48 protein-coding genes, 1 riboswitch and 1 other annotated feature (2 of these 50 only partly in view) are annotated in these 57,671 nt (G+C 41.1%); of the genes, 34 read left to right on the plus strand and 14 right to left on the minus strand.

Going from position 1 to position 57,671, the window contains the following annotated elements; translation table 11 throughout:
• The 8 genes from ilvD to leuD form a co-directional block, all read left to right on the plus strand.
• Nucleotides 1-333 carry the 3' end of a dihydroxy-acid dehydratase gene (ilvD, locus tag H9631_RS05300; RefSeq protein WP_191810651.1) on the plus strand. It extends 1,332 nt beyond the left edge of the window, so the window shows 333 of its 1,665 coding nt (coding positions 1,333-1,665); the start codon falls outside the window, past its left edge; its stop codon occupies nt 331-333.
• Nucleotides 334-335: 2 nt separating this feature from the next.
• Nucleotides 336-583: a binding site (T-box leader), on the plus strand.
• A gap of 128 nt (nt 584-711) precedes the next feature.
• Nucleotides 712-2,433 carry an acetolactate synthase large subunit gene (gene ilvB, locus H9631_RS05305; protein WP_191810748.1) on the plus strand — a complete coding sequence of 574 codons (1,722 nt, stop codon included), beginning with the start codon at nt 712-714 and terminating at the stop codon, nt 2,431-2,433.
• Nucleotides 2,430-2,945 carry an acetolactate synthase small subunit gene (ilvN, locus tag H9631_RS05310; RefSeq protein ID WP_120114799.1) on the plus strand — a complete coding sequence of 172 codons (516 nt, stop codon included), beginning with the start codon at nt 2,430-2,432 and terminating at the stop codon, nt 2,943-2,945. The genes ilvB and ilvN overlap by 4 nt, the downstream gene beginning before the upstream one ends.
• Nucleotides 2,946-2,962: 17 nt before the next feature.
• A complete protein-coding gene (ilvC, locus tag H9631_RS05315; RefSeq protein ID WP_160706530.1) occupies nt 2,963-3,997 on the plus strand; it encodes a ketol-acid reductoisomerase in 1,035 nt (344 codons plus the stop codon).
• Nucleotides 3,984-5,528 carry a 2-isopropylmalate synthase gene (locus H9631_RS05320; protein WP_191810653.1) on the plus strand — a complete coding sequence of 515 codons (1,545 nt, stop codon included), beginning with the start codon at nt 3,984-3,986 and terminating at the stop codon, nt 5,526-5,528. Before ilvC ends, H9631_RS05320 begins: the two co-directional genes overlap by 14 nt.
• A gap of 26 nt (nt 5,529-5,554) precedes the next feature.
• The gene (gene leuB, locus H9631_RS05325) at nt 5,555-6,655 is read left to right on the plus strand and encodes a 3-isopropylmalate dehydrogenase (protein WP_191810655.1); all 1,101 of its coding nucleotides are present in this window, start codon (nt 5,555-5,557) and stop codon (nt 6,653-6,655) included.
• Between the two features lie 10 nt (nt 6,656-6,665).
• A complete protein-coding gene (gene leuC, locus H9631_RS05330; RefSeq protein ID WP_191810657.1) occupies nt 6,666-8,081 on the plus strand; it encodes a 3-isopropylmalate dehydratase large subunit in 1,416 nt (471 codons plus the stop codon).
• Nucleotides 8,078-8,665, plus strand: coding sequence for a 3-isopropylmalate dehydratase small subunit (gene leuD / locus H9631_RS05335; protein WP_191810659.1), 588 nt, complete (start codon nt 8,078-8,080; stop codon nt 8,663-8,665). The genes leuC and leuD overlap by 4 nt, the downstream gene beginning before the upstream one ends.
• Nucleotides 8,666-8,864: 199 nt before the next feature.
• Here leuD and H9631_RS05340 read toward each other — a convergent pair whose 3' ends face one another.
• The 3 genes from H9631_RS05340 to H9631_RS05350 are packed head-to-tail and all read right to left on the minus strand — an operon-like array spanning nt 8,865 to nt 10,809.
• Nucleotides 8,865-9,548: a hypothetical protein gene (locus H9631_RS05340; protein ID WP_191810661.1), complete on the minus strand. Its 684-nt coding sequence runs from the start codon at nt 9,546-9,548 to the stop codon at nt 8,865-8,867.
• Nucleotides 9,545-10,441: an ABC transporter ATP-binding protein gene (locus H9631_RS05345; RefSeq protein ID WP_191810750.1), complete on the minus strand. Its 897-nt coding sequence runs from the start codon at nt 10,439-10,441 to the stop codon at nt 9,545-9,547. The genes H9631_RS05340 and H9631_RS05345 overlap by 4 nt, the downstream gene beginning before the upstream one ends.
• Nucleotides 10,441-10,809 (minus strand): GntR family transcriptional regulator, encoded by a 369-nt coding sequence (locus H9631_RS05350; protein WP_191810663.1) that lies wholly within the window; start codon nt 10,807-10,809, stop codon nt 10,441-10,443. The genes H9631_RS05345 and H9631_RS05350 overlap by 1 nt, the downstream gene beginning before the upstream one ends.
• Nucleotides 10,810-10,992: 183 nt before the next feature.
• Between H9631_RS05350 and H9631_RS05355 the strand changes: the two genes are divergently transcribed.
• From H9631_RS05355 to H9631_RS05370, 4 genes are all read left to right on the plus strand, one after another.
• On the plus strand, nt 10,993-11,709 hold the full coding sequence (locus H9631_RS05355) for a TerC family protein (RefSeq protein ID WP_191810665.1): 717 nt from the start codon (nt 10,993-10,995) through the stop codon (nt 11,707-11,709).
• 119 nt (nt 11,710-11,828) lie between these two features.
• Nucleotides 11,829-12,392: a TetR/AcrR family transcriptional regulator gene (locus H9631_RS05360; protein ID WP_191810668.1), complete on the plus strand. Its 564-nt coding sequence runs from the start codon at nt 11,829-11,831 to the stop codon at nt 12,390-12,392.
• Nucleotides 12,393-12,627: 235 nt separating this feature from the next.
• Nucleotides 12,628-13,854: an MFS transporter gene (locus tag H9631_RS05365; RefSeq protein WP_191810670.1), complete on the plus strand. Its 1,227-nt coding sequence runs from the start codon at nt 12,628-12,630 to the stop codon at nt 13,852-13,854.
• 283 nt (nt 13,855-14,137) lie between these two features.
• A complete protein-coding gene (locus H9631_RS05370) occupies nt 14,138-14,920 on the plus strand; it encodes a cytochrome c oxidase assembly protein (RefSeq protein WP_191810672.1) in 783 nt (260 codons plus the stop codon).
• A gap of 15 nt (nt 14,921-14,935) precedes the next feature.
• Here H9631_RS05370 and H9631_RS05375 read toward each other — a convergent pair whose 3' ends face one another.
• From H9631_RS05375 to H9631_RS05395, 5 genes are all read right to left on the minus strand, one after another.
• On the minus strand, nt 14,936-17,071 hold the full coding sequence (locus tag H9631_RS05375; protein ID WP_225220874.1) for an MMPL family transporter: 2,136 nt from the start codon (nt 17,069-17,071) through the stop codon (nt 14,936-14,938).
• Between the two features lie 4 nt (nt 17,072-17,075).
• Entirely contained in the window at nt 17,076-17,471 is a 396-nt protein-coding gene (locus H9631_RS05380) for a hypothetical protein (RefSeq protein WP_191810673.1), read from the minus strand.
• 612 nt (nt 17,472-18,083) lie between these two features.
• Nucleotides 18,084-19,472 (minus strand): sensor histidine kinase, encoded by a 1,389-nt coding sequence (locus H9631_RS05385; protein ID WP_191810675.1) that lies wholly within the window; start codon nt 19,470-19,472, stop codon nt 18,084-18,086.
• Nucleotides 19,469-20,143 (minus strand): response regulator transcription factor, encoded by a 675-nt coding sequence (locus H9631_RS05390; protein ID WP_191810677.1) that lies wholly within the window; start codon nt 20,141-20,143, stop codon nt 19,469-19,471. The genes H9631_RS05385 and H9631_RS05390 overlap by 4 nt, the downstream gene beginning before the upstream one ends.
• Nucleotides 20,144-20,381: 238 nt before the next feature.
• The gene (locus H9631_RS05395) at nt 20,382-22,082 is read right to left on the minus strand and encodes a sigma-54 interaction domain-containing protein (RefSeq protein ID WP_191810679.1); all 1,701 of its coding nucleotides are present in this window, start codon (nt 22,080-22,082) and stop codon (nt 20,382-20,384) included.
• A 449-nt stretch (nt 22,083-22,531) separates the two neighbouring features.
• Here H9631_RS05395 and hutU point away from each other — a divergent pair, with 449 nt between their 5' ends.
• The 18 genes from hutU to cysI all read left to right on the plus strand — a co-directional run bounded on the left by hutU (nt 22,532) and on the right by cysI (nt 45,832).
• Nucleotides 22,532-24,253, plus strand: a complete 1,722-nt coding sequence (hutU, locus tag H9631_RS05400; protein WP_191810681.1) for a urocanate hydratase — start codon at nt 22,532-22,534, stop codon at nt 24,251-24,253.
• Between the two features lie 356 nt (nt 24,254-24,609).
• The gene (locus tag H9631_RS05405; protein WP_191810754.1) at nt 24,610-25,926 is read left to right on the plus strand and encodes a YjiH family protein; all 1,317 of its coding nucleotides are present in this window, start codon (nt 24,610-24,612) and stop codon (nt 25,924-25,926) included.
• Nucleotides 25,927-25,950: 24 nt separating this feature from the next.
• Nucleotides 25,951-27,186 (plus strand): imidazolonepropionase, encoded by a 1,236-nt coding sequence (gene hutI, locus H9631_RS05410; RefSeq protein WP_191810683.1) that lies wholly within the window; start codon nt 25,951-25,953, stop codon nt 27,184-27,186.
• Nucleotides 27,187-27,207: 21 nt separating this feature from the next.
• On the plus strand, nt 27,208-28,374 hold the full coding sequence (locus H9631_RS05415; RefSeq protein WP_191810685.1) for a M20/M25/M40 family metallo-hydrolase: 1,167 nt from the start codon (nt 27,208-27,210) through the stop codon (nt 28,372-28,374).
• Nucleotides 28,375-28,590: 216 nt separating this feature from the next.
• Nucleotides 28,591-29,910 (plus strand): Na+/H+ antiporter family protein, encoded by a 1,320-nt coding sequence (locus H9631_RS05420; RefSeq protein ID WP_191810756.1) that lies wholly within the window; start codon nt 28,591-28,593, stop codon nt 29,908-29,910.
• Between the two features lie 37 nt (nt 29,911-29,947).
• A complete protein-coding gene (hutH, locus tag H9631_RS05425; RefSeq protein ID WP_191810687.1) occupies nt 29,948-31,453 on the plus strand; it encodes a histidine ammonia-lyase in 1,506 nt (501 codons plus the stop codon).
• Between the two features lie 575 nt (nt 31,454-32,028).
• A complete protein-coding gene (locus tag H9631_RS05430; RefSeq protein WP_191810689.1) occupies nt 32,029-33,594 on the plus strand; it encodes a long-chain-fatty-acid--CoA ligase in 1,566 nt (521 codons plus the stop codon).
• Nucleotides 33,595-33,668: 74 nt separating this feature from the next.
• The gene (locus H9631_RS05435) at nt 33,669-34,481 is read left to right on the plus strand and encodes a GNAT family N-acetyltransferase (RefSeq protein ID WP_191810691.1); all 813 of its coding nucleotides are present in this window, start codon (nt 33,669-33,671) and stop codon (nt 34,479-34,481) included.
• Nucleotides 34,482-34,787: 306 nt separating this feature from the next.
• Nucleotides 34,788-34,897, plus strand: a riboswitch (SAM riboswitch).
• Nucleotides 34,898-35,431: 534 nt separating this feature from the next.
• Nucleotides 35,432-37,198, plus strand: a complete 1,767-nt coding sequence (locus tag H9631_RS05440; protein ID WP_225220885.1) for an SLC13 family permease — start codon at nt 35,432-35,434, stop codon at nt 37,196-37,198.
• Between the two features lie 13 nt (nt 37,199-37,211).
• Complete coding sequence (gene cysC, locus H9631_RS05445) at nt 37,212-37,811, plus strand: adenylyl-sulfate kinase (protein WP_191810694.1); 600 nt, start codon at nt 37,212-37,214, stop codon at nt 37,809-37,811.
• Nucleotides 37,812-37,897: 86 nt separating this feature from the next.
• Nucleotides 37,898-38,614 carry a phosphoadenylyl-sulfate reductase gene (locus H9631_RS05450; RefSeq protein WP_191810695.1) on the plus strand — a complete coding sequence of 239 codons (717 nt, stop codon included), beginning with the start codon at nt 37,898-37,900 and terminating at the stop codon, nt 38,612-38,614.
• A gap of 23 nt (nt 38,615-38,637) precedes the next feature.
• A complete protein-coding gene (sat, locus tag H9631_RS05455; protein ID WP_191810697.1) occupies nt 38,638-39,783 on the plus strand; it encodes a sulfate adenylyltransferase in 1,146 nt (381 codons plus the stop codon).
• A gap of 23 nt (nt 39,784-39,806) precedes the next feature.
• Nucleotides 39,807-40,577 carry a uroporphyrinogen-III C-methyltransferase gene (gene cobA / locus H9631_RS05460; protein ID WP_191810699.1) on the plus strand — a complete coding sequence of 257 codons (771 nt, stop codon included), beginning with the start codon at nt 39,807-39,809 and terminating at the stop codon, nt 40,575-40,577.
• Nucleotides 40,578-40,592: 15 nt separating this feature from the next.
• The gene (locus H9631_RS05465) at nt 40,593-41,339 is read left to right on the plus strand and encodes a sirohydrochlorin chelatase (protein WP_191810701.1); all 747 of its coding nucleotides are present in this window, start codon (nt 40,593-40,595) and stop codon (nt 41,337-41,339) included.
• A gap of 21 nt (nt 41,340-41,360) precedes the next feature.
• Nucleotides 41,361-41,963: an NAD(P)-dependent oxidoreductase gene (locus H9631_RS05470; protein ID WP_191810703.1), complete on the plus strand. Its 603-nt coding sequence runs from the start codon at nt 41,361-41,363 to the stop codon at nt 41,961-41,963.
• Between the two features lie 21 nt (nt 41,964-41,984).
• A complete protein-coding gene (locus H9631_RS05475; protein ID WP_404801718.1) occupies nt 41,985-42,062 on the plus strand; it encodes a DUF2292 domain-containing protein in 78 nt (25 codons plus the stop codon).
• A 29-nt stretch (nt 42,063-42,091) separates the two neighbouring features.
• Nucleotides 42,092-43,912 (plus strand): assimilatory sulfite reductase (NADPH) flavoprotein subunit, encoded by a 1,821-nt coding sequence (locus tag H9631_RS05480; protein WP_191810705.1) that lies wholly within the window; start codon nt 42,092-42,094, stop codon nt 43,910-43,912.
• Nucleotides 43,913-44,107: 195 nt separating this feature from the next.
• A complete protein-coding gene (gene cysI, locus H9631_RS05485; protein ID WP_191810707.1) occupies nt 44,108-45,832 on the plus strand; it encodes an assimilatory sulfite reductase (NADPH) hemoprotein subunit in 1,725 nt (574 codons plus the stop codon).
• A gap of 236 nt (nt 45,833-46,068) precedes the next feature.
• On the opposite strand, the gene hutI (H9631_RS05490) is transcribed toward cysI, so the two are convergent.
• From hutI (H9631_RS05490) to H9631_RS05515, 6 genes are all read right to left on the minus strand, one after another.
• The gene (gene hutI, locus H9631_RS05490; RefSeq protein WP_191810709.1) at nt 46,069-47,313 is read right to left on the minus strand and encodes an imidazolonepropionase; all 1,245 of its coding nucleotides are present in this window, start codon (nt 47,311-47,313) and stop codon (nt 46,069-46,071) included.
• 29 nt (nt 47,314-47,342) lie between these two features.
• Nucleotides 47,343-48,500, minus strand: a complete 1,158-nt coding sequence (locus H9631_RS05495) for a M20/M25/M40 family metallo-hydrolase (RefSeq protein WP_191810711.1) — start codon at nt 48,498-48,500, stop codon at nt 47,343-47,345.
• A 30-nt stretch (nt 48,501-48,530) separates the two neighbouring features.
• The gene (locus H9631_RS05500; protein ID WP_191810713.1) at nt 48,531-49,070 is read right to left on the minus strand and encodes an FAD synthetase family protein; all 540 of its coding nucleotides are present in this window, start codon (nt 49,068-49,070) and stop codon (nt 48,531-48,533) included.
• Between the two features lie 49 nt (nt 49,071-49,119).
• Nucleotides 49,120-50,580: a 4-hydroxyphenylacetate 3-hydroxylase family protein gene (locus tag H9631_RS05505; protein WP_191810715.1), complete on the minus strand. Its 1,461-nt coding sequence runs from the start codon at nt 50,578-50,580 to the stop codon at nt 49,120-49,122.
• Between the two features lie 23 nt (nt 50,581-50,603).
• Entirely contained in the window at nt 50,604-51,095 is a 492-nt protein-coding gene (locus tag H9631_RS05510) for a flavin reductase family protein (protein WP_191810717.1), read from the minus strand.
• Between the two features lie 188 nt (nt 51,096-51,283).
• Nucleotides 51,284-52,762, minus strand: a complete 1,479-nt coding sequence (locus H9631_RS05515; RefSeq protein ID WP_191810719.1) for a sodium:solute symporter family protein — start codon at nt 52,760-52,762, stop codon at nt 51,284-51,286.
• Nucleotides 52,763-53,050: 288 nt separating this feature from the next.
• Here H9631_RS05515 and H9631_RS05520 point away from each other — a divergent pair, with 288 nt between their 5' ends.
• The 4 genes from H9631_RS05520 to H9631_RS05535 all read left to right on the plus strand — a co-directional run.
• Nucleotides 53,051-54,703, plus strand: a complete 1,653-nt coding sequence (locus tag H9631_RS05520) for a sigma-54 interaction domain-containing protein (RefSeq protein WP_191810721.1) — start codon at nt 53,051-53,053, stop codon at nt 54,701-54,703.
• Nucleotides 54,704-55,125: 422 nt separating this feature from the next.
• A complete protein-coding gene (locus tag H9631_RS05525) occupies nt 55,126-55,812 on the plus strand; it encodes a GntR family transcriptional regulator (protein ID WP_191810723.1) in 687 nt (228 codons plus the stop codon).
• Between the two features lie 25 nt (nt 55,813-55,837).
• Entirely contained in the window at nt 55,838-57,448 is a 1,611-nt protein-coding gene (locus H9631_RS05530; RefSeq protein WP_191810725.1) for a gamma-glutamyltransferase family protein, read from the plus strand.
• A gap of 195 nt (nt 57,449-57,643) precedes the next feature.
• Nucleotides 57,644-57,671, plus strand: the 5' end (the start) of a protein-coding gene (locus H9631_RS05535) for a sodium-dependent transporter (protein WP_191810727.1). Its footprint extends 1,463 nt past the window's final position; only the first 28 of its 1,491 coding nucleotides appear in the window; its start codon is at nt 57,644-57,646; its stop codon lies beyond the right edge, outside the window.

The following is a 57,671-nucleotide window of genomic DNA, read 5'->3' on the forward strand; positions in this document are numbered from 1 at the left end:
CTTGCTCCTACATCGGCTATTGCTGGAAGAGGACTTGGAAAAGAAGTAGCACTTATCACCGATGGTCGCTTCTCCGGAGCTTCACGTGGAATCTCGATTGGACATATTTCACCGGAAGCTGCTGACGGCGGACCGATTGCATTAGTTGAAGACGGTGACGAAATCTTTATAGACTTAGTCAACCGTACAATCCAATTGAATGTGGATGATGAAGTATTAAATGAACGGAAACAGAATTTAAAGCCATTTGAACCAAAAATCGAAAAGGGCTATTTGGCTAGATATTCGAAATTGGTCACTTCCGCAAATACAGGCGGAGTAATGAAAATATAAAACTGAAGGCAATGATAAGGAAAAAGTGGGTGAACTCCTGCATTTACAGAGAGCCGGTACTGCTGGAAGCCGGCAATGCAGTCATTCGCGACATCACCTTGGAGCCGGAATCCTAAAAGCGAAAGCGACTAGGGATTCACGGGGATACTTAGGAGTTCCCGTTATCAATGAATGGCTGTACAGCTGTTCTTAAGTCAGTGATTGACACTGAAAAGTAGGGTGGTACCATGAAAGTTTTTTCATCCCTGCATGAAAGGTTCTCCTTTTGTGTGGGCTGAGAAGACTTTTTTTTTGCACCCAAAAGTTCATATATAGTCAGTACAGGCTCAAAAATATAAATTTGAAAGGAAGGCGCTAGTGGTGAGTATAGGTTTCCCGATGAAAACTGGCAACCAACAACCAGACACGGCCGTACAGGAACAAGCAAAGACAGGGGCAGACTTGTTCATAGAAGCATTGCAAAAAGAGAACGTAGAAATAATTTTCGGATATCCGGGAGGTGCGGTCCTTCCAATCTATGATGCGCTTTATAAAAACCCCATCAAGCATATTCTTACAAGACATGAACAGGGGGCCATCCATGCAGCCGAAGGATACGCAAGGGTAACAGGTAAACCGGGTGTTGTCATTGCAACTTCCGGACCAGGCGCAACCAACTTGGTTACAGGTATTGCAGATGCGATGATGGATTCCATTCCCCTTGTTATCTTCACAGGACAGGTAGCAAGTCCTGTTCTTGGAACAGATGCATTTCAGGAGTCTGATATTGTCGGAATTACAATGCCGATCACAAAACATAACTATCAAGTAAAGAAGCTTGAAGATCTTGGACGCATTATTAAAGAGGCGTTCTATATCGCTAATAGTGGAAGACCAGGCCCTGTGCTGATTGATATCCCTAAAGATATCGCAACAGAAACCGCTGGAGAATATCCAGATGAGCCTCTCCATTTACCAGGTTATCAGCCGACAACGAAGCCGAATTATTTACAGCTTCAAAAGCTTGCCAATGTCATATCGACAGCTAAAAAGCCACTTATCTTGGCAGGTGCAGGCGTCATTTTTTCAAGGGGAGCCGACGAATTAAAAGCATTCGTCGAAAAGACGGGATTTCCGATTACCAATACTCTACTGGGGCTTGGAAGTATTCCTGGGGATCATCCACAGTTTTTGGGTATGGCCGGTATGCATGGAACTTACACAGCTAATATGGCCATCACAGAATGTGATTTGCTTATTAACTTCGGAGCGCGTTTCGATGACCGCCTAACAGGTAATCTCAAACATTTTGCACCGAATGCAACAGTTGCCCATATTGATATCGATCCGGCGGAAATCGGTAAGAATGTCCCTACTCATATCCCGATTGTTGCTGACGCGAAGGTAGTATTGAAACGACTTGTTGAGATGGAATTTAAATTGCCAGAGATTTCTGCTTGGACTGAGCATATCCAAGGATACAAAGAGAAATATCCTTTTAAAAAGCCAGTTTCTAATGAAAACGAACTGTCTGCACCGCATGTGGTTAAAATGATCCATGAGATGACAGGCGGCGATGCCATCGTTACAACAGACGTAGGGCAGCACCAAATGTGGACCGCCCAATATTACGAATTTAACGGACCGAATCATTGGGTTACTTCCGGAGGGCTTGGCACCATGGGCTTTGGTTTTCCATCATCAATCGGTGCCCAATTGGCTGATCTTGAAAAAACAGTCATATCCATTTCAGGTGATGGCGGGTTCCAAATGTGCCTTCAGGAATTGGCTATTGTCAGGGAGTTTAACCTTCCAATTAAAATTATCATCTTAAACAATAAGACCCTTGGCATGGTACGCCAGTGGCAAGAGAAGTTTTACGATGAGCGATACTCCCAATCCCTCATTCCTGAACAGCCAGACTTCATTAAACTGGCTGAAGCATATGGAATTAAAGGATATAAAGTTGAGACAGAGCAAGAGGCAAAAGAACTTTTAGAAAAAACACTGAACAGTAAGGAACCAGTTTTGATTGACTGCCGCGTCGTACAAAATGAGAATGTATATCCAATGGTTGCACCAGGCAAAGGACTACATGAAATGATCGGGGTGGGAGAATGAAACGCGTTGTAACATTGACAGTCCACAATAATAGCGGCGTGTTAAACAGAATTACCGGATTAATCTCAAAAAGACAGTTCAATATTGAGAGCATTACAGTAGGGCCTACTGAAAACCCTAATATTTCCAAAATGACCTTGATTGTTCCGATTGATGATTTATCTAAAATGGAGCAGCTCTCAAAACAATTGCAAAAGCAAATTGACGTACTCAAAGTAACGGATATTACCGACAAAGCGGTTACCCGTGAGTTGGCTCTTATCAAACTGTCTTGCCCGCCGTCGGTTCGCAGCGAAGTATACAGTATCATTGAACCGTTCAGGGCAACAGTCATTGACATTGGAAAAAATATTATCACTGTCCAAGTCACTGGCGAACCTTCAAAAGTCGAAGCATTTATCGAACTATTGAAGCCTTATGGAATAAAGGATATTTCCAGGACTGGGGCAACAGCCTTTGTCCGAGAGCAACAAAAGCAAGATGCACCACAACTATCAATTTTACAATTATAAAAGGGAGATGGATTAAAATGGCAAAAGTTTACTACAATAACGAAATTAATGAGGCAGCAATCCAAGGAAAGAAAATCGCGATTATGGGTTACGGTTCCCAAGGACATGCACATGCAAGCAACTTGAAAGAAAGCGGATTTGACGTAATCGTCGGTATCAGACCAGGAAAATCTGCTGAGGCGGCAAAAGAAGACGGACATGAGGTTTACACTGTTAGAGAAGCAGCATCCCAAGCAGACATCATCATGATTCTTCTTCCAGACGAAAGACAAACATCTGTATATGAGAATGAAATCAAGCCTGAATTAACTGAAGGAAAAGCGTTGGCATTTGCTCACGGATTTAACGTACACTTCAGTCAAATCGTTCCTCCATCCAACGTGGATGTATTCTTGGCAGCACCTAAAGGACCTGGACATTTAGTTAGACGTACATTCCAAGAAGGCGCTGGTGTACCAGCACTGTTCGCTATTTACCAAGATGCTACAGGGAACGCTAGAGATATCGCTTTAGCATATGCAAAAGGAATCGGAAGTGCGCGTGCAGGCGTTTTGGAAACTACTTTCCAAGAAGAAACAGAAACAGATCTCTTTGGAGAGCAGGCAGTACTTTGTGGAGGAACTTCAGCTCTTGTAAAAGCTGGTTTCGAAACACTTGTAGAAGCTGGTTATCAGCCTGAAGTTGCGTATTTCGAGTGTTTGCATGAATTGAAATTGATCGTTGACCTTATGTATGAAGATGGATTGGCAGGCATGCGCTATTCCATTTCTGATACAGCTCAATGGGGAGACTTCGTATCTGGACCACGTGTAATTGATGCTGATACAAAAGATCGTATGAAAGATATCTTGGATGATATTCAAACAGGAAAGTTCGCAAAAGGCTGGTTGCTTGAGAACCAATTGAACAGACCTGAATTTAACGCAATCAACCAACGTGAAAGTGAGCACCTCATCGAAAAAGTCGGCCAAGAACTTCGTGAAATGATGCCATTTGTTAAAGCGGGCAAAAAGAAAGCCGGCAAGGAAGTGGTAGCTAGTGAGAAAAATTGACATCTTTGATACAACGCTTCGTGATGGTGAGCAGTCGGCAGGAGTCAATTTAAACACAGCCGAAAAGCTCGAAATAGCGAAGCAGTTGGAACGCTTTGGAGTGGATGTTATGGAGGCGGGATTCCCCGCCGCCTCTCCTGGCGATTTGGATGCGGTTAGACAGATTGCTTCCACTATCAAAAATTCTTCTGTAACAGGATTGGCGCGCTCTGTAAAATCGGATATCGATGCTGCATGGGAAGCTCTTAAAGTAGCTGAGTGTCCAAGGCTTCATGTCTTCATTGCGACGTCACCTATTCATATGACTCATAAGTTGAAACAGACTCCTGAACAAGTCGTGGAAACTGCTGTTGAGTCCATCAAATATGCGAAACAGTTTTTCCCAATTGTCCAATGGTCCGCTGAAGATGCGTTCCGATCTGATCCTGTATTCCTTGCACATATCGTAGAACAGGCAATTAAAGCAGGCGCGTCCGTCATCAATCTTCCAGACACAGTCGGATATGCAACACCTCATGAATACGGGGCTATGTTTAAATATATGAAAGACAATGTTCCGAATGTCGATCAGGTAAAATTGTCTTCCCATTGCCATAACGACTTGGGAATGGCAGTGGCTAACACACTTGCCGCTATTGAAAACGGCGCGGATCAAGTGGAGGGAACAATCAACGGTTTAGGTGAAAGAGCTGGGAATGCCGCTCTTGAAGAAGTTGGCGTAGCTCTTTATACAAGAAAAGATGCCTATAATGTTCAGACCAATTTGACATTAAATGAAATTAAACGCACAAGCCAGCTTGTCAGCCAACTAACAGGAATGATCATCCAGGCTAACAAGGCTATCGTTGGTAAAAATGCCTTTGCTCATGAATCTGGTATTCACCAAGACGGCGTATTGAAAGAGCCGACAACATATGAAATTATCACACCTGAATTGATTGGTGAAGAATCAAACAACTTAGTTCTTGGGAAGCATTCCGGCCGTCATGCCTTTAATGACCGCGCAAAATCCATGGGATTCCAGCTTGACAAGGATGCTCTCAACCAGGCATTTAAGGAATTTAAGCAATTGGCTGACCGTAAAAAAGAAATTACATCTGAGGATCTGTGGACTATTTTGACACAGCAGCAATTGAAAGATGAAGGTGCTGCCACCTATGAACTTGAATCCGTTCAGGTTCATTATGGAACAGAGGACAGCCCAATGGCTACTGCCCGTGTCAAAGTACCTGACGGTATGATTAAGGAAGATGCCTGCAACGGTGCGGGTAGCGTAGAAGCTATCTTTAATACACTAGAACGTATCGTTGACGGAAAAGTCCATGTATTGGACTATAGGGTTTCGTCCATCGGCAAAGGCCGGGATGCTCTAGGTGAAGCAGTCATCAACCTGACATTCAATGGTGAAGAATTTACAGGCCGAGGAGCAGCACAGGATGTATTGGAAGCATCTGCGAAAGCCTATTTGAACGCAGTTAACAGAAGCCTGCTTCAATCGAAAATGAAACAACTTATTACAACGTCAGTATAAAAAATAACAATTAGGAGGAAAACGGGATGAAGAAACGGGTAGCTGTACTCGCTGGAGACGGTATTGGCAAAGAAGTAACGAATGCGGCAACGGCAGTTTTGGATGCAATCGGCCGCCGCTTCCAACATGAATTTGAGTGGGTGCATGGATTACTCGGCGGAGATGCCCTTGATCAAGCCGGTCATCCGATTCCTGAAGAGACAATCAAGAAATGCGAAGAAAGTGATGCCATTTTACTCGGAGCGATCGGGGGGCCGAAGTGGGATCATTATCCAAAGGAACTTCGGCCGGAGAAGGGGCTTCTTCAACTTCGTAAGCACTTTGAATTGAGTGTGAACCTAAGGCCCGTGCAAGCATATAAAATATTGCTTTCCTCTTCTCCTTTAAAGGAGGAAGTTGCAGAAGGCGTCGACTTGGTATTCGTCAGGGAGCTGACAGGCGGTCTTTATTTCGGGGAGCCGAGCTATCACACAGATGAAGAAGCAGTGGACACATTAGTGTACAAGCGCGAAGAAATTGAGCGTGTTGTCAGATTTGCTTTTGAATTGGCCAAAATCCGAAAGAAAAAAGTATCATCAGTAGACAAAGCTAACGTTTTAGAGTCAAGCCGTCTATGGCGTAAAATTGTGGAAGAAATTGCAGTTGACTATCCTGACGTGGAATATGAGCATATGCTTGTAGATTCTACATCTATGAAGTTGATTACTTCTCCAGCTTCTTTCGACGTAATTGTAACTGAAAATATGTTTGGTGATATTTTAAGTGATGAAGCTTCCGTCATTTGCGGTTCGCTTGGAATGTTGCCTTCAGCAAGTCTTCGTGCAGATGGATTCGGTTTGTATGAGCCAGTTCATGGATCTGCTCCAGATATTGCAGGACAGAATAAAGCAAATCCGTTGGGAGCTATTTTATCCGGTGCGATGATGCTAAGAACTGCTTTTGACATGAATCAGGAAGCAAATGCCATTGAAGAAGCAGTCAAAAAAGTATTAGAGGCCGGATTTAGCACAGGTGAGTTTAAGTCACAAGGCGGAAAAAGATTGACTACAACTGAAATGACAGAAAAAGTCATCAACGAAATTGAAAGTGAATTAGTTTCAGACCATATTTTAGCAGCGTATAAGTGAGGTGTGGAAGATGGGGAAAACCATCATTGAAAAAATTTGGGAGAAGCACGTTGTTCATAGTGAAGATTCAAAACCGGATCTTATCTATATCGATCTGCACCTCGTCCATGAGGTAACATCACCGCAGGCGTTTGAGGGATTGCGCTTAAACGGACGTAAAGTGAGAAGACCTGATCTTACGTTTGCCACTATGGACCATAACATTCCAACAAGAATAAATGAAGAGGTAACAGATCCGATAGCAAAAACACAGATGACTACGTTGGAGAAAAACTGTGCGGAGTTTGAAGTGCCATTGGCTGGCATGGGCCATCCTGACCAGGGGATTGTCCATGTTATCGGGCCAGAGCTTGGTTTAACGCAGCCAGGCAAAACCATCGTATGTGGAGACAGTCATACTTCCACGCACGGTGCGTTTGGAGCTCTTGCTTTTGGAATCGGAACAAGTGAAGTGGAACACGTACTTTCTACGCAAACGTTATGGCAACAAAAGCCGAAAACAATGCAGGTTAAAGTGAACGGTGAGCTCGGCACCGGAGTTACTGCAAAGGACTTGATTTTAGCGATCATTGCCAAGTATGGTGTTGACGTTGGAACTGGGCATGTCATTGAGTACACAGGTGAAGCCATCCGGAATTTGACGATGGAAGAACGCATGACTGTTTGTAATATGTCCATTGAAGCAGGAGCAAGGGCTGGCCTTATCAGTCCGGATGAAACAACTTTCGAATATTTGAGAGGCCGGGAGTATGTTCCGGCTGGAGAAGAGTTTGATAAGTTGGTAGCAGGATGGAAACAACTTGCATCTGATGCTGGTGCTGAATACGATTCAGTCATTGAGATTGAAGCTTCCGAAATTGAGCCATTTGTAACATGGGGAACAAACCCTTCTATGGGTGTAAGCATTTCGGAAAACATTCCGACACCTGAGGATGCTGCGAGCGGGTCTGAGAAAGAATCAATTGAACAAGCCCTTGAATATATGGGATTAACTGGCGGAGCCAAGATGACCGATGTAGATATACAGTACGTGTTTATTGGGTCCTGTACAAACTCAAGAATCGAAGATTTAAGAGCGGCTGCTGAAGTGTTAAAAGGCCGGAAAGTCAGCGAAGGCGTAACAGCTATCGCAGTACCAGGTTCCCGTACTGTAAAGGCTAAGGCTGAGGAGGAAGGTTTGGATCAAATTTTCCTTGAATCTGGATTTGAATGGCGTGAGACAGGATGCAGCATGTGCCTTGCTATGAATGCAGACCAGGTCCCTGCGGGTAAAAGATGTGCTTCCACATCAAACCGGAACTTCGAAGGGCGTCAAGGCAATGGATCCCGTACTCATCTTGTCAGCCCTGCAATGGCAGCCGCTGCGGCTGTTGAAGGCCGATTCGTAGATGTAAGGCATTTGATGAAAGGGGAGGTTCACGCATGAAGCCGATCAAAGAAGTATCAAGCGTCATAACACCGTTAGATCGCGTGAACGTCGATACTGACCAAATCATCCCAAAGCAATTTTTAAAAAGGATTGAACGAACTGGATTCGGACAATATTTGTTTTACCACTGGCGTTTCAATGACGATGGAACAGAGAAAGCTGACTTCGTCTTAAATAAACCTGAATATAAAAACAGCGAAATCCTTGTGGCCCGTGAAAACTTCGGATGCGGCTCCTCCCGGGAGCATGCGCCTTGGGCTTTGGGTGATTTCGGATTCCGTGTTGTCATTGCAGCAAGCTTTGCTGATATATTCCATAGCAATTGCTTTAAAAATGGTATTTTGCCTATTCAATTAAAAGAGTCAGAGATTGATGAACTTCTGCAGTCTGGTAAAGAAAAACCACTTCAGATTACAGTCAATCTGGAAAGCGAAACAATTGAGACTGGGGATGGAAAGACGTATACTTTCTCAATTGATCCATATCGCCGTCAAATGCTTTTGAACGGCTGGGACGAAATTGCATTGACTCTGCAGCTGGAAGATGAAATTTCAGTGTATGAAAAATTAAGTGCCAAATAAAAAAAGTGCAAAGCGATTTTTGAAATGAAAACAATAAATGTGCTTTCTTATCTTTTAAAAAAGACTTGTCAGCTGGCTTGATGCCTGCAGGCAAGTCTTTTTTAGAGATCAAAGGCCCAAAATTTTCTAGCATCACAACAGGATGCAGAAGATCTTAACAGTTAAAACTGATTCAAGATTTGAAAAATATTAAGTACTGCTAAATGGATGCTCTTCGAAGCAGTAAAAATGACAGAACCGTACTGATAAGGATAGACGGTAACAACCAATAAGAAAGCTCGACAGCTGTTTGTGATAAGAACCATTGGAAGATATGGGACCACGCTTGAAATTGATGTAGCAGAATCACGCTGATACTGCTGATCAGCAGAAAAGCCAATATTAAAAGCAGCATGCCTTTTCCACCAAAACGTCGTGCAAAGCTTGCAATCAGAAAGCCGACAAAAAATAAATAGGTGAATAAAATGATGTACATAACTAGTTGCTCTAAGAAGGAACCATCATTTAAGTAAGGAAAGTGGAAGAAGTGAAACCTGTTTCCCCAGCCATTGGTCAAGTTTTCTAAGAAAGAAAGAATACATAATAAAGTGCCTATAATGAAGCTCGCTATTAGCCCCATCAAAGCAGTGCCGCAAAAGTATGCTTTTCGTGTGACGGACATCCCTATCGCAAATGGAAAGGATTGGGTGACTACTAAAATTCCTAATACAAGCACATAAATAAAAATGGATGATACTCCGCCTGTATAAAATGGTTCTTCATTATTGATTAGAAGGCTGACAATCAAATTGATCAAGAAGCTTGAAGAGAGAATAATCGATGGAATAAAGAGCCATCCCCAGCGATCTTTCCTATGAATGTTTAAAACACCTTGAATATTCATTTTTCCATCACTCCTTGTTGATCAGGCTTCCCGGTCATTAGATGAACAATTAATTGCTGCAATGAAACGGGTGTTACTTCAAGACCGTACGTCTCAGCTTGATGCGGACCAGAGCTATTGTCACTTCCAATGACAGTGGCTGAAAGCAATCCTCCAAACGGTTCTTGGTGAATCACTTCTTTTCCAGCCAAATATGCTTCAACTTGAGCTGTTTTTCCTGTAACAGTATAAGCCATTCCCCTCAGATCCTCAGCGTCTTGATCTATCATCAACTGTCCATCTTTAATCACTAATACATGTTCAAGCAAATTACTGACTTCATCAATTAAATGTGTGGAGAGAATAACAGTTCGCGGATTTTCTACATAATCCTCCATTAGCCTGTTATAAAAAGTCCCGCGGGATACGGCATCCAGTCCTAGATAAGGTTCATCGAAAACGGTGAGCGGTGCACGGCTAGCGAGGCCTATAACAATGCCGACAGCTGATAACATTCCGCGCGACAGTTTTTTGATCCTCCTCTTTAAGGGCAGGTTGAAGTCATTTATAAGGGAGTATGCAAAGTCATGATCCCAATTTGGAAAAAGGGATTTGGATACATCCAATACATCTTGAACTATAAAATTAACCGGATATTGTTGGCTTTCCTTGATAAAGCAAATTTGCCGCAGCACTTGGTTATTTTCAAAAGGACTTTCACCAAAAACCCTGATCTCTCCGCTAGTTGGAAAAATCTGCGCAGTCATCATTTTCATTAATGTGGTCTTCCCCGCGCCGTTCCTTCCAAGAAGGCCATAAATTTTATTTTTTTGAATGGACATATGAACGTTTTGTACAGCTTTAAAATTACTATATGATTTTTCCAATTGTTTTATCTCGACAACGTTCTCCATCATTTGTCATCTCCCCTACGAATCATATCGGTTAATTGGTCAGTTGTAATGCCGAGTTTTTTTGCTTCATGTATCATCGTAACGATATATTGTTCAAAAAAGATCTCTTTCCGTTTTTCAATCACTTTCGTTCGCGCTCCTTCAGCAACAAACATGCCAATCCCTCGCTTTTTATAAAGAATTCCTTCATCCACCAGCAAATTGACTCCTTTCGCGGCAGTAGCAGGGTTGATTTTATAAAATGCTGCAAACTGATTTGTGGAGGGGACTTGGGATTCTTCCACGAGAACGCCGGAAATAATATCATCTTCAATACGCTCGGCAATTTGAATAAAAATAGGACGTCCATCATCAATTAAACTACTCACTGCTTCACCACCATGTTGGTTAGTTACTTATGTAATTAACCATATAACGTTTAACTTTAAAAGTCAATGATTAATTTGCCAAGATGACTCTCCAAAGCGTTGGGACTGTTCATTTTTCTATTGCTAAACTCGTCGGTTGGGGAATGATTTGGGCTTTTCCACATACAAATAGTGGAAAGGCATATGGAAGGAGATCAGACCTATATGATCCAGGACTTCCTCCAAGTGTTCTTTATGACAATGGTAAGCGACATTGACAATATGTTGATTCTTGGAGCGATATTACGAAGACATTCTAATTTTAAAGTTCCTTTTTTTGCGGCAGTTCTACTGACATTTACTCGGACTTTATATGTTGGTGTTGTAGAAGGGCTATCAGATGTTCCGCTATTTCATGTACTGACCGGATTCATTTTACTGGTCATTTCTTATAAACTTGTAACAAAGCTGATTTATGGAGTAGATAGGGTAAGGCCTGCCCGTTACTCACGTTCACTTTTTCATAAGATAAGGATATTGGCAGCTTTGGCTGCAACTGACTTTTTGATTTGCTGGGATGGTGTTCTCATCATTTCAAACATTTCCGACCATATCCCAACTATTTCATTAGGAATATTTTGCAGTCTTTTAATCGCACTCTATTTTTTGCGGCTCATTGTGAAGCTGGCTGCCGCGATCCCTTGGATTAATGTGATTGCGGGAGGATTTATTGCTCAGAATGCCATTACGTCCATTGCAAAGGATCCCTGGATGGAAGGTTGGATTCATTTTGCCGATTCACTTGTTCCCCAGGTTAATATCGTAAATACAGCTGCCAATGGGGCTGTCATTATTATTGTAGTGATCGGCCTCGTGACATATATGAAAAATCATCGGATTTCCATTCACCGGAAGTTTTGAATAAAGAAAATTTGAGTTAAACATCTCTTGCTGTTTTCCATCTTAGTCTGTATAATGAAACCAGCAATAAAACGAATTAAACTTTATTTGTTTAAATAGTTTTCAAAAGGAGTATTTCAATGAAAGATCGGATTATGCAGGCTTTTGTTGATGAGGTAAAAGATAAGGGAATTAAATTTACGATGGATGATTTAGCAGGGAGACTGGGCATAAGCAAACGCACTTTATATGAGCATTTCTCGTCCAAAATTGAAATTCTGGACGCTATTATAGAATTAACGATCACAGAATTTGATGAAAAAACAGATGCTATTATTCAGGATAGCAGTTTAACCCTTTTAGAAAAAATAAAAGCAGCCATTAAGGTTGTTCCAAAATATGATGAGTTTTATGATTTGCAGATTTTGGAACAAATGAAGCGATATTATCCTAAACAGTGGCAAAGAATGAATCATTCACTTGAGGAATGGGAAGCTTTAAAAAAGCTGCTTGAACAGGGGGTTAAGGAAGGACTCATTAAAGAGCAAAATGTGGAATTACTCATGCGGTTGGTTATAGATGCTACGAATCTAACATTGGACCGGCGCTTTATTTGGGAAAATCGAATAACTGTGCAGGAGGCAATGGACGGCATTGTGAATGTATTGTTGTTCGGAATGGTTGAAAAAGATGCCAGCCTTTAAACAGAAGTCCCACACTTCTGTTAGTGGTGAGATGATAGCATATGGGCATTCCATTGGGGTTCAAACCCGGTTGAATAAAGTTAAATCCTCCGAGGGAATTTATCGAGCCAAGCTCGGGAAAATCTGTACGTAAATATGTCAAGGCACGTTTGATCTAAGCTTTGGCGATTAGTTGTATTTTTTTGAAAAAACTAATAAAACTTAAATAGTTTTTATGTTTTTATAGAGGTGCGATATGAATTTTATTAAGCAAATGAGTACGAAAAAAAGACTAGCATTAATGTTTGCTACTGCAATTTTGTTTTTAGATATGCTACTATATAGCGTTATTATACCGCTGACTCCTTACTATGAAGAGAATTTCAACGCTTCACCAACCTTGATAGGTGTTTTGTTCAGCAGCTATTCCATTACTTTATTGATTTTCACCACTTATTTTGGAAATTTAACAGATCGAATCGGAAGAAAGAAACCGATTGTGATCGGATTGATTGGACTCACACTTTCGACTATTGTATTTGCACACCCGTTCAATTTTGAAATGCTTATTATTGCGAGGGGGCTTCAAGGTATTGCTTCAGCAGCAACTTGGACTGCTTCGCTGGCTCTCCTTGCTGATATGTTCGTTAAAAAGGAAAGGGCGTTTGCCATGGGAATAGCGATGACCAGCATGTCTGCAGGTACATTGTTAGGAGCTCCGATTGGCGGTTTTTTGATTGAATTTGGTGGGTATGCAACCCCTTTTTACACGATTTCGGTGCTATTAATCATTGTTATGATTACAGCAGCTATCTACTTGCAGGATGAGCCAAGAACGGCTGTTCAGGTACCGACGAGGGTTGTGGATTTATTAAAACAGCGGGAAGTCGTTTGGATTTTGACCATAATGGTTGTCGGTGAAGGAGCATTGACGATGCTAGAACCCATTTTGCCGATTTATTTAGCCAGCACGTTCAGTGGGAATTCATTTTTTATTGGTCTAATGTTTGGAGTCATTACATTAACTTATGGAATAATGGCTCCGGTATCTGGATATTTAATCAATAAATACACACCGAGCCGGGTTGTGCTGGTAGGTTTGCTCTGCACAGGTCTAGTTTTGCCTTTCGTCGTCATAGCTAAATCCACCATTCCAATGATTATTGCTTTATTATTATTGGGGGCAAGTATAGGGCTCGCGGTTTCACCCACGTTAACAATGCTTGGGAATACACAAAAAGAAGGAGAACAAAACTCTTACGGAGCTTTATACAGCTTATTTAATATATTTTTTGCCGGCGCTGCTATTATCGGTCCCCTAGTGGGAGGAGTGCTGACGGATGTGTTTACGTCAAAAGTTACGATTCTGATTGCAAGTGGGGTAGTCATCCTATCGACATATGGATTGTCTTTAACAAGGAAAAAGAGCATGAGAAGTCAAGAGGGTGTACCAGCGGTAGATATTGCTCAACGGGTGGATTAACCTTTTTCCCTGTTTCTGTATGTTGAATTTGGAATCAAAATATGAACAAAATCCTTGGCTGGATTGTAGATCCAGCCAAGGCTTTTTGATGAGATTAGTTTTATCGAAAAAAGTTTTGGTCCACTAGGATGAACTCTGATCACCCTAGTGGACCTTCTAGTAGAATTGCTTCAAGAATTACATACATGGGTAGTTCAAGACATTCAAAAGTCAGTGTCATAAGTAGGGGAATCCGTAATAAAATGAATAGATGCAGGGGTTTTCGAAAAAAGGGGTGAACACCATGATGGTATTGAGTGGCCTGGCTACTTGGAATATGCCGCTCTTGATTATCCTTGTATGTATATCGGTGGGATATTTTTTCTCAATGAGAAAACATTCAGACGTCAGATCTGGTCAGTTCTATTGGTTTTTTTCGGGAATCGGGTTGTTCTACTTGTTAATTGGCAGCCCATTATATATCCTCAGTCATTTCACGTTTATTACCCATATGATGCAAATGAGTATTCTTTATTTTTTTGTGCCGCCGCTCCTTTTGCTCGGTATTTCTAGAAGCTTAGGACAAAAGTGGAAAAAGCGAAATCTAACTTCAATTTCTGCCCTCATCGTTTTCTCCATATTATTCTTTCTGTATCATTTACCTCAAATTCTTCCATTTCTTTATATAAATCTAGTTTTTCATACGAGCTTCATAATCGGCCTGTTTGCCTTAGCGTTTTTTATGTGGCTCCCTGTTATTACACCTGACCCTAGTCTGAAGAGGTATTCATGGTGGAGCAGTATTTTATTAATGCCAGCCTGTTTATTACTTATATTGAATGGATTATTAGGCGGGCAAGATACCAGTCCATTGTTTGGTCAGCTGATGTTAAAGCTGTGTATCCCTTCCGATCAATCAGGAGTCTTGCTTCCTTTTAAAATAAATACGAAGGCTGACCAAATTTTTGGTGGTCTATTGATGCTTTTGCTTCATAAATTTAGCTTAATGACGGCAATACGTCTTGGAAGACAGAGAATGTACCTGCAAAACCTAAAATTAAAACCGTCACTCCATAAGATGGAATGACGGTTTTTCAATGTGTTAAGCAGCTTCTTTCCTTCTGACTATGCGTTTCGGCCAAAAGCTCCATTTACCAAGGAGTATCAATATAGCTGGAATGAGAATTGGACGAACGATAAATGTATCGATCAAAATCCCCAAAGCCATAATGAATCCGAACAACTTTAATTCGTAGATAGGCATCGTTGCCAGTACAAGGAAAGTTGCGGCCAAAATTAATCCCGCAGAACTAATGACACCGCCTGTGCGATCAACGCCTTTTCTAACGGCATCTGCAAACGGCATGAAGCTGACTTCTTCACGGATCCTGGCGATTAGCATGATTGAATAATCTACACCGAGTGTGATAAGAAACACTAAAGCGTACAGTGGTATTCGATAGCTGATGGCATCCAGTCCCAGGAAGATTTTAAACAGGAATAGTGAAAGACCAATCGTTGCTGCGTATGAGAGTAGGATGGTCCCAATCATATAGATAGGTGCGACGATGGAACGAGTTTGCAGACCTAGCATGACGGAGATAAGGACGATCATCAATATCATGACTACAATGGTGTCACGTTTATTGATATCCCTGAGGTCTGCATTTTTTGCACTTTCCCCGGCAATGAACAGTTCAGTGTCCACCAGATCAGCGTTTTTTAGAATTTCATCGCTTTTTTCGCGGATAGTTTTAACAGCATCCAACGCTTCATGTTCATATGGATTTCCCTTGAATATCAATGAAAGCTTGGCGCTTTTTCCGTCTTCGGACAAAGAGTGGCCCTGCGCAGTCACCTGGTCAACGCCTTTGATGTTCTCAAGATCCTTGAGCACAGATTGCAAACTCTGCATTTCAAGCTTCTGATCAGATACGAAAAGCAGAGTTCCTGGTGCCAAACTTCCTTCAGAAAAATCTTCCCTGAGTTGTTCATAGCCGATCCGTGAAGACAGGTCTTCAGGGAAGGAGGCAATTATATCATATGACTCTTCTATTTTCGTCATATTCCACCCTGCAAGTGTCAAAAGAAGGGTGATAGGAATTAGAAAAGCGACCGGACGTTTCGTCACCTTGTCAGCAATTTTTCCCCAAATTGTTTTCTTCTCAGCTTTTTCATCCCCGTACTTTGGAATGACGGGCCAGAAGGCTTTTCGGCCAGTTAATGCGAATAGGGCAGGCAAGAGTGTCAGTCCTGCGATCAGCATGAAGGCTGCTGCAATCGCAAACGCGGGAGCAAAATTTCGATAAGGCTCATATAAGGCAAAAAACAAAGTTGCCACCCCAAGGACAATCGTACTTCCACTAAAAAAGATCGGCTCTTTAACATGGCGCATCGTTTCGCGCATAGCCGCGCTTTTATGTTCATGGGTACGGAGCTCCTCGCGATAACGGGAGAATATGAGCAACGAATAATCAGTTACCACCGCAAATAAAAGGATGGTCATGATTGAAACAGCCTGACTGTCAATGGTAAACAATCCCGCTTTCGTAGCCAGCCCGATTACTTTATCGACAACTGTGTACACAATTGCGGCGCCGATTAGTGGGATAAAAGTCAACAGAGGTGAACGATAGATCAATAGCAGCAGGACCAAAATTAAACAGACAGTTGACAGTAAAAGGACAATGTCTGCACGGCTGAACAGTTCAACAGCATCTGCTGCGATTCCTGCTGGTCCTGTCCATGACACCTTTACATCATTATCTGTGGTAACTTGCTTTTTAATTTGATTTACTGCTGCATGTAAATCCTTGCTCTCAAGCTTTTCAGGAAGCATGATGGGTAGGAAGAATGTCTTCTTATTTTCAGAGAGAAATGCATATCTAACTTCCGGAGGCATGTTGGATAATGGAATTGTCTCGATGTGTCCATACTTTTTATCCATCTCCAGGTCCTCAATCTGCTGGGCAAACTTTAATATCTCATCATCTGTCAGGCCGCTTTCCTTGGAAAAAACAGCAAACAGTGGCAATCCTTCGTCATCCGGGAAAAATTTTTCCAATTGCCGATCAGCGATGATAGATTCAGCATCCGGAGGGAGACCCGCGTCTTTATTCGCAGCAACAAAATCTTTGGCCCCGGGTGCAAAGCTTGACAATATGCCAGCCAAAGCGGCCCATATAATAAGCGCAAACCACCAAAGGCGATTGCCTTTTAATATATTTTTAGCCATCATCGTTTTACCCCTTTCTCTCAATAAGGAACGTCACAAAAATAAATAGTGCGAAGCTGATCAGTAGAATGGACCCGCCGATGATATAGAAAATCAGAGAAAAAGTTTTATTTACACCGAACGGCTGAATGAATTGGAACCACATTCCCAATGTCAAACCGACTGAACCGATGACAGCGGTCCAACCGTGGAATGTGACCAATTTTTTTGCTCGCACGTCGAATATCCTATAAAAAGCCCCCCATGCAAACAACGATAACCAACCTACTAAGAGAATATGTGCATGAATTGGACGGAATGCATAAGATCCTGCTCCAGCCATATGCGAACCTAAGACTGCTCCTATTAAACCGAAAACCGATGCAATGCGAATTAAACGGATACCCCATTTTTCCTGTGACATTGTTTATTTGTCCTCCTGTATTGTTGTGTATATATGTATCCTAAGTCCCGAAAGTGAACTTAACATTAACAGAAGGTTACAAGTCCATTTTTGTGTTTTACTTGGACTTAATGGAATGGGCTGATGGTCAAAACATTTATATGAACCTTTTTATGCCTTTGTACCAGGAAAAAGAGAATAGCATATAGTCCAAATTAGCAAATGGAAAAGGTTATTGGATGTGGATTAAACAGTCAAGATCCTAAAAAAGTGGCAGAACTTTTATTCAAAAGTTTTTTGCTGATAGATTTCTAAGCCGAAATGGATTATTAGGATAAATCTAAATTTGAAATTAAAGGCAGCCTAATTTGATTTTTTCCTGACTAGATGGATATTAACAGCAAGAGAGACTGTGAACTTGACTAAAATGGATAAAGGGCCGATGGAAATAGACGAGTTTGTAAAAAAGATCTTTTGATATTCCGTTAGTAGAAGGGACAGTGGTATGCTATATCGTTGATTCTAAGGGAGAAATAGCATCAAAATCGTCGCTTCAAATAGGTTAGCCTGCAATGGAAAGCTTAACGAATGAAATTGGGTAGAGTTAGTGATTCATTCTACCTTTATAAGTATTTAGTTATCCGGGTATGATGGCAATTTCACTATGAATTTCATACCTCGATCTGTATTCCTTCTTACATCTATAGAACCTCCGTGTAGCTTAACAACCTGATGGACAATCGACAGGCCAAGGCCTGTCCCCGGTATTTGCTTTGTTCTTGATTCGTCCGCTCTGTAAAATCTATCAAATATCCGTTCCAAATGTTTCTCCTCTATCCCAATGCCACTGTCACAATAGGAGACTACTACTCCATCTTCTTTTTTATTCAATGTAATATCAATAGAACCGCCAGCCTCGGTATATTTTAAAGCATTGGATAAAAGGTTTTCCCAAACTTTTTCCAAAAAAGCAGGATCTCCGAAGATTTCTGTTTCATCAAGATCTATGGATAAAGACATATCCTTTTCTTCAAGAAGCCATCTGTATCTCCGGGTGACCTCCATCATTTGTTCATTGAGTTTAAATCTTCTCTTACGGAGCGGTGAAACAAGCTGATCTAATGACGTTAAAAGCATGAGCTGATTTGTCAGTGAAGAAAGCCGTTCAGTTTCTGATTGGATCACTTTGGCAAAATTTTTCCTTTCTGTTTCTGGGAGACCACTGTCCATCAGCAGTTCCGCATATCCTTTAATATTTAAAAGCGGGGACTGAAAATCATGCGACACATCGCTAATGAAATTTTTTCGGATTTTGTCGTTTTCATTCAACCGCTCTGTCATGTTTCGAAAACTTTGGGCAAGCTGCCCGATTTCATCTCGCTGGTTGATGTCCAATTCGGGAGAAAATTGCTCTTTGCCCACTTCTTTCGAAGCCATGGTTAATTTTGTAATCGGATCAATAAGCTTTTTGGCGACGATTAACATGACGAGTACGCTGATGATCGCCATGATGATGATCATACCGCCAAGCAAATAATGTACTTCTGTAAAAAGGAACTTGATATCAGGACGGAGGAAGAGGGCATAGTCAGCTTCATTATGACGGAAAGGGACTCCAACCGTATTGGCAAGTTCGTCTGAGAAGAAGCCTGTTACAAATGTTTCGGTTGGGAAGTCCCTCATTCCGTGGTAGATTTTTCGATTCAAAACCTTGCTGACAGCATCCTCTGAAAGATTGTTGACACGAAATGGTGCACCATATTGAATCGTTTTATGTTTCTCGTTTACAACATAAATTTTATAGCCTGTTGCTGCTTGGGTTTGGAGAAAGCCTTCCAAATCCAGTTTTTTCTCTGATTCAATGAAGGAAGCTAATGATAAAGCAATTTCCATGTTTTTTTCATCATTTTTATCTTTTAACACTTGATGATAAAAGGTGTTAACAGCTAAAAAAGCAATCAGAGCGCTCATAATCATCGTTCCGAGTGTAAAGACAACGAATTTGCTGTAAAGGGATTTCATTTTTGCATCACCTCAAGTTTGTAGCCAACACCTCGAACGGTTGAGATGACGATAATATCCGCCAATTTTTTCAACTTATCGCGAAGCCTTTTAATATGCACATTCAAAGTTTGCTCTTCACCTTCATAGTCATATCCCCAAACACGTTCAAGCAATATTTCACGGGTGAATACCTGGTTGGGGCGAGAAGCGAGGACAGACAGTAATTCAAATTCTTTCAGTGGCAGCAGGATCACTTTTTTTCCGACAGATACTTCATAACTTTGCCTGTTAATCGTAAGGGGGCCTACCTCGATTATGATATCGACCGTTTTATCATACCTTCTTAAAATGGCGTTGATTCTAAAAAGCAGCTCTTTTGGTTCAAACGGTTTGACAAGATAATCATCCGATCCAGCCAGAAAGCCTTTCTCCTTATCTTCCAATTCTCCTTTGGCTGTCAATAAGAGGACGGGGACATCCGCCTCGGCTCTTAATTTTCTTGTCAGTGTATAACCGTCCATTCCAGGCATCATGACATCTATGACAGCGAGATCGGGAATTTCATTATCTAACAGGGCTAGAGCATTTTTGCCGTTAGCTGCCTTTAAAACGGTATAGCCAGCCTGCGTCAAATGGATATTAACCAAACCTAAAATATGTGGGTCGTCGTCAACAACGAGTATTTTCAAGTCGTCAGCTCCTTTTACTGAAACTGCTTCTATTATATAGGATGTTGAACTGTAAGAGAAAAGGGAAAGTGGAGGGAATAGAGAGCCATATTTTGAACAATATTCTTCACAATTCGAATAAATCATTGTTAGGTGCAATTTTTTCATTATATTTTACAATGTAATACCCGTCCCTCAACTGCCCGCGTTATAAATAAACAACAACAGAGACAGCCTTGGTTCGGCTGCCTCATTGAAGTCAATTTGGTTTGACAAGCTTATACTTCTTCATGTGATATTGAAGGCTTTGGCGACTGATTCCAAGTTTTCTGGCTGCGGTGGAGATATTCCAGTCCAATTGCTCCAAAGTCGCCAATATATAATGTTTTTTTGATGATGTAAACATGGATTTAAATGGAGTTGTTTCCTTGCTCTCCTGATTGCCTGTCTCGGCACTCCGTAATTTGCCCCTCATGAATACAGGCAGATGATCTATATCGATGGTTCTGTCGGTATCGCTTTGACGAATCATCAGATTTTCAATTAGATGCTCAAGTTCTCGCGTATTTCCAGGCCAGTTATACTGAAGGAGCACCTTTCGCAATGCTTCGGTCATTGGAGGCGCTATTTTTGAAAACTTTTCCTGATAAGACTTGAGAAAATAATCGATAAAAAAGTGGATATCTTCTGGACGCTCTCTTAACGGTGGAATAAACAAGCTTGTTCTTGCTATTCGGTAAAATAGGTCCAGCCTTATTTTTTTATTCTCAATGAGCATTTCCGGGTCCTCATTTGATGCACTAATTACCGTGCAATTAACCGGTTTTGTCTCGTTAGAGCCAACTCTTCTGACAAGTCGTTCCTGCAAAACTCTCATTAACTTCGACTGAAGAGTCATAGGCATTGAGTTGATTTCATCAAGGAATAATGTTCCATTCTTTGCGTATTCAAATAATCCTACTTGATCAGTCGCCCCGGTAAAAGCTCCTTTTACTGTACCAAATAAGGTGCTTTCTAAGAGGTTTTCCGGAATGGCCGCGCAATTGACTGCTACGAAGGGGCTTTCTGAGCGAGGACTGTGATTGTGCATACTCTGGGCGAAAAGCTCCTTTCCGGTTCCCGTTTCTCCTACAATCAAAACATCTGCATTATGTAATGCGATGTTTTGTGCATCTTTAATCAAGTTTTTTAGTGCTAGGCTTCTTCCTTTAATATCTTCAAACGTAAACGTAGTCCCATTGTTTGAATTGGTTTTTGCTACCTGATTATCAACAGTATGTCTTTTTTCCTCAATCGTTTGGTGAAGCCTATCCTTCAGCCGGGACTCGTTTGTGCTGATTGAAAACACGGCAATGGTCTCCCCGTTTTTTTGAATGGGAAAAGTGCTGTAGTTTACATATCTAGGCACACCATCAATTTTTGAATGTGCTTTGTACCGTGAAAATATAGGCTTTTTCGTTTTCAACACATGTTTATGTTCGGAGTTTTGTGGATTGTAATTATAAGCGGACCAGAGTGGTTTTCCAATTACTTGCGTTTTGCTCAGCCCCTCCATTTTCTCCTGAGCGTCATTGTATAGGACAATATCTCCGTTCAAATTGCTCATCATCACTCCCTCATCAAGGGAGTCGATCACTTTTTCAAGACAGTATAGACGATTGCTCTTGTTTTCTATGAGATCAGACAAATTTTCTAGACATAGAATGACGTAGGGAACTTCAAAAGTTAGCGCTTTCACTTCGATGCTATAATTTGTTCCGTTTAGCGCTTTGGAAAATGTGTCATTATGCTCGAAACTGACTTCACTACATGAGATTAGCTTAGAGATGGGCATTCCTATTTCGATATTTTTTGACAAATTTGGATTTGTATCGTGCCAAACAATCTCATGACTCGTATTTAAAATGATGACCTCGTCTACAAAGCCCTTAATAAGAGAACCAATAGCTGGTGCCAGCAAAGCCATTCCTCCTATTTGTTATCCTTATAAAGGATGTCCAAAAAGTTATGCGCAAATCTTCGTTGGCTGGTCTCTGCCCTGCGTCTGCGCCGTTTCGGGCTTCTAATTTGGCAACTTATTGGACATGCACTTATATTAAGAATATATCATTAATTAATTCTTTTTTAAATAATCTGCATGCAAAAACATTTTGCATGCTATTGAAATATAAGCGAACTCTACGCTTTTTTTCTTTTTTTAGTTAGAGTTCTCTTTTTGGCATGCAAAATTTATCTGCGATTAAGCTGAAAAAGGATAGATTAAAAGTTTGCTGAAATGAAGAGAAGTATACGACAATACAGGCTTTGTGTTTTTTTCTATCAAAAAATGATCCTTTAAAAAATTTGGCACAGAACTTGCAATAATAATGAGTGTGAAAGCAAATATTTACAACATAGGAGGAATTTCATATGTCAACACCAGAGATATTGTATGAAGTAAAGGCTCAAAGAGGAGACAAGCTGCGTTGTAAAGGTTGGAGACAAGAAACCATTTTGCGGATGCTTGAAAACAATATGGAGAATGCGGAAAAGCCCGAAGAACTGATCATTTACGGAGGAATAGGAAAGGCAGCACGTAACTGGGAATCCTATCATGCCATTGTCCAATCATTAAAAGAGTTAGAAGACGATGAGACATTGGTTGTGCAATCTGGTATGCCTGTGGCAGTTTTTAAAACGCATAAGTACGCACCGACAGTTGTTATGGCAACAACAAATATCATGAAAGCTGACTGGCCGACTTTCTATGATCTTCAGGAAAAGAATTTAACCATCTATGCCAATTATACAGCGGCACCATGGGAGTATATCGGAACTCAAGGGGTTATCCAAGGTACTTTTGAAACATTGTCAGCCATTGCGCGCTTGCACTACAACGATTCTCTTGTAGGAAAAATTCTCTTGACTGCAGGGGCAGGCGGAATGGGAGGAAACCAGACAAGGGCGATGACAATGCACGGCGGTGTAGCCATTCTATGCGATTCAAACGTAGAAATCATCAACCGCAGAATTGAAAAAGGGTTCATCGATGTGTTGGCTAATTCACTAGGAGAAGCAATCTCCATGGCCAAGCAATATGCTGCAGAGAAGAAAGCAATTGGTATTGCGGTTGTTGGAAATGCTGCGGATATATTTGAAGCAGTTATTGAAAAAGGATTCCTTCCTGACATCACAACGTCCATGACGCTGGCGCATGATCCAATCTCTTATTTGCCATCTGGATATACAGTCGAGGAAGCAGAAAAACTGCGCGAAAAAGATTTCGACCTATACTTAGAAAAAGCACGTGAAACAATGATTCGTGAATTGAAAGCGCTTATTAAATTCATGGATCTCGGGGTCCATTCATTTGAATATGGAACGAGTATCCGTAAAGAGTGTATTGATGCTGGAATGGACGAAAAAGAGGCGAAGCGCTTGCCGGGATTTGTTGCTGAGTATATCCGTCCGCTATTCTGTGAAGGCCGTGGACCTTTCCGCTGGACGTGTATGTCTGGAGATCCTGAAGATTTAAGAAAAATTGATGACATGATCCTTGAAAAGTTCAAAGATGATCTGCTTGTTACACGCTGGATCAAATTGGCAAAGGAACACATCCCAATTGAAGCCCTTCCTGCAAGAATCTGCTACATGGGCTTTGGACAACGTAAAGAGTTCGCTCTTGAAGTCAATGATATGATTCGTCGCGGTGAACTTTCAGGACCAGTTGCCTTCTCACGTGATAACCTTGATTCTGGATCAATCGTGAACCCAACGTTTGAATCAGAAAATATGAAAGACGGCGGGGACCTCATATCTGATTGGCCTGTTTTAAATGGCCTTTTGAATGCAGTCGGCATGTGTGACCTAATCGCGCTTCAGGCAAACTATTCTATGGGTGAAGCAGTACACACGGGTGTCACAATGATTGCAGACGGAACAGAAGAATCCGACATGAGATTGGAAGTGTCTATGACAGTTGATTCTGGTATCGGTGTTGTCCGTCATGCACAAGCAGGTTATGAGACTGCGAGAGACGTAGCGAATGGAAAAGGACAACTTACAGATGAAAGCATTCAAATTCCACTTTGGTGGACACCTAAAGCCACTTTCGGACCAAAAGATTTAGAGAAAGAAGACGTAAAAGCCTAACCAAGCCAGTTTCAACAGTTCTTTTTTTATCCGGAAAAACAAGTAGAGATTCAACAGCCCTGTTGAATCTCTACCATTATCTACTACAGCAGACTTTTAACTTCATTCAGCAGAAGTCTCCCACTTCTACATGTTGTGAGATGAATGCATATTGGTATTTTATTCAGTGGGGGTTCAAACCCCGGCTGAATAAAGTTAAAGCCTCCAGCGGATACCACAGAATTTATCAAGCGGAGCTCGATAAATTCTGGGCGTCAATACGCCAAGGCGGATTTGATTATTATAAAGACAAATAAATGCCGAAAGTGGTGAGAATAATGAGTGAATTGGACAATGCAGTGAGCGAGAAGGAAGTTATGATGGAAAACCAGGCAGAACCATCTTATCAATCATTTAAGAATATTTTCAGATTCTCGTTGTTTAGCATAATTGGGATTTTTATGTTTTTTATTCCAATAACGGTAAATGGGAAAAATTCTATTCCATTGGATCACTTTGTCACTTGGGTACGAGAAACCGTAGGATTTGGTGCTTCTGTCTACGTATTAATAATGGTTATACTGGGAGCCGCGTATCCTTTTTACAATAAATCTTGGAAAAAAAGCACTGTTGATCTGGTTATCTCTCTTTTTAAAGTATTAGGCGCCATAGCTACTGTGATGGTCGTGTTTAATATCGGGCCGGCCTGGCTGATGGCCGAAGATATGGGTCCATACTGGCTGAATTTATTGCTTATCCCTATTGGAGTGCTTGTCCCGATCGGAGCAGTATTTTTGGCCTTGCTTGTTGGGTATGGTCTTCTCGAATTTATCGGGGCGTTGATGCAGCCGATCATGAGGCCTATTTGGAAGACGCCAGGGAGATCAGCCATAGATGCGGTGGCCTCTTTTGTCGGAAGCTACTCCATTGGCTTGCTGATTACGAACCGAGTGTATAAAGAAGGGAAGTATACCAAAAGAGAAGCAGCTATTATTGCCACAGGTTTCTCCACTGTTTCTGCGACATTTATGGTTGTTGTCGCCAATACGCTAGATTTGATGTCGATCTGGAATCTTTATTTTTGGATCACCCTTGTCGTCACTTTTACAGTTACTGCCATCACGGTGAGAATTTGGCCGCTGAGCAAAATGAAAGATGAATACTATTCGGGGGTAGGCCAGCCTGAGGTGATGATTAAAGATAACCGGCTGAAGCATGCTTGGAATGAAGCAATGAAAACAGCCGAGCATGCTCCGAATCTTGGGAAGAATATTGTGGCTAATGTAAAGGACGGGTTGTTAATGGCGATGGGGATTCTTCCCACCATCATGTCGATCGGATTGCTCGGTTTTATATTAGTCAATCAAACTCCAGTTTTTGATTATGCCGGATACATCTTTTACCCATTGACATTCATATTGCAAATCCCTGAACCACTACTAGCTGCAAAGGCTGCAGTCGTAAACCTGATTGATATGTTTGTTCCTTCGCTGGTTGTAGTCGATACAAGTCTGGAAACAAGATTCATTATTGGGACGCTTTCTATCTCGGCCATCATGTTTTTCTCATCCTTAATCCCTTGTATTATATCAACAGAAATCCCGATCAAAATTAGCCACTTGATTATCGTTTGGTTTTGGAGAACTGTATTCACCCTTATCATCGTTACTCCAATTGCCTTTTTGATTTTGTGATTACTGGAAAGGAGTTTGATAGCTTTGTCAGAAATAAAGGTTGATTTGGTCATCGCAAACGCTGCTGAAGCATTGACTATCAGTGGAAAACAGTCAGATTTGGGTGTCATTAGAAATGCATGGATTGCTGTAAAGGATGGAGTCATTACTAGCATTGGGTCTGAAAGAGAGGTAAGAGCTTCTTACGACATTTCGGAAGCAAAAATGATTAATGCTTCTGGAAAAGTAGTCGCACCCGGATTTGTCGACTCGCATACGCATCTAGTGTTTTACGGCTCTCGTGTGGAAGAATATGCAGCTAAAGTGACTGGGATCAATCCAAAAAAGTTAGAGGAGCTAGGCATTATTACTGGGCCGAATCGCACGGTGGAATTAACTCGTGAATCGCCAGATGAAGAGCTGCTAGAGCAGGCGAAGAAGCGGATGTTGACGATGCTCGAATATGGGATCACTACAGTAGAAAGTAAAAGTGGATATGGTTTGACAACAGAAAGTGAAATTAAAATCCTTGAGATCAGTAGAAAGCTTGGGGAAGAAACACCACTGGATGTCCTGAATACTTTTCTTGGTGCTCATGGATTTCCGGAAAACAAGACAAAAGAAGAGTATATCGAGGAAATCATCAATGATATGATTCCGAAGGTAGCCGAGCGCGGTCTGGCAGAATTTTGTGATGTGTGGTGTGACGACGGCTACTTTACTGCAGAAGAATCCAAACAGATTCTAGAGGCAGGGATCAAGCACGGCCTGAAACCGAAAATCCATGCGGACGCCTATTCCTATATCGGCGGATCTGATTTGGCTGCGGAGATGAACATGGTATCAGTTGACCATATGAACTTTACTCCAGAAGAGGTGATGGACCGTCTGGCAAAAACCGATGTGACCGCTGTGCTAATGCCGGCGCTTGATTTTGCAGTGGGACATAAGCGTCCCTTTCAAGCACGAAAAATGCTGGATAAGGGCGTCAAAGTTGCTCTGGCGACTGATCTATGCCCAGCTTGCTACACAGAATCGATGCAGTTCGTCATCAATCTAGCTTGCAGACTGTACCAATTTTCTGTGGAGGAAGCAATCAAAGCCGCTACATATGGAGGGGCCAAGGCGCTTAATTTGGGTGACAGAGGTATTTTGGGAGAAGGAAAAATCGCGGACATCCAGATTTGGGATGTTCCATCCTATAAACATATCGCTTATCATCTTGGAACGAATGTAGTGGAAACAGTAATCAAAGATGGAAAAGTTGTAATCACCAAATAAAAATAGTTGGGGGAATGTTGGATGAGCACAGACCAAATTTCAAAAGCTGCCGCAAAGGTGGATGAAGACCGGCTGTTGGAGCTGTTTCTTGAACTGGCAAAAATAAATGGACCCAGCACGCAGGAACAGCTTGTTGCAGATTATTTAACGGAGGCGCTGCCTAAGCTGGGCTTTACGTTGGAGTTCGATAAAGCCCATAAAAACTTCGGAGGGGAAGTAGGGAATTTAATTGCTTGGAAGGAAGGAACCGATCCGACGATTCCACCGCTGTTTTTCTCGACCCATATGGACACAGTTCTTCCGACAGAAGGGTTGAAGCCAGTCATTAAAGACGGAGTGATTTATTCTGATGGGACAACAATATTAGGGGCTGATGATCGGGCAGCACTTGCCGCTTATTTGGAAGCTGTCAGAGCAATTACTGAAAGCGGTGTGCCGCATGGTCCGATTGAATTTGTTTTAACTGTAAACGAACAACCTGGTCTTGTAGGGGCAAGGTATATGGATTACAGCAAAGCGAAAAGCAGAACAGGCTATATTTTCGACAGTAGCGGAGATGTTGGACAAATCATTTTGAGGGGACCGTACAGCAGCAGGATCTGGATGGAAGTGAAAGGAAATGCCGCCCATATTGTGCTGAATGCAGAGGAAGGAAATAGTGCTTTCTTAATTGCCGCTGAGGGCCTTTCTAATATGAAGTTGGGTGAGATTGACAAAGAGACTTTGGCTAACATTGGAGTGATGAAAGGTGGAGAGCTAACATCCATCATTCCTGGAAGCATAACAGTTGGTGGAGAAGTCCGTAGCTTTTCAAAAGAAAAACTCGATCACCAGCTTAAAGCTATGGAAGGGGCCATGCAAGAGGCTGCTCATAAGTACGGGGGCTCTGTGGAAACTAGAATTGAGAAGAAGTACAGCGGGTTTGATATTTCGGAAAATCACATTCTAACAGAAACAGCGCAGGCTGCAGCACATAATGTACAAGTGAGTCCTTGGTTAACTGAAACGCTTGGCGGAGCAGATACGAATGTATTAAATGAAAATGGATTGACTTGCCTTACGCTCGGATTAGGTTTTCAAAATATTCATTCATTTAGAGAGTGCATTAGTATCGAAAATTTGACCAACACAGGTAAATTGACGGCTGCCCTTATTGAAGAGTGGTATGAGAAGCATAAGCAGGAATGAGTAAGGCGCTTGAAACGCAGGGGAAAATACAGCTTAAAGGCCATTAACAGATGTCCAAACAATGAAACAATCAGCGCCATCATCAATGGAGTTATTTTTGTAAAAACACTCACCTCTGAATCGGCAACAAGGAAAATAAAAAGACCTGGGCCGCCAACTTTTATCCAGATGCCAACGGCGGCAGTCAAAATTTGGAGTAGAGGGGACTCAGAGGTTATGCTGACCAATCCAGTCGTCATTTCTGTACTTGTCTTAACTATTTTAAGTTTATCAAGGGTGCATGTCATTTTCGCTTTGTTGATTGCAGCTATAACAGCCGGACTGGTTGCTAATCTGTCTCTGACAGACACAGTCTCCATCTTTTTAGGAGGCATGGGAGGCCAGTCAGAAACGGCGTTAAGCTATGTTCTGTTAGGAATATTCGCGGCAATGATTGCTTACTCAGGAATTACTTCTATTTTAATAGATAAATTGCTGGAGAAGAAAAATCGTAATAAGATTGTTTTACTGCTGCTGATTGCCGGTCTCACTTGTTTGTCGGGAAACTTGATACCGGTACATATTGCATTCATTCCGATCTTGATTCCTCCACTTTTGCTCTTCTTCAACCACTTGAAGATTGATCGAAGAGCAGTGGCTTGTGCTCTTACTTTTGGGTTGAAAATGCCGTACCTGCTTATTCCAGCAGGATACGGATTGATTTTTCACGGAATCATACAAACAGAAATGAAAGCGAATGGGATGAGTATAGCTATGTCACAGCTGCCGAAAGCTATGGCGATTCCAGCAATTGGAATGTTCGTAGGGTTGTTTATTGCTGTGTTTTTCACCTACCGTAAACCAAGAGATTATCAGGATACAGAAAAGGATAAAGCATTAGCCGAAGCAGGGGCAGCAAATGATCTACCAAAACGGAAATTTCAACTAAAGGATTTTGTTACTATTGGTGCAGTAATCATTGCGTTATTGACTCAAGTGTTATTTAGTTCACTAGTTCTTGGAGCGTTGGCAGGAATCATTATCATCTTTATTGGCCGCGTTGTAAAAGTCGGTGAGGGTGAACAGATTGTTCAGGATGGGGTGAAGTTAATGGGGGCGATTGCATTCGTCATGTTGATTGCCTCAGGATACGCAACTATTTTAAAGGAGACTGGTGCAGTGACCGAGCTAGTTGAAGCTGTTAACTCGGTCATAGGTGACAGCAAAGTAGTTGGGGCATCTATCCTCTTATTGATAGGTCTGCTGGTGACCATGGGAATTGGAACTTCCTTTGGAACAATCCCGATTTTGGCGACTGTTTTCGTGCCATTGTGTATGATGATGGGGTTCAGCCCGCTTGCTACTGCTGCTTTGATTGGTACAGCAGGTGCACTTGGGGATGCTGGATCTCCCGCATCGGACAGTACACTGGGACCGACAGCGGGACTGAATGCTGATGGACAGCATAATCATATCTGGGATACGTGCGTCCCGACTTTTATCCACTATAATGTCCCGTTATTTATTTTTGGTATAGTTGCGGCGCTGGTTCTTTAAGATACAGCTAGAATAATCATGTAAAGGGGTTGGGGACATGTCTACAGGTATCATTGCACTTGACGGTAAAACGTTAGATAGGAAACAAGTCCAAACAATTGTAAACGGTCAGTCTAAGGTAGAAATATCCGAGGACAATTGGAGAAAAGTCTGTGCAAGCAGAGAGCGTATTGAAAAACAGGTCACTGAAGGGAAAATTGTATACGGTGTTAATACGGGATTTGGGAAGCTAAGCGATATTGAGATTGGAAAAGAAGATATTTCGAAGCTTCAGTTGAATTTGCTCAGAGCAGATGCGGTGGGCGTCGGTAACCCTTTACCTACTTCAGTTGTCCGTTCCATGATGGTTCTGCGTGCAAATGCGTTGGCTAAGGGATTTTCAGGTATTCGGCGAGAAACTTTGCAGCTTTTAGTTAGCATGATCAATAAAGGGGTTCACCCTGTTGTTCCAAGTAAAGGTTCTGTAGGGGCAAGCGGAGATTTAGCCCCTTTGGCGCATATAGCCATTGTATTAGTTGGTGAAGGGAAAGCCGAGTATAAGGGAGAAGTGTTGCCGGGAGGGGAAGCGTTGAAACGAGCAGAGCTTACTCCTGTCTCCTTGGAAGCTAAGGAAGGCCTTGCATTAATTAATGGAACACAGGCGATGACAGGCATCGGAGTTTTAGCTTTAAATGAGGCGGAACGTGTGGGACTCGCGGCAGACATGTCAGCTTGTTTAACAATGGAAGCGCTTCAAGGGATTATCTCTGCTTTTGAAAGTGACTTGCTTGCTGTTCGCCCGCATCCGGAAATGGAATTCGTTGGATCTCGGATCAGAAGATGGCTAGAAGGAAGCAAGAGAATTACGCGGCAAGGGGAAATTCGTGTGCAAGATTCTTATTCCATCCGTTGTATTCCGCAAGTACATGGAGCCTCTTGGCAGGCGTTTAGCTATGTTAACGACCGCTTGGCGGTGGAAATCAATTCAGCAACAGATAATCCGATTGTGTTAGAAAGTGGTGAAATTATTTCAGGCGGTCATTTTCATGGACAGCCAATCGCTTTGGCAATGGATTTTCTGAAAGTGGGGGCCGCGGAACTAGCCAATATTTCAGAAAGACGAATCGAACGGCTGGTCAACCCACAATTGAGTGGTTTGTCCCCGTTCCTCGCATTAGATCCTGGTTTGGAATGCGGTCTGATGGTGCCACAATACGCAGCAGCTTCACTAGTGTCCGAGAATAAAGTGCTTGCGCATCCAGCAAGTGTCGATTCCATTCCAACCTCTGCAAACCAGGAAGACCATGTAAGTATGGGAACAATTGCATCTAGGCAAGCACGCGAGATCGTTCACAACTCAGCACGTGTCATTGCCATCGAAATGATTTGTGCATCTCAGGCTATCTACTTAGAGCAGGCGGAAAATCAGCTGGCGCCGGCGACAAGAGAATATCTTGAAAAAGTACGCGAGATATGTCCGCCGTTAGAAACAGATCGGGCTATCTCAGAAGAAATGGAAGAATTAGCACAATTTCTTCTCAAGAATGATCTTCTTGAGAAATAGGACTTCGTCAATTTTGGCTATCAATTTCTTAAGATAATATGCCATAAAAATTAGAGAGAAGGGAGACTACAGAATTAGCGGTTTCCGAAGTTGTCGCCACAGTTGAAGCGGGAGATTTTGAAGAGAAAAGTATAGAGGGAAAATTCTTATTTCAAAAACTGTAATATTTTACTTTGTTTGTAAGAAGTGCCATGCAGTTGCATTAGGAAAGATGACGTCTGTTCCGTACCGTCTTTGGTGCCTCACTACCCATTCTCGTTAAAACTCTGTAGTTTAAAGCCAGAAAGGAAGATCTTTGTGATTCAAAAGGTCTTCCATTTTGATTTTTTCCGCAAAAAACGACTGCTTTAGCTGTCCCAACAGTCCTGTGCTCTTTCCTTTTAGTTCCATGATAACCTATTTCCATTATTTTGGTCGAAAAGGCTATTAGAGCTTTTTCGATTTTTCTTTTTAAGCCGTTATGTACGCATCTGGGATAGGTCTTGTTAAGAAATAATTCTTTTTGAATTAACTCATAACTCTCTTTTGTGATATAATTTTGATTATTCGTAAATTTGTAGAGAGGGGATTTTCAGATGTCTCTTGTGTTGACGCAATTTTTGGATAGGGCAGTTCATTTATATGGGAAAAAACCGGCTATTATTGATGAACAGGGGAAGCGTTACACTTATGAAGCAGTAAATGAACGTGTAAACAGTCTTTCATTCGGACTGGATTCCCTAGGTGTAGAAAAAGGGGATCGGGTCGCTTATTTGGCTCCTAATACGCTGGGAATGTACGAAGGGTTTTATGGGATTTTTCAAGTTGGCGGCATAATGGTCTCATTGAATACAAGGTTGAAACCGAGGGACTATGTGTATATTTTAAATCACAGTGAAAGTAAAGTGCTTTTTGTTGATTACGATCTTTTAGAGCTGATTCAGCCGGTACGTGAGCAGCTTGCAACAGTAAAAACAATCATCGTTCATGGCCTGAAAGAGGACAAGGAAGGGTTCATTTCTTATGACCGTTGGCTTTCTTCTTTTCCAACGACTGACTTTCCTCGTGTAGAATTGCAAGAAGATGATGTCAGTACTTTGCTATATACGAGTGGAACAACGGGAAATCCAAAAGGGGTCATGCTGACGCATCGAAATAATTACTTGCATGCTTTGTCGACTATGCATCATTTGCGGGTAAATGACCGTGATGTGCTTATGCATATTTTACCGATGTTCCATGTGAACGGTTGGGGGTCTCCTTTTTATTATACAGCGAATGGCACGACACAGATTATGCAAAAAACGATTGAGCCGAAGGAAATCTTGAAAAAGGTTGAAAAATATGGGGTCACGGTGATGCATATGGCTCCTACTGTACTTCAATCAATTATGGATCAATACATGAAAGTAAACCCGCAAATTGATCAAAATGTCCGGATTATTGTCGCGGGGTCAGCACCACCAAAAGCTTTTATTAAGCAGCTTGAGGAAGAAATTGGCTGGGAATTCTATCAAGTATATGGAATGACAGAAACCTCGCCTTTAAGCTTAGCGTCCTACATTTCATCCGAGGATGAAGGCGTTTCCAATGATGGTTATTATACATTAAAAGTAAAAACTGGCTTAGAAATGATCGGTACTGCCGTTAGGGTGGTAGACGAATTTGGAAATGATGTTGCGAAAAACGGCAAAGAAATCGGGGAAGTGATTGTAAAAGGCCCTGGCGTCATGAAAGGATATTGGAAGGATGAAGCGGCAACAAATGCGACGATCATCAATGGGTGGCTTCATACTGGGGACATGGGGACGATAGATGAAAATCGTCGCATCCAGATTGTTGACCGAAAAAAAGACATCATCATCAGTGGAGGAGAAAACATTTCCACTATAGAAATTGAAAATAGGATATATGACCATTCGTCAGTGAAAGAGGTGGCTGTCATTGCCGCGCCTCATGAGAAGTGGGGTGAAACTCCGCATGCCATTATTGTAGTGCGGGAAGGACAGGAAGTGACTGAACAAGAAATCATCGATTTTACAAGAGAAGGTCTGGCGCACTTTAAATGCCCAACTATCGTCACTTTTATGGAGGAACTTCCTAAAACAGCGAGTGGCAAGATCATGAAGGTGAAGCTGCGGGAACTCGTAGCACAACTATAGTTGTCCGAAGTAGGACAAAAGCTGATATAATAATGGCAGCCAATAAGAAATTTTGACAGAAAGAGGGCTGCATGATGACATCAACCATTGATATTCGCGTTCTGAACAGCAATGAAGAAATGAGACAAATGTATCAGCTCGAAGAATTCATTTGGCAGGGGGAAGGAGGAATCCCTGTTCACCAGACCATTACGGCCATTCGGAACGGAGGCCTTGCGATTGGTGCATATTGTGATGGTCAGCTAGTTGGGTTTAGCTATAGTTTTGCAGGATTCAAGGATGGTAAGATCTATCTGTGTTCACATAATATGGGAATCCATCCCGAATACCGTGACAAGGGTATCGGCGCTTCTTTAAAAAATAGGCAAAAGACGGAAGCGGCTCGAATGGGGTACGATATGCTGACATGGACATATGATCCGCTGGAGACACGCAATGGCTATTTGAATCTATCGAAACTTCGCGCGGTTTGCAGTACATATATTGAAAATTGCTATGGAGAGTTCGATGACGGACTGAATGCGGGCTTACCGACAGACCGCTTTAAAGTGGAATGGTGGGTCAACAGCAGGCATGTGAATGAACGTCTTCAAACTTCTATTGAGGATGACGTCTTTTATATCCCGTGGAAAGAGACTGTAAGTGGTCCGACTCTTGCCATAAATGGTGAAATCCCTGATGCGAAACAAGTAATGGTTCCAGTTCCTGCGGCATTCCAAACAATTAAGCAGGATGATATGAAGTTCGCACTGGATTGGAGATTGAAAACCCGAGCTGTATTTCAGGAGCTATTCCAAAAAGGGTATGCGGCAGTTTCTCTTGAAAGAAGTGGAGAAGGGCCAGTACATCATTATGTGTTTTTAAAAAGATCGGAGCTTTTTATATAAGCTGGCTACAAAGAGAATCAAGAGTTATCCTTTGACGGTAGACATTCCGGTTGAAGAGCTTCGGGAAAAAGGTTGCTTTTCCTTATAACTAAACTCATAATGTAAAAAATAAAGTTGGTTGATGATGGAAAATTTAAAATAGTAAGAGTTGACAGTTATATGGTGAGTACGTATAATACTCTGTAACTTAACAAAGTGGAATAATCCGTATTGACCGGTTGACCGGAGATACAGCCTTTTAAAAGGATTGTGTCTCCGGTTTTTATTTGCTTTGGAGAGTCTTTATTAAATTGCATATGTAGTTTTTTCTTATCAAGAGAGGTTGAGGGAATGGCCCAATGACACCTCAGCAACCACCGTATCAAAGCGGAAAGGTGCTAAATCCTACAAGTTGTTCCCAACTTGAAAGATGAGAAGAATCCTGAATTTGATTGGGTCTTCTTCTAGTGGGAAGTCCCTTTTTATTTTGTTAAAAAGGCTTTCCTTACATTGAAAGGAAGGAGAGAATGTTTTTTCATTAAATAACAAGATGATTAGTATCGATTCGTGGATCAAATGAAGGAACAAAAACTCGCCAAACCTCTATTGGCAAGATTGGTGGGAGTTATGAGTTTTGTTAGAAAACGCTTTCCTCTGCTGTTATGAAGTGAACTCGTAAATCATTGCATAATGCTTTAAGGGATTGAGACAGGGCTCTTAGTTATTTTTTCGGGAGTGGACGCGTAACTTCTTGTTGCACGAGACGTATGATGATTTGGGATGAATGCCCATTGTTTCAAAAATCACATTTGAACAGTTAATTTTCATGTGTTACTACATGAACCGGACTCCCGGAAGCTTTCGGTTATTCTGGCACTAGGTTATGTTTCTTTCCTTTTTCAAGAATCTGGTCCTCATCACTTCTTGTCCCTGAAGATTTTTATCTGGAGGTGATCATAATCAATCTGGAAATGATTATTGTTTTGTTACTGATTGTGATGATGCTATTGGGGCTACTTTTGGAAGTAGCGAGGCCAGGATTAATTATTTTTCAGGTACTTGTGATTTTACTGCTATTTGGAATCATTACACCTGAACAAGCGCTAAGTGGCTTTTCTAATGAGGGTATGTTAATTATTGCACTTTTATTTATTGTAGCAGGTGCTGTGCAGAAGAGCGGGGTGATAGATGGGATTATTGAAAAATGGCTTGAGAAAAGCAAGACGGAGCAAGAATCAAAAATACGCTTTTTTGTACCGATTGCCGGATTATCTGCTTTTCTTAATAACACTCCAATCGTGGTTGCATTCACACCTATTATAAAAAACTGGTGTGAAAAGCGCGGAATTGCACCGTCCAAATTCTTAATTCCATTATCTTATGTGACCATTTTGGGCGGAACGATTACACTGATGGGAACTTCAACGAATATAGTCGTCCATGGTATGCTGCTGGATTATGGCTTTGAAGGCTTTTCTTTATTTACAATCACTGTTGTTGGGATTCCTATAACGGTTGTAGGGATGCTTTACTTATTTACTATTGGAAATAGACTGCTACCGGATCATAAAGGTTTCAGTCAGCGAGTAAAAGAGGATGTAAAAGAGTACATCGCTGAATTGCAAGTGGAGAAATCTTTTCAATATATCAATCATAGTGTTGAAAAAGCTGGATTAAAAGATCTGAACGGTTTGTACTTAATTGAAATTATCAGGAGGAATGGCCGGGTCTCTCCTGTGCGAAACTCAACTATTATCCAAGCTGGAGATCGATTAATTTTTACAGGACAGATCTCAACAATCGCTGAATTGCAAAATATTGCTGGATTAACATTAGAAACTGGAACAAATGTAGAGCTGGACGATCTTAAAAATGGTAATACGTTTTTAGTTGAAGCCGTTGTTTCTCATCATTCTTCTTTATTATCAAAATCCATCAAGCAGTCACAATTTCGCTCCCGTTACGATGCTGGTGTTATTGCTGTTCATAGGAAAAATGAAAAAATACAGAGCAAAGTGGGTGACATCGTTTTAAAACCTGGAGATACACTTTTATTACTGGCGGGAGAAGACTTTATTCAGAAATATAAACAATCCGATGACTTCTACGTCGTTTCCCGACTGGAAACTCCAAAACTTTTAAATAAAAGCAATTTCCAAGGTTTATGTTCAATTGCCATTCTATTAGTGATGATTATTCTTGTATCGGTTGGCGTATTGTCAATGCTAAAGGCTATGGCCCTGGCAGTTGTTGTAATGCTAGTATCAGGAATGATTTCCGCCGAAGATATCAAGGGATATGTACAATTTCATGTTCTTCTCATCATTGCATGCTCCCTCGGTATCGGCACAGCAATGACAAAAACGGGCCTTGCACAATGGATAGCCGATGCTTTAATGATAGTATCCGCACCAATTGGAGTTATTGCGGTATTGGTCATTATGTATATACTGACAAATATTTTCACCGAGCTAATTACAAATAGTGCCGCAGCAGCATTAATGTTGCCGATTGGTCTCGAGGTGGCAATTTCTTTGCACCTGGATCCAATTGGTTTTGCGGTTCTGGTTGCAATTGCCGCTTCAGCAAGTTTTATTACACCAATAGGTTACCAGACAAACCTAATTGTCTACGGACCGGGCGGATATAAATTTAAAGACTATATAAAAGTTGGGGTTCCTTTAAGTTTTCTAGTAATGATAACATCCATAACTGTTATTTACTTTGTATGGTTTTAGGAGGGGTTTGAAGATGACAAAAGCTACTAATCTAGTGTGGCATGAATCAGAAGTTTCAAAGCAGGAGCGAAGAGAATTAAAACAGCATAAAAGTGCCGTTCTTTGGTTTACAGGATTATCAGGCTCTGGAAAGTCTACTCTATCATCAGCTTTGGAAAAAGAATTATATATTAATGGAGTTCATACGTATAGATTGGATGGAGACAATATTCGGCATGGGTTAAACAAAGATTTGGGATTTAGTCCGGAGGATCGGACGGAAAACATCCGGAGAATAGGTGAGGTATCTAAATTAATGGTAGATGCCGGATTATTTGTATTAACGGCTTTTATTTCTCCATATCACAATGACCGCGAGCTTGTTCGTGATCTTGTGGAATCGGAAGAGTTTATAGAGATTTATGTAAAAGCCAGTCTGGAAACCTGTGAGAAACGCGATCCGAAAGGACTGTACAAAAAAGCGCGTGCTGGGGAAATTAAAGGTTTTACAGGGATTGATGCGCCGTATGATGAGCCGTTTCAGCCAGAGGTCACAATTGATACAGATGTGTTGAACATAGAGGAATCAGTTGAGGCAATTGTTGATTATCTGAAGCAAAACGATTATCTATAAAGCTCAGAAAAAAAGGGATCCTTCTAGCATAAAATCAAAGTTAATGTATATGTGTTATCGAATTAATGAGTAAAGGGGGAAAAGGGATGAAAATAACATATGAATCATGGGCGGACCCGAGTCCTCGTTTTATTGTTGATGATGCATACAAGGGTGCTCTGAATGTATTGGAATGGGCTTTTGAAATGTATGAAAAGGAGCTGGTATATGCATGTAGCTTTGGTGTGGAAGGTATAGTCCTGATAGATTTAATATCCAGTGTCAACCGGCAGGCAAAGATTATATTTCTTGATACAGGGCTGCATTTTCAAGAAACATATGACTTAATTAATTCGGTGAAAAAGAAGTATCCCTTATTAAAAATTGAAATGAAAAATCCAGAAATGACATTGGAAGAACAAGCCGAAAAATATGGTGGAAAACTCTGGGAGACCCAGCCAGACCAATGCTGCCATCTTAGGAAGGTATTGCCGCTGCAAGAAACGTTGTCTGGGGCAACTGCATGGATTTCGGGATTAAGACGAGAACAATCGGCAACAAGGCAAAATACGAACTTCATTAATAAAGATGAAAATTTTCGCTCTATAAAAGTTTGTCCTCTTATTCATTGGACTTGGAAGGATATCTGGAATTATGTTGAAAAACATCAACTAGAGTACAATCAGCTTCATGATCAAGGCTATCCAAGTATCGGCTGCCAACCCTGTACATTACCGGGGGATATGTCGACAGGCTCCAGGTCCGGGCGTTGGGCAAACAAAGGGAAGACAGAATGTGGTTTGCATCAAAGAACACAAATTTAAATAGTGATGAGGAGGATATATAGATGGGACTAAGCCAACCGCATGGAGGGACATTAGTGAATCGCTGGAATCCAGATTATCAAGGTGAATCTATTAATAAGGAGATTGAATTAGATGAAATATCCTTAAGTGATTTGGAACTGATTGGTACAGGTGCCTACAGTCCGTTAACAGGATTTTTAACTAAAGAGGATTATGATTCGGTGTTGGAAAATATGAGGTTATCTACAGGTGAGCCCTGGACAATTCCAATTACTTTGCCGGTTACAGAGGAAAAGGCACGAACTTTTTCTATAGGAGAAACAGTGAAGCTGGTCAAAGACCAGGTAGTATATGGCGTGTTGGAGATAATTGATATTTTTACGCCAAACAAGGAAAGAGAGGCAAGGCTTGTATATTTGACAAATGATCTTGAACATCCGGGAGTAAAAAAACTGTTTGAACGTCCAAATGTTTATGTCGGTGGAAAAATAACATTGATCAGCCGTACACCACCTGGCCAATTTTCAGTATATATATTCGATCCCATTGAGACACGAGAAGAATTCAAAAAATTGGGGTGGAATACTGTTGTCGGTTTTCAAACGAGAAATCCTGTGCATCGGGCGCATGAGTACATTCAAAAGTCCGCGCTGGAAATTGTAGATGGACTGTTTTTAAATCCGTTGGTCGGAGAAACAAAACAGGACGATATTCCGGCAGGTGTACGATTGAAAAGCTATGAAGTTCTATTAAATAAATATTATTCAAAAGACCATGTATTCTTAGGCGTTTTCACAGCGGCTATGAGATATGCGGGACCCAGAGAGGCTGTTTTTCACGCAATGGTTAGGAAGAATTTTGGATGTACCCATTTTATTGTTGGACGTGATCATGCCGGGGTTGGAAATTACTACGGGACTTATGATGCCCAAAAGATTTTCAGCAATTTTACGTCAGAGGAGCTGGGTATTACTTTATTATTTTTTGAACATAGTTTTTATTGCCATAAGTGCAGCGGTATGGCGACACATAAAACGTGTCCGCATGATTCAAAGTATCATGAAATATTATCAGGAACGAAAGTAAGGGAAAAACTTAGAAACGGTGAGTCATTGCCGGAGACATTCAGCCGGCAAGAAGTGGTTGAGGTACTGATTGCTGGATTACAAGAAGAAGTAAAAGTCTAACCCTAAATAAAGAGGTGGGAAATTTGGGAACAGTATATATAGTAGGGGCGGGTCCCGGTGATGTTGATCTAATTACAGTAAAAGGCTTGAAATGTATTCAAACAGCAGATGTGATCCTGTACGATCGTTTAATTAATAAGGAACTGCTGCATTATGCAAAAACAGGGGCAGAATTAATTTTCTGTGGAAAAATGCCGGGTTTTCATCAAAATAAACAAGAAATCATCCATGAATTATTAGTGAAGTACGCAAAAAAAGGAAAAATTATCACGAGGCTAAAAGGAGGAGATCCTTTCGTATTCGGGAGAGGAGCCGAGGAAGCACAAGTATTGGCGGAAAATGGCATACCATTTGAAATTGTTCCGGGTATCACATCAGGAATAGCTGCTCCTGCTTATGCAGGAATTCCTGTAACACATCGGGAACTGGGCTCAAGTTTTGCGGTTGTGACAGGTCATGCGAAGGCAGGGAAAGATGATTCTATTAAATGGAAAAATTTATCTGAAGGTGTTGATACACTAGCGATATATATGGGAGTCGGGAATTTACCTTATATTTGCGAGCAGCTTACGAAATATGGAAAGTCGAGTGATACTCCGGTCGCTCTGGTTTATTGGGGGACCACAAAAGAGCAGCGCACGATTACAGGAACACTTGCAACGATTGTTGACGTTGCCCATGCTGCCAAAATTCAAAATCCCAGCATGATTATCGTCGGTGAAGTTGTTACATTGCGTAACGAAATCCAATGGTTTGAACAAACTCAGGAGTATCGTCATATGACGGTAATTTGAACAGGAGAATTTCTTATGCAGGCAATCTTATATGTAGCGCATGGGAGCCGATTAAAAGCAGGGGTTGCAGAAGCGATTGAGTTTATTGAAAAGGTCAAACTCAATGTCGATGCACCTATCCAGGAAATTTGTTTTTTGGAGCTGGTTGAGCCCGATATCTCAGAAGGTATATCAAAGTGTGTAGAACGGGGGGCGTCACACATTGCTATTATTCCCATTTTGCTGTTAACTGCAGTTCACGCCAAAAAAGATATTCCTGAAAAAATTGAAGTGGGAAAGCAGACGTATCCTCACGTCCGATTTACGTACGGTAAAACAATAGGGATTCACCCAAAAATAATTGAAAGTCTGTATGACCGTATAATCGAAAAAAAGACAGCGTTAGATGCAGATGCCGCAGTTTTGCTAGTTGGACGAGGCAGCAGTGATCCTTTGGTCAAGCAGGAGTTAACCCGAATTGGAAACTTGCTAAAAGAGAATTACAGCTTTCAACAAGTTGAAGTTTCCTTTCTCTATGGAGCAAGTCCCCATGTTGATGAGGCTATCAACCTATTATTGAACTCCGCAAGGAAGCAAATATTTGTGATTCCTTACTTATTATTTTCTGGTCTGTTAAAAAATGGCTTGGAAAAAAAGATAAAGGGATTGTCTGATTCAAACCAGTCCATTATTCTGTGTGACAGTTTAGGGTATCATCTGAATATTCAAGAGGTCATTACAGAACGTGTTAAAGAAGCCATTGAAACGGAAAGAGTGGGTTAAGGTATGGAGGCATATCCGGTCATGCTTAATTTACATGAAAAGAAAGCTTTGATAGTCGGAGGAGGGAAAATAGCCTATAGGAAAGCAATAGGACTTTTAAAAGCAGGCGCAGAGATCACGATGATTAGCCCCGATATTTATTCTAAGTTTAATATTTTATTAGAAAAAGGCCAAATTAGCTGGGAACAGAAGGAGTTTGAGGAGAGTGACTTAAGGGACGCCCTGATTGTGATTGCAGCAACTAACAGAAAATCAATTAATAGGGAAATAGCCCAGCTCGTTTCTGATCATCAGCTAATAAATGTTGTTGATGAATCAAGGCTCAGTAATTTTCACGTCCCTGCAAAGATCACCAGGGGAAAACTGACGATTGCTGTGGGGACGAAGGGGGCCAGTCCGATATTGGCAAAGAACATCCGGGATGAAATTGCGGACGTGTATGGTGAATCCTATGGTGATTATCTTCACTTTCTTGAAAAAGCTAGAAAATTAGTTTATTCCAAAGAGAAAAACACGGTATTGAGAAAGGAATTATTAACAGGGTTAGCAGAAAAAGATTATCAAAATGCAAGAAATCAACGAAGTTTTTTTGAAAGGTTGATGTCTAACAATGAGGGAAAGTAAGTATAAACATTACTGGATACAATACAATTCGGATCCAGCACTTTGATTATACAAGATAGCCAAGTAATCCAAATTTTAAAAATGAAAAAATCAGATTGAAATAATTTTTCCATGAGAGGTGAAAATGATTGCAACTGCAAGTGATGAATAGTCCGTTTACTGAAAAACAGGCGGATCTTTTGAACCGTGTTCTTCCATCTTTATCGGAAAGTCAACAATTATGGCTGAGTGGCTATTTAAGCGGCTATCACAATCGAGCATCAACTGTGGTGCAAAATCCGCCAGCGGCTGCTTTGCAGGAATCTGGAGTGGTACAGGCTACCAAAGAATTAACAATTTTATTTGGTTCTCAAACAGGGAATTCGCAAGGGTTGGCTGAAGAAATATCTGAAAAGATGAAAAATATGGAATACCAAGTCATGTTGACACCCATGAATGAGTTCAAAGTGAAAGATTTGAAGAAGCTCACTCATCTATTGATTATTGTCAGCACACACGGTGAAGGAGATCCACCAGATACTGCTCTGCCTTTCTATGAGTACCTTTATAGTCGGCGGGCTCCAGAATTAAATGATTTGCACTTCTCTGTGCTTGCATTGGGTGATAGCTCCTATGAGTTTTTCTGCCAAACTGGAAAGCAATTGGATGAACGGTTAGAGAAGCTGGGGGCTAAACGTTTAAGTCCCCGAGTCGACTGTGACTTGGATTATGATGAACCAGCGGCCCAATGGTTTGAAAATGTCGCTCAAAGTCTGAAAAAATTGATTGAGCGCGAACCTGCCGGTGAAGGTGCATTTGTCTCGGGAGTGCCAAGCTCCATTCCAGAGCAGCTCAAATATTCAAGAACCAATCCTTTTCGGGCGGAAATCTTAGAGAATATCAATTTGAATGGCCGTGGCTCTAATAAAGAAACCCGCCATTTAGAATTATCCTTGGAAGGCTCCAATTTTCAGTTTGAACCAGGGGACAGTATCGGAATATATCCTGAAAATGAGGAAGAACTGGTTCATCTAATCATAAAGGAACTTCAGCTTGATCCAAATGAATCTGTGCCAATCAATAATCAAGGTGAGGTCCGTTCTTTATTAGAAGCCTTAAAGAACCATTACGAGATTACGGTTCTATCCAAACCATTATTAGAAAAAGCTTCTAAAATAAATGAAAAATTACAGGCGTTTATTGAATCAGAAGAAGATGTCAGAGATTACTTAAAAGGGCGAGACTTATTGGATTTAGTTCGTGATTTCCCTTTCTGGAATATCTCAGCTGTGGAATTGGTCGGAATACTACGTAAAATTCCTGCGCGTCTATATTCCATCGCAAGCAGCTATCAATCTAATCCTGATGAAGTCCATTTGACAATAGGGACTGTCCGCTATGAAGCGAATGGGAGAAAGAGGAAAGGTGTTTGCTCTGGATATTGTGCGGAGAAAGGCAAACCAGGCGAGTTTTTATCCATATATGTGCAAAAAAATCCCAATTTCAGACTCCCTTCAGATCCGGACGTTCCTATCATTATGATTGGTCCAGGTACTGGTGTTGCGCCATTTAGGTCTTTCCTTGAAGAAAGAGAGGAAATCGAAGCAAAAGGGAAGTCATGGCTTTTCTTTGGAGATCAGCATTTTGTTACAGATTTTCTTTATCAGGTTGAATGGCAAAGATGGCTTAAAAAGGGCGTGTTAACCAATATGGATGTCGCTTTTTCAAGGGACACGGAGAAAAAAGTGTATGTTCAACACCGTATGCTTGAAAAAAGCCGTGAGATATATGGTTGGCTTGAAGAAGGAGCTCACGTTTATGTTTGTGGAGATGAAAAAAATATGGCGAAGGATGTGAACTCAACATTGCTTGAGATTCTTGAGAAAGAAGGCGGCATGAGCTCTGAAGCAGCAGAAGCTTATCTAACGGACATGCAGCGGGAAAAACGTTATCAAAGGGATGTGTATTAATTTATTAACTGCATCCTGCAGGAGTCTCTTGCTTCTGTAAGTGGTAGATGAATGCCTACTGGTATGCTACTCCTTAGCTGAATAAAGTTAAGGCCTTCGGCGGATGCCTCGGGAATTTATTGATCAAAGCTCGATAAATTCTGGGCTAAATACGCTAAGGCGCATTTGATAAAGTGAAGGGAGAACGGATTTATTATGTCAAAAACAAAGCTTGTTCCATCCCAGGATGGTCCACTAAGTGATGTTGAACAAATCAAAATAGAAAGCAATTATTTGCGCGGTACATTAGCTGAAACCATTGCGGCTCCTCTAACTGCAGGTATACCTGATGAAGATAATCGATTGATGAAGTTTCATGGCAGTTACATGCAGGATGATCGGGATGTTCGCAATGAGCGGCAAAAACAAAAGCTGGAACCTGCCTATCAATTTATGGTCAGAGTGAGGGCTCCTGGTGGTGTCATCACTTCAAAGCAGTATATAAGCATGCATAATATTGCTCAAAAATATGGGAATGGAACCTTGCGGTTAACAACAAGACAAGCAATTCAAATACATGGCATTTTAAAATGGAACATGAAGAAAAGTATAAGGAAAATTAACGATTCACTATTAGACACATTCGCTGCTTGTGGGGATGTGAATCGAAATGTGATGTGTAATCCAAATCCATATCAATCAGATGTACATGGAGAAGTGTATGAATGGTCTAAAAGAATAAGTGAGCACCTTACGCCAAGAACCCATGCTTATCATGAAATTTGGCTGGATGGTGAAAAGGTTGCGAGTGATACTCAGAGTGATAAAGAAACAGAACCTATTTACGGGCCCGTTTATTTACCGAGAAAATTTAAAATTGGGGTAGCTGTGCCTCCCTCCAACGATGTAGATGTATTTTCGCAAGACTTGGGTTTCATTGCCATTTTGCAGGATGAACAATTACAAGGATTCAATGTCGTTGCAGGCGGAGGAATGGGCATGACTCATGGGGATACAAACACATATCCTCAACTGGGCCGGATTATTGGTTTTTGCCTCCCAAACCAAGTAATAGATGTGGCTGAGAAAATCGTTACCATACAAAGAGATTATGGAAACCGGTCAGTCAGAAAGAATGCCCGTTTTAAGTATACAATAGATGCTAGAGGTGTAGAATGGCTGACTGATGAGCTTAATGAGCGCCTCGGTTGGGAACTTCAGCCTGCCCGCTCAGTTGAGTTTGAACACAATGGAGACAGATATGGTTGGGTAAAGGGAACTAATAAAAAATGGAATTTTACATTATTTATTGAAAATGGAAGGATCAAGGACCGGGATAACTATAAATTGATGACCGGCCTTTTGGAAATAGCCAAAATCCATAAAGGAGATTTTAGACTGACCCCCAATCAAAACTTGTTGATCGGCAATATAGAGGGGAAGGACAAAGCCCAAGTCGAGGAGTTAATCAAGAAGTATGGATTAACAGATGGCAAACAGTATTCCGCATTACGGAGAAATGCCATGGCCTGTGTTGCGTTGCCGACATGCGGACTTGCCATGGCAGAATCGGAACGTTACTTGCCTTCCTTACTCGATAAAATCGAAGAAATATTAGAGGAAGCTGGCCTTAGGGAGGAAGAAATTGTCATCCGTATGTCCGGATGTCCCAATGGCTGTTCGCGTGCAGCTCTCGGGGAAATTGGTTTCATTGGGAAAGCACCTGGAAAGTATAACTTTTACTTAGGAGCAGGATTTTCAGGAAATAGACTAAACAAGCTTTATCGTGAAAATATAGGAGAAAACGAAATTCTGGAAGAGCTGAAGCCCATCATCCATCATTACGCAAAAGAACGTGTAGAGCGGGAACGTTTCGGAGATTTTGTGATCCGCGCAGGCTATGTGAAGCCAGTTCATTCAGGATTGGATTTTCATGATTGAGTGGGGAAAGGATAGTTGGTGCAGCAACTATCCTTTTTTTAATTTCATTCAGCAAAAGTCTCTCACTTCGATAAGTGGTGTATTTCGTTAAGTGGGGAGGCAAACCCCAGCTGAATGGGGTTAAAGCCTCCGGCGGATGCCGCAGATTTTCAGTTTGGGTAAATTTTCAAATTTAAATACTAAACAAAAAGAAAACACTGAGATTTCCTCAATGTTTTCTTTTTAGCACATGTTTATTAACGACTGACAACAATTTTTCCTTTTTTTATAACTGTCTCCACAATGTTGGTCCCAAGTTCATAGGCGATATGTTTATAAGAAGGGACATTCCAAATCTGCAAGTCCGCGAGTTTGCCAGGCTCAATGGTTCCTCTATCATTCAGACCCAATGCTTGAGCTCCTCCATATGTAGCGGCTTTGATGGCTTCCTCCACAGAAAATTGGTACAGTCTGCAGGCTAGGTTGATGACGAACTGCATAGATTCCGTATAACAAGCTGGGCAGAGATCAGTTGCCAGAGCAATTTTGACGCCCTTATCCAGCATTTTTCGTGCTTGAAACGGACGTTTATGTCCCACTGCAAAATCGAGCGCTGGCATTAGCACTGCTGTCACATCGGTTTTTGCCAGACGGTCCATCACCTCTTCAGGAGTGTAGTTCATATGATCCACTGATACCATGTTCATCTCTGCAGCCAAGTCAGATCCGCCAATATAGGAATAGGCGTCTGCATGGATTTTCGGTTTCAGGCCGTGCTTAATCCCAGCTTCGAGGATTTTCCTGGATTCTTCTGCAGTAAAATAGCCGTCGTCACACCATACATCACAAAATTCGGCCAGACCGCGCGCGGCAACTTCCGGAATCATATCATTGATGATTACATTGAGATACTCTTTCTTTGTCAGCCCTTCCGGAAAACCATGGGCTCCCAAAAATGTGTTGAGAACATCCAGTGGTGTTTCACGGTCGAGTTTTCTTCCAACACTAAGGATCTTTAATTCACTCTCTGTGGTAAGACCATATCCGCTTTTGCTCTCGACAGTTGTAATCCCATAACGCAGCATATTCATTAAACGCTTCTCTGACTGTTCAAACAACTCATTTTCCGCTTGATCGCGAGTTAATTCGACTGTTCGATTGGGGCCGGCAGTCATTCCGAGTTTTTTTAACTGATATGAGTTTCCAGAAACTTTGGCAGCATATTCATCTACACGTGATCCAGAGAATACTAGATGAGTATGGGAATCAATGAATCCAGGTGCAACAACCTTTCCTGAGGCATCAATGACAGAGGCTTCACTCAAATCGAAATCTCTTAAAAGTTCCTGGTAGGTACTGACACCAGCAATTTTGTCATCTCTGATAGCAATCCAAGCATTATTGAGAATTCCAATGTCATTAATCCCCTCATTCGTACAGGTGATCACCTCTCCTGCGTTTTTAATGACAGTATCTATTTTTACTTTTGCGGTCGTAGGCATAGACTTTAATTCTCCTTATTCCAAAAGATTTAGTCATTTTTATGCAGGTTGTGCCAGGATTGGATCAAACTAACTGTATATCTAACAGTATTCACTAGATTCTTAATGCTGATGTGCTCTTGATGAGTATGGATATTTCTAAATCCGTTTCCCAAAGTGATGCAGGTTAAATTATTTTCATTTAAATTATTTGTATCTGCCCCACCTAGCGTTTTTGTCAGCCAGGGTTGAACTTGAATTTGCTCTGCGGCATCAAACGCATTTTTCGCTAATAGACTGTCTTTGTCCACCTGAAAGCCGGAATATTTCTTTTCAATCTCATTCCTCACTCTGCCGCCATATTTTTCAGCAGCACTTAAAGCGTTACTGAAAATAAGCTCTAGTTGTTCATTCAATTCTTTTTTATTAAAACAGCGGACTTCCCCGGTCATCTTTACATTGCCCGGAATGATAGAGGAGAGTTCTCCACCGTGAATCAGTCCCACATTGACCAAAGTTTCCTCATCAATTTTTCCGACCTTAACACTTTTGATAATATCTGCAGCGATCTCAAATGCGTAAATTCCTTCTTCGGGATTTAGTCCAATATGGGAAGACTTGCCGATAACCTCAATATGAAATTTACTGCTGTAAGGTCCTTGTAAAATAATTTGGCCAACGTCTCCACTGCTATCAAAAACATAACCGAAATCACTTTTTACCTTCGAATAGTCTAAATGGCGGGAGCCTTGCAAAGCCTGCTGCTCGTTAACTGTTAAAATTAATTCAATGGGACCGCAGGGTATATTGTTCTCTTGAACATATTGGATAGCTTCCAGATAAGCCGTCAATGCTGCCCGGTCATCAGCTCCTAATATAGTCGTGCCATCAGAATAAATTACTCCGTCTTTGATAACGGGTTTTAAATCTTCGGTGGGCAGGACCGTATCCATATGGGTGGAAAAAAATAATGGCGGTATGCTGGAATCAGTGCCATTCCAAAATGCAATCAAATTTCCAACGTCCCCGTCGAAATTTATATGGGCTTCATCAAATTGAATAGAAAATCCCATGTCAGTTAAAGTGCTTTCCAGTCTTTCTGAAATACTTTTCTCTTTTCCACTGGGGGCATTCACTTTGGCCCATTCAAGAAAGCTATTGACAACTTTTTCTTCATCTAATTGAATTTCTCTCGTAATCAGGCTCACTTTTTATAATCTCCTTTCTAGGTAAAGCAGTTAAATCTCAAGTGTTTGCCAGCCTAAAAGCTGTTCCGCTTTAGCGGTCATATTATTGGCAATCAAATGCCGTATACGGGTAGAAGAGATAATTTCCCCATCCTGACAGCAGATAAGATCCAAACTATTCACGTGAAAATTTTGTTTTAGTGTATCGGTACTCCCGTTCCGATTCGCTCCGAATTTGAAGTTTTTTCCAACCCATATACTCAATGGATTCATGTTGCGGATTTCGTCTAGGAATACCTTGGCTTCCCGGGAGGCATAAAAGGTATCAAAAGGTGCAACGATAGTATGGTCCACTCCTAATCGCCGAAGTCTCTCCAGTTTTTCTGGCAAGGAAGCAAGCTGCAGTTTTTTTTGAAAATATACTCTTGGCGGGGGATCGAATGTATAGACAACTAATGGCATCTGCATCCAATCAGCCTGAGTCTTTGCGTGACGGATCAATTCTTGATGGCCTTTATGGACTCCATCAAAAGCGCCTATGGCTAAAACAGAAGCAGGAAGTTTTAAATCATCGCAAGAATAAATCTGCATAGGTGGTCACCTCTTTTTCTTAAAGGGGAACAGGCGTAAAGCCTGTTCCTTAAGCTTGCAGCTCCGCTTTTTCGGAAAAAATATTCGCCGCTTTTCGAACCATCTGGCGAGACGGCTCTAAGTCGAAGTTGTTGAAAGCAGCTTGCAATTGAGTAAAAGGAGGTCCCTGTGCAAATAACTCAAACGTCGTTTGATGCCCACCACGTGATGAATTTAGCAAGTCACGGGCGAAGAATAACAACTTGGTACGATCTTCGGCATCCCAGCCGGCAAGTGAATAATATTTATCGATGTATCCCTTTACTTCAGGGTGCTGAATCGTTACGGAATCCGGAGTGACAGCCAATTGTCCTCCTACCAGCTCCCTTGTCAAATGCAACATGTCATTGAAATTAGCGATCGCCTGGATTCGGCCTGTATAGAGCAGTGATTGGTTGGGCATCAACAATCCGCTGGTACTTTCTTCAGCTTCAGCAACCGCAGCTGTTAGATGGGCATTGATAGACTCCCTATAGCAAATCAAATTTGTTATTTTTTCTTGTACGGCTGGAATTTTAGTCAGTCCAGTTTGCTCTGCATTCAATACAGCTGTACCCAGCAATAAATCTGCACGACGCAAAAGCCGGATGACGTAGTTAAAAGCGGAATATCTGTGTACCGTCTTTCTGATAAACTGGACGGATTTAAGGTTATTATGGAAAAGAACGTTTTCCCAAGGGATTAGCACCTTGTCAAAAATTAAAAGAGTGTCGATTTCATCAAATTGTGTAGAAATAGGATAGTCAATGGGATTTTGATTTTTACCATGGGATGTACGGCAAATGTGCTTTAAACCAGGGGATCCCATGTCGCAAATGAATCCAGAAGCATAAGGCAGCATGCTTTCATCCGTCCAATTTGAGATAGTAGGTTTTACGAATGCCTGATGGGCATAAGCTGCTGCTGTTTCAAATTTGGCACCGCTTACAACGATTCCGCGGTCATTCTCCTCGACCACGTGTAACAAATTTGTATCACTACCGGCTTTTCCTGTGAAAAGCTTGCTGCGATCACCTTTTGGATCCGTGTTGGCAGAAACATGGAACAGGTCCAAGCGAGAAATCCTGTCGATATGGTTTTTAATATTTTCGGTATAGGTTGGATCAATTTCATTCAGCGATTCCTGTGCATCATAAAGGGACCACATCTCTCCGATCGTCTCATCCCCGACTCGATAGACGACTCCTCCCAAATCATCAAGAACCGTTTCTACATATTTACGGATTGCTTTTAAGTCATCTTTTGTTTCGGGCATTTTGTATGCTCGGCAGATTGTTCCGTTAGGAGTATCTACAGTGCAAATATTTTTGTACTTCGCTTCATGATTCATATCATACATTCTGGCTTTAGCTTCGATGATGGGCCTCAGTGAAGGATGTTCCGCAATGTTTTTTACTTTTTCTCCATCGATATACACTTCACGGCCATCATTTAACGATTCCATATATTCCTGACCTGTCATTAATGCCATCGTTTATTCCCCCTAAAAAGACGTTATAGTGGTAGAAAGTTCCCAAACTTGCCTCGATAATAGACGAGTGGATCTTTCTTTGAGACTTTAATACTTTTCACTTTTCCAAGGAACACGGAATGTGTCCCACCTGTGATTTCCTCGGCCACTTCACATTCAAAGACAACAAGTGATTCATTTAATATGAGCAATCCATTTTCTGTACGGGATGCGTCTACCCCTTGGAATTTATCAGATTGTGGAGTTGCAAATCTCTTTGCGGTTTCCACTTGGTTTTTCTCTAAAATATTGACTGTGAAAAAACGTGATTTTGAAATAGCGTTACAAGTGCCAGCATTTTGATTCACACAAACCAAGAGCATGGGTGGATCCAATGACACTGAACTGACTGCGCTGGCAGTAATTCCATAATCCTGTCCATCTAGTTTGGATGTAATGACAGAAACACCGCTAGTAAAATGACCAATAGCATTTCTAAAAGATTCCGAAGTTACCTTCTCTTGAACTTCATTCAACTTATTCCCCCCGTTCATACTTTAAGTTTTAACAAAAGGAGTAGTATTGTTCCTTTTGTCGTTATTTAAAATGCAAGTAATGTGCCAATCTTATAAAGCTATTGTTTTAAAGAGATTTTTCTTATTTAAATAAAATCACAAGTGTTTTTGCATGCAAAACGACAAGATATATGCGCAAAAATTTGCGTTTAAGAGATTTTTTCTTTTGCACTATCACTAGTAATGGTTGTTGAGCGGGTGCTTTTAAGGAAGCCGGCTACTTTTTCATATTCAGGCTTTGTGAAATAACTGACAATGATATAAGAAAGCAAACTTAAAGATAATCCGTACAAAATCCTTTCAGCAGATTCAGGCCAAAAGGTTGGAAGTTTTACCCCCATGTCTACCATGAAATTGTATAAGACAAATGAGCTGCCCATGACCAAGCTCGCAATAGCACCAGCTGCTGTCCCTCTTTTCCAAATAAAAGCCAAAATAAGTGGAACTAATACACCAGATGCCAAAATATCACTGGACATCCAAAGCACCCATAGTGCATCAGGAATTCTTAACGAGATAAATGCTCCAATCAGACTGATTGCCATAGTTGAAGCAATACCTACACGCACCACTGTTTTGTTGGACGCATTCGGACTGACATATCGGTTAAAAAAGTCGGTGACGTAAAGAGAGCCGGTATTAATAGCTGTACTCATCGTTGACATGATGGCTGCAGCTACTCCTAAGAAGACGATACTTCCCAAAACGGGGTTCAAATACTGAGTCGTAATAGCCGCCACAATTCCACCTTCAGGTAACTCGTTAAAAATCGCACCACTAGCAACTCCGATGATTGCAACAAGGAAATACAAGGGAATAAAGAAAGCAATTCCACCTAAAGGCATTTTACGAGCTTCACTTTCATCCTTTGTGGCAGCCAAACGTTGCCAAGCATCCGCGCTGATGATCCAAGCAAGTCCGAATGATAACAAGTAGAAGAAGTTGTTGCGAAAGTTGGCAAAGAAATTAAAGTAATCATCCTGTCCTTTTACTGCAGCTGCGGATTGAATATTCTCCCAGCCACCGGAATGTTTTACTGCTACTACCGCGGTGATAACGAGGCCGATAGCTAGTAAACCGAATTGGATGATGTCCGTTAGAACAACTGCCCTGAAACCACCGATGGAAGAATAAACAGCTACAATTGATACACCTAAGATAATTGCCGTTAAATAAGTGGTTCCGAACATGGATGAAAAGAACTTCCCAAGTGCGACCATCTGGGAAGAAGCGAAAGTAATCATGTACCAAATTACGATAACGCTTACAATTAGTCCCGCCGTTCGATTGTATCGATTCTCAATTATTTCTGTTTGTGAAAGTGATCCCACATTTCTAATCGCTTTAGCTAGGAAATATAAAACGATGGAAGCGGCGATTGATGGTGAACCAATAATCCACCAGGCACTGATTCCTTGTTCAAAAGATTGATCCACTGAGACAAGAGCCGATGTGCCTCCAAACCAAGAGGCTACAAAAGTCATTGCTAGTGCCCAGTGTGGGAACTTTCTACCTGCAAGGAAAAAGTCCTCCTTTGTTTCATTTTTGTTCTTTCTTACACTTACAAAGAGCAGGACCCCAAAATAAACTAATAAACTGACTATCGCCCAAGTTTTATAAATGATCATTTTACTCCCCCGTTTTTTTATTTCTCAATCACTTGAGGTGGCCTAAATCGACTAAAAGTTTTTGTGGTATAGCAGATATACTACACAGACATCCACTCCTTTTTTTCCTTGTATATTGAGTATAATTGCAACAAACATGCCAATCTTTCGAAAAAATAAAAATGTGATAAAATAGTGTCATTCCAACAATAAAAACGTTTACATAATATATCAAGTCTGCAAAAAACAGCTGCAAATTTGCGTTTTTGCGCAAATTTTGCTTAAAGAAATCTTGAGAGGATGAGTGATTTGCGAATTTCAGATCTTGGCTCTGTGTTTGCACAAATGAATGAGGGCGTATTGTTTCTCAATAAGGAAGGGGAAGTACTATATGAAGCGGGAGATTTTGTCGAAAGTCTATTATCTGTAAAAGGACTAGTAGATGGTACGGCAAATAGCATCATCATAGAAGACAAGGCATATGAACTGAAAATCCAAAAATTAGTGGTGGAAAATTCACCAGTAACCATGATCCTCGTAAATCAGGATGTAAGAGGTACAAAGTTGGCAGCATTGGAGCAGATTGTTGATTCTATCAACCAAGGAATCATGGCTAGTGACTCAGAGGGCAGGATTTTTATTTATAATAAAGCTCAAGAAAAGCTTGAAAACTTAAAAAAGGCTGAGGTAATTGGAAAATATTTGTGGGAGGTGTATCGGATTGATCCCAAAACATCGGAGCATCGTGGGGTTTTTAGAACAAGAGAGCCAATTATAGGTCAATATAGGGCGCATGCGTATATAGAAGGCCAGCCGCAATATACGACTTATAGCACTTATCCTTTAGTTAAAAACAACAACTCAATTGGGGCTTTTTCCATATGTATGAATGATACGAAGTTGAAAAACTTACTCTATGAAACAGTGGAGTTGAAAAGAAAGCTTTTCCAGCCAGCAAAGGCAAAAAGTGAAACAGATAACGGTACTTCTTTTAGTTTCGAGGATATAAAAGGTGAGAGCAGTGAGTTAAACAAGCTAATCAAAGAAGCGCAAAATTTTGCTGTCTATAATACGGATGTTTTGATTGTCGGAGAGACTGGTACAGGGAAAGAGTTATTTGCTCAAAGCATCCATAATTTCAGTTCAAGAGCGAGCAGCCCATTTATAGCAGTGAATTGCGCAGCTATTCCCGAGACATTGTTGGAAAGTACGCTGTTTGGAACAACAAAAGGAGCGTATACTGGAGCGATTGATCAAGCAGGACTCTTTGAATATGCCCAAAACGGTACGCTGTTCCTTGATGAAATTAACTCCATGCCCATGTCTTTGCAAGCAAAGCTTATTAGAGTACTGGAGGAGCGAAAAGTCAGAAGAGTTGGCTCAAACAGAGTCACAGCAGTCAATTGTCAAATCATCACTGCTTCAAATGAAGATCCACAAATACTCATTAAAAATGAGAAACTGCGCTTGGATTTGTATTACAGAATCGCAAAGGCATGTTTACTTATCCCGCCACTTAGGAGCAGACCTGAAGACCTTACATTTTACCTTCGATATTTTATTAATAAATGTAATGAAAAATTTAACAAGCAACTTAAAGGAATGTCAAAGGAGTTGGAAGAGCTTTGTTTCCGATATTCTTGGCCTGGCAACGTCAGGGAATTGGAACATGTGATGGAAAATATCATGTTAAGAACAGAAACCTCCGATCAATATCTTGATGTAAGACATGTTCCCGATTATTTAAAAGTAATGATGGAAAGTGAAGAAGAAAGAAGGCCGTCCATAGGGCAGCGGGAGGATTCATTAAGAAGCGTGCAAAAGCTGTCTTGGGATAATATAAAAGAAGAATTAGAAAAAACAGACTGGAATATTACACAAGCCGCAAGAAACTTTGGGCTGTCGCGTCAAAACCTGCAGTATTATATAAAAAAATACAATGTAAAAAGAGAAAAGACATAGTTGGCTAAATAAACGGGCCGGAGCCTATCAAACTAGGGGATAGGCTCCGGCTGATTTGAATTTGTTTAGTGTAGAATGTTTTTCAGGATGTAGGGTAATTTTAAAAGAAGACTTCATCTTTATTCACAATTGTAGAACCTTTTTGCCTTTTCCAAGAATCACTTTAGAAAAAGTGCAGTAAATAACTGAATGAACACTATAAAGAGTTATGACGGCTATCACGAAAGTAAGGATGTTGAATTTCGTGATAGCCTATTTTTTTCTTCATAGTCAGAGCAAGTACCATATTTAATTTTTTACATAGGGAAAATTAAAAATATATTGTGTTTTCAGAATTTATTTGATAATCTAAATTGTATACAGTTATAAATACTTATAAAAATACATTAAGGTGCACCTTTTATGATGGAGGTAGGATTATTGTGAAAAATGGGTTGGAAAATAAAATATATAAAATGTTAAAGGCTGCAATTATCAATAGAGAATTACCACCAGGAACGAAACTATCAGAACAGGAGTTGGCTGATACCTTAAACGTCAGCAGAACACCAATCCGATCAGCACTTCGAAGGCTATCATACGAAATGTATGTAAAAATCATTCCGAGAAGGGGAGCCTTTGTTAATCAGCCGACACTCAAAGAAGTTGAAGATGTGTTCGAAATGCGAATACTACTAGAGGATTTCGCTGTTATGAAAGCTTGCCAAAGTCATGCAAAATTCAAATCTACTATACAAAGCTTAGAAGGAATGATTCAGAAGGAAAAAGAGGCCTATGCATCAAAAAATATAGGCGGAGTTCTAGAAAATGTATATGATTTTCATATTGAAATTGCTAAAATCTCACAAAATGATATATTGATCAATCAACTTCGTGAATTAATATCTTTAACGAATATCTACTTGACTTTCTATAGTGAAATGGATCTCGACGAGCCTGCCTCACCTCAAGAGCATGCAGATATTTTGGAAGCGATTAAAGTGAACGATGAGGAGCTCGCCCGAAATAGAATGAAGCATCACATTAATAAAGTAATAGACAGATTGAATTTTGGAATGCTGGCACGTAATGATACAAAGCTAGAAACAGTACTTTCGAAATATATCTAAATGTTTATAAGACAGGAGGAACCCTATGAAATTTAATTCCCTAACTTATCCATACGCTTCCCAACGCATGGTTCATTATGCAAAAAAAGGTATGGTTGCTACTTCTCAACCACTTGCTGCTCAGGCCGGTTTGGACATTTTAAGAAAAGGGGGAAATGCTATAGATGCAGCTATTGCTACAGCAGCTTGTTTAACTGTTGTAGAACCTACATCAAATGGCATCGGGGGTGACGCTTTTGCCATTGTTTGGACAAAGGGAAAGCTCCACGGTTTGAACTCAAGTGGACAGGCACCGAAAAGAATTTCAGCTGAACAGCTGAAAGAAAAAGGATTTGACAAAATACCTGAACACGGATGGGAACCGGTGACAGTTCCAGGTGCACCAGCAGCTTGGGCGAGCCTTTCAGAAAAATTTGGCCAGATGCCTTTTGAGGAGGTTTTACAGCCAGCCATCAACTATGCAGAGAAAGGGTTTCCAATTTCACCTTCAGCTGGGTTTTATTGGAATCAAGCTATCACAGAGTTCAATGAAACTCTGCATGCCAGCGTTTATGAACCTTTTTTCAATATGTTTACGAATAATAAGCGGGCTCCTAAAATAGGGGAAATATGGAACTCTCAACTGCATGCGGAAACACTCCGTTCTATTGCTCTCACAAAAGCCGAGTCTTTTTATCGAGGAGACTTGGCAGCGATGATGGATGAGTTTTCTGCTTCAACTGGTGGTTATATTAGAGCGGATGACCTAGGAGCATTCCAGACTGAATGGGTAGATCCAATCAATGTTCATTATAACGGCTATGATATTTGGGAGCTTCCTCCAAACGGACAAGGAATTATTGCCCTAATGGCTTTAAATATTTTAAAAGGTTTTGATATTAAGGAAAAGGAGAAAACTGAAACGTACCATAAGCAAATTGAGGCTTTAAAACTAGCTTTCGTAGATGGACAAGCCTATATTACCGATCCATCAGAAATGAAAATGGATATTCGTGAGCTATTGTCACCTTCTTTTGCTGACAGAAGGCGTCAGCTCATTTCTTCTACGGCAATTTTTCCGCAAACTGAAAAACCGGTAGAAAGTGGTACTGTCTATTTAGCAACTGCTGATAATGCGGGAAATATGGTTTCCTTCATTCAAAGCAATTATCATGATTTTGGATCTGCATTGGTTGTTCCAGGCACAGGCATCGTCCTTCAGAATAGAGGACACAATTTCTCGCTAGACCCGAGTCATGTCAATTTCTTGAAACCTAATAAAAAAACTTATCATACGATTATCCCTGGTTTTATCACAAAAGATGGTGAGGCATTTGGAGCTTTTGGTGTTATGGGTGGATTCATGCAGCCACAAGGACATATGCAGGTCCTCTCCAATTTGATAGATTGCCATATGAATCCGCAAGCAGCGTTGGATGCTCCTAGGTGGTATTGGTCGGGGAAAAAAACAGTCATGGTCGAACAATCTGTTCCAACCCATATTGCAAAAGAATTGAAAGAGATGGGGCATGACATTCATATAGAGCTTAGCCCTAAAAAATTTGGCAGGGGGCAGATCATATTAAAAGATCCAGTTTCTTCAGTGTTTATTGGTGGGACGGATTATCGAACAGATGGAACGATTGCATCATGGTAATTTTCGCTAAAAACTTTTAGTTTATAAGGAGGTGAAATGAATGCGGTTCTTTTTGGAAAACAAACATTGACTGTAGTCGTTGCCTATTTGTTGTACCTCCTCCATTGGTAAACGGAAACATTGCCTTGAAAATAGGTCAAAGGAAGTTTCGTTTTTTGCTTAATGGAGAGTTTTACCACATAAGGAGGAAGATATATGCAAAAACGACAACCCCAATGGTCTT

Source organism: Bacillus norwichensis (genome assembly GCF_014836955.1).
GTDB classification, from domain to species: Bacteria; Bacillota; Bacilli; order Bacillales; family Bacillaceae_C; genus Siminovitchia; species Siminovitchia norwichensis.

What these genes read in the sequence shown, in the direction of transcription:
- ilvB (WP_191810748.1), top strand. Translation starts at nt 712, where the DNA reads ATGAAAACTGGCAACCAACAACCAGACACGGCCGTACAGGAACAAGCA.
- ilvN (WP_120114799.1), top strand. Translation starts at nt 2,430, where the DNA reads ATGAAACGCGTTGTAACATTGACAGTCCACAATAATAGCGGCGTGTTA.
- ilvC (WP_160706530.1), top strand. Translation starts at nt 2,963, where the DNA reads ATGGCAAAAGTTTACTACAATAACGAAATTAATGAGGCAGCAATCCAA.
- leuB (WP_191810655.1), top strand. Translation starts at nt 5,555, where the DNA reads ATGAAGAAACGGGTAGCTGTACTCGCTGGAGACGGTATTGGCAAAGAA.
- leuC (WP_191810657.1), top strand. Translation starts at nt 6,666, where the DNA reads ATGGGGAAAACCATCATTGAAAAAATTTGGGAGAAGCACGTTGTTCAT.
- leuD (WP_191810659.1), top strand. Translation starts at nt 8,078, where the DNA reads ATGAAGCCGATCAAAGAAGTATCAAGCGTCATAACACCGTTAGATCGC.
- H9631_RS05340 (WP_191810661.1), bottom strand. Translation starts at nt 9,548, where the DNA reads ATGAATATTCAAGGTGTTTTAAACATTCATAGGAAAGATCGCTGGGGA.
- H9631_RS05345 (WP_191810750.1), bottom strand. Translation starts at nt 10,441, where the DNA reads ATGGAGAACGTTGTCGAGATAAAACAATTGGAAAAATCATATAGTAAT.
- H9631_RS05355 (WP_191810665.1), top strand. Translation starts at nt 10,993, where the DNA reads ATGGAAGGAGATCAGACCTATATGATCCAGGACTTCCTCCAAGTGTTC.
- H9631_RS05360 (WP_191810668.1), top strand. Translation starts at nt 11,829, where the DNA reads ATGAAAGATCGGATTATGCAGGCTTTTGTTGATGAGGTAAAAGATAAG.
- H9631_RS05365 (WP_191810670.1), top strand. Translation starts at nt 12,628, where the DNA reads ATGAATTTTATTAAGCAAATGAGTACGAAAAAAAGACTAGCATTAATG.
- H9631_RS05370 (WP_191810672.1), top strand. Translation starts at nt 14,138, where the DNA reads ATGATGGTATTGAGTGGCCTGGCTACTTGGAATATGCCGCTCTTGATT.
- H9631_RS05375 (WP_225220874.1), bottom strand. Translation starts at nt 17,071, where the DNA reads ATGATGGCTAAAAATATATTAAAAGGCAATCGCCTTTGGTGGTTTGCG.
- H9631_RS05380 (WP_191810673.1), bottom strand. Translation starts at nt 17,471, where the DNA reads ATGTCACAGGAAAAATGGGGTATCCGTTTAATTCGCATTGCATCGGTT.
- H9631_RS05385 (WP_191810675.1), bottom strand. Translation starts at nt 19,472, where the DNA reads ATGAAATCCCTTTACAGCAAATTCGTTGTCTTTACACTCGGAACGATG.
- hutU (WP_191810681.1), top strand. Translation starts at nt 22,532, where the DNA reads ATGTCAACACCAGAGATATTGTATGAAGTAAAGGCTCAAAGAGGAGAC.
- H9631_RS05405 (WP_191810754.1), top strand. Translation starts at nt 24,610, where the DNA reads ATGATGGAAAACCAGGCAGAACCATCTTATCAATCATTTAAGAATATT.
- H9631_RS05415 (WP_191810685.1), top strand. Translation starts at nt 27,208, where the DNA reads ATGAGCACAGACCAAATTTCAAAAGCTGCCGCAAAGGTGGATGAAGAC.
- H9631_RS05420 (WP_191810756.1), top strand. Translation starts at nt 28,591, where the DNA reads ATGCTGACCAATCCAGTCGTCATTTCTGTACTTGTCTTAACTATTTTA.
- hutH (WP_191810687.1), top strand. Translation starts at nt 29,948, where the DNA reads ATGTCTACAGGTATCATTGCACTTGACGGTAAAACGTTAGATAGGAAA.
- H9631_RS05430 (WP_191810689.1), top strand. Translation starts at nt 32,029, where the DNA reads ATGTCTCTTGTGTTGACGCAATTTTTGGATAGGGCAGTTCATTTATAT.
- H9631_RS05435 (WP_191810691.1), top strand. Translation starts at nt 33,669, where the DNA reads ATGACATCAACCATTGATATTCGCGTTCTGAACAGCAATGAAGAAATG.
- H9631_RS05440 (WP_225220885.1), top strand. Translation starts at nt 35,432, where the DNA reads ATGATTATTGTTTTGTTACTGATTGTGATGATGCTATTGGGGCTACTT.
- cysC (WP_191810694.1), top strand. Translation starts at nt 37,212, where the DNA reads ATGACAAAAGCTACTAATCTAGTGTGGCATGAATCAGAAGTTTCAAAG.
- H9631_RS05450 (WP_191810695.1), top strand. Translation starts at nt 37,898, where the DNA reads ATGAAAATAACATATGAATCATGGGCGGACCCGAGTCCTCGTTTTATT.
- sat (WP_191810697.1), top strand. Translation starts at nt 38,638, where the DNA reads ATGGGACTAAGCCAACCGCATGGAGGGACATTAGTGAATCGCTGGAAT.
- H9631_RS05465 (WP_191810701.1), top strand. Translation starts at nt 40,593, where the DNA reads ATGCAGGCAATCTTATATGTAGCGCATGGGAGCCGATTAAAAGCAGGG.
- H9631_RS05470 (WP_191810703.1), top strand. Translation starts at nt 41,361, where the DNA reads ATGCTTAATTTACATGAAAAGAAAGCTTTGATAGTCGGAGGAGGGAAA.
- cysI (WP_191810707.1), top strand. Translation starts at nt 44,108, where the DNA reads ATGTCAAAAACAAAGCTTGTTCCATCCCAGGATGGTCCACTAAGTGAT.
- hutI (WP_191810709.1), bottom strand. Translation starts at nt 47,313, where the DNA reads ATGCCTACGACCGCAAAAGTAAAAATAGATACTGTCATTAAAAACGCA.
- H9631_RS05500 (WP_191810713.1), bottom strand. Translation starts at nt 49,070, where the DNA reads ATGCAGATTTATTCTTGCGATGATTTAAAACTTCCTGCTTCTGTTTTA.
- H9631_RS05505 (WP_191810715.1), bottom strand. Translation starts at nt 50,580, where the DNA reads ATGGCATTAATGACAGGTCAGGAATATATGGAATCGTTAAATGATGGC.
- H9631_RS05515 (WP_191810719.1), bottom strand. Translation starts at nt 52,762, where the DNA reads ATGATCATTTATAAAACTTGGGCGATAGTCAGTTTATTAGTTTATTTT.
- H9631_RS05530 (WP_191810725.1), top strand. Translation starts at nt 55,838, where the DNA reads ATGAAATTTAATTCCCTAACTTATCCATACGCTTCCCAACGCATGGTT.